Source organism: Snodgrassella sp. B3088, assembly GCF_026535815.1.
Taxonomy (GTDB): Bacteria; Pseudomonadota; Gammaproteobacteria; order Burkholderiales; family Neisseriaceae; genus Snodgrassella; species Snodgrassella alvi_E.
The window spans coordinates 661-58331 of the sequence record NZ_JAFNPG010000011.1 but is presented as its reverse complement, the minus strand read 5'-3'; the positions used below and the strand labels follow the sequence as shown (position 1 = coordinate 58331).

Annotated in this window: 41 protein-coding genes (1 of these 41 running past the window's edge); 23 read left to right on the top strand and 18 right to left on the bottom strand. The window is 46.2% G+C overall.

Annotated elements, in window-relative coordinates; all coding sequences use genetic code 11:
- On the top strand, positions 1 to 2051 hold the 3' portion of the coding sequence (locus J3U75_RS08600) for a TonB-dependent siderophore receptor (protein ID WP_323811360.1). 214 nt of this gene lie to the left of the window's left edge; 2051 of the gene's 2265 nt are visible here — the last part of the coding sequence; the start codon falls outside the window, past its left edge; its stop codon occupies positions 2049 to 2051.
- Between the two features lie 57 nt (positions 2052 to 2108).
- Here J3U75_RS08600 and basC read toward each other — a convergent pair whose 3' ends face one another.
- Positions 2109 to 3425 carry a putative histamine N-monooxygenase gene (gene basC, locus J3U75_RS08595; RefSeq protein ID WP_267391560.1) on the bottom strand — a complete coding sequence of 439 codons (1317 nt, stop codon included), beginning with the start codon at positions 3423 to 3425 and terminating at the stop codon, positions 2109 to 2111.
- Positions 3426 to 3484: 59 nt separating this feature from the next.
- Positions 3485 to 6331: a condensation domain-containing protein gene (locus J3U75_RS08590; RefSeq protein WP_267391559.1), complete on the bottom strand. Its 2847-nt coding sequence runs from the start codon at positions 6329 to 6331 to the stop codon at positions 3485 to 3487.
- A 215-nt stretch (positions 6332 to 6546) separates the two neighbouring features.
- Here J3U75_RS08590 and J3U75_RS08585 point away from each other — a divergent pair, with 215 nt between their 5' ends.
- The 9 genes from J3U75_RS08585 (at position 6547) to J3U75_RS08545 (ending at position 24447) form a co-directional block, all read left to right on the top strand.
- Positions 6547 to 8160: a (2,3-dihydroxybenzoyl)adenylate synthase gene (locus J3U75_RS08585; RefSeq protein ID WP_267391558.1), complete on the top strand. Its 1614-nt coding sequence runs from the start codon at positions 6547 to 6549 to the stop codon at positions 8158 to 8160.
- A gap of 32 nt (positions 8161 to 8192) precedes the next feature.
- Positions 8193 to 9068, top strand: coding sequence for an isochorismatase family protein (locus J3U75_RS08580; protein WP_267391557.1), 876 nt, complete (start codon positions 8193 to 8195; stop codon positions 9066 to 9068).
- A 53-nt stretch (positions 9069 to 9121) separates the two neighbouring features.
- Positions 9122 to 10723, top strand: coding sequence for an ATP-binding cassette domain-containing protein (locus tag J3U75_RS08575; RefSeq protein ID WP_267391556.1), 1602 nt, complete (start codon positions 9122 to 9124; stop codon positions 10721 to 10723).
- Positions 10720 to 12303, top strand: coding sequence for an ATP-binding cassette domain-containing protein (locus J3U75_RS08570; RefSeq protein WP_267391555.1), 1584 nt, complete (start codon positions 10720 to 10722; stop codon positions 12301 to 12303). Before J3U75_RS08575 ends, J3U75_RS08570 begins: the two co-directional genes overlap by 4 nt.
- Before the next feature lie 61 nt (positions 12304 to 12364).
- A complete protein-coding gene (locus J3U75_RS08565; protein WP_267391554.1) occupies positions 12365 to 13111 on the top strand; it encodes a 4'-phosphopantetheinyl transferase family protein in 747 nt (248 codons plus the stop codon).
- Between the two features lie 166 nt (positions 13112 to 13277).
- Positions 13278 to 14432, top strand: a complete 1155-nt coding sequence (locus J3U75_RS08560) for an isochorismate synthase (protein ID WP_267391553.1) — start codon at positions 13278 to 13280, stop codon at positions 14430 to 14432.
- Between the two features lie 18 nt (positions 14433 to 14450).
- Positions 14451 to 15218: an SDR family oxidoreductase gene (locus J3U75_RS08555; RefSeq protein WP_267391552.1), complete on the top strand. Its 768-nt coding sequence runs from the start codon at positions 14451 to 14453 to the stop codon at positions 15216 to 15218.
- A gap of 783 nt (positions 15219 to 16001) precedes the next feature.
- Positions 16002 to 17675 (top strand): ESPR-type extended signal peptide-containing protein, encoded by a 1674-nt coding sequence (locus J3U75_RS08550; protein ID WP_267391551.1) that lies wholly within the window; start codon positions 16002 to 16004, stop codon positions 17673 to 17675.
- Complete coding sequence (locus J3U75_RS08545) at positions 17566 to 24447, top strand: YadA-like family protein (protein ID WP_323811363.1); 6882 nt, start codon at positions 17566 to 17568, stop codon at positions 24445 to 24447. Before J3U75_RS08550 ends, J3U75_RS08545 begins: the two co-directional genes overlap by 110 nt.
- 1149 nt (positions 24448 to 25596) lie before the next feature.
- Here J3U75_RS08545 and J3U75_RS08540 read toward each other — a convergent pair.
- Positions 25597 to 25818, bottom strand: a complete 222-nt coding sequence (locus J3U75_RS08540; RefSeq protein WP_143558393.1) for a hypothetical protein — start codon at positions 25816 to 25818, stop codon at positions 25597 to 25599.
- A 71-nt stretch (positions 25819 to 25889) separates the two neighbouring features.
- Here J3U75_RS08540 and J3U75_RS08535 point away from each other — a divergent pair, with 71 nt between their 5' ends.
- On the top strand, positions 25890 to 26246 hold the full coding sequence (locus tag J3U75_RS08535; protein ID WP_100140754.1) for a hypothetical protein: 357 nt from the start codon (positions 25890 to 25892) through the stop codon (positions 26244 to 26246).
- Here J3U75_RS08535 and J3U75_RS08530 read toward each other — a convergent pair whose 3' ends face one another.
- Entirely contained in the window at positions 26247 to 26372 is a 126-nt protein-coding gene (locus J3U75_RS08530) for a hypothetical protein (RefSeq protein WP_267391549.1), read from the bottom strand.
- A 429-nt stretch (positions 26373 to 26801) separates the two neighbouring features.
- Between J3U75_RS08530 and J3U75_RS08525 the strand changes: the two genes are divergently transcribed.
- The 5 genes from J3U75_RS08525 to efeB all read left to right on the top strand — a co-directional run bounded on the left by J3U75_RS08525 (position 26802) and on the right by efeB (position 30811).
- Positions 26802 to 27347 carry an iron transporter gene (locus J3U75_RS08525; RefSeq protein WP_267391548.1) on the top strand — a complete coding sequence of 182 codons (546 nt, stop codon included), beginning with the start codon at positions 26802 to 26804 and terminating at the stop codon, positions 27345 to 27347.
- A gap of 98 nt (positions 27348 to 27445) precedes the next feature.
- Positions 27446 to 27781, top strand: a complete 336-nt coding sequence (locus J3U75_RS08520) for a cupredoxin domain-containing protein (RefSeq protein ID WP_100140757.1) — start codon at positions 27446 to 27448, stop codon at positions 27779 to 27781.
- A 14-nt stretch (positions 27782 to 27795) separates the two neighbouring features.
- The gene (locus J3U75_RS08515; RefSeq protein WP_267391546.1) at positions 27796 to 28626 is read left to right on the top strand and encodes an FTR1 family iron permease; all 831 of its coding nucleotides are present in this window, start codon (positions 27796 to 27798) and stop codon (positions 28624 to 28626) included.
- Positions 28623 to 29513: an EfeM/EfeO family lipoprotein gene (locus J3U75_RS08510; protein ID WP_267391545.1), complete on the top strand. Its 891-nt coding sequence runs from the start codon at positions 28623 to 28625 to the stop codon at positions 29511 to 29513. The genes J3U75_RS08515 and J3U75_RS08510 overlap by 4 nt, the downstream gene beginning before the upstream one ends.
- 8 nt (positions 29514 to 29521) lie before the next feature.
- On the top strand, positions 29522 to 30811 hold the full coding sequence (efeB, locus tag J3U75_RS08505; protein ID WP_267391544.1) for an iron uptake transporter deferrochelatase/peroxidase subunit: 1290 nt from the start codon (positions 29522 to 29524) through the stop codon (positions 30809 to 30811).
- Between the two features lie 123 nt (positions 30812 to 30934).
- Here the strand turns inward: efeB and pepN are convergent, their stop codons facing one another.
- Entirely contained in the window at positions 30935 to 33580 is a 2646-nt protein-coding gene (pepN, locus tag J3U75_RS08500) for an aminopeptidase N (RefSeq protein ID WP_267391543.1), read from the bottom strand.
- 89 nt (positions 33581 to 33669) lie between these two features.
- Positions 33670 to 34971: an MFS transporter gene (locus tag J3U75_RS08495; protein WP_267391542.1), complete on the bottom strand. Its 1302-nt coding sequence runs from the start codon at positions 34969 to 34971 to the stop codon at positions 33670 to 33672.
- Between the two features lie 349 nt (positions 34972 to 35320).
- Here J3U75_RS08495 and J3U75_RS08490 point away from each other — a divergent pair, with 349 nt between their 5' ends.
- On the top strand, positions 35321 to 36718 hold the full coding sequence (locus tag J3U75_RS08490) for an amino acid permease (RefSeq protein ID WP_267391541.1): 1398 nt from the start codon (positions 35321 to 35323) through the stop codon (positions 36716 to 36718).
- Between the two features lie 85 nt (positions 36719 to 36803).
- On the opposite strand, the gene J3U75_RS08485 is transcribed toward J3U75_RS08490, so the two are convergent.
- The 4 genes from J3U75_RS08485 to J3U75_RS08470 all read right to left on the bottom strand — a co-directional run bounded on the left by J3U75_RS08485 (position 36804) and on the right by J3U75_RS08470 (position 40197).
- Positions 36804 to 37601: a thiazole synthase gene (locus J3U75_RS08485; RefSeq protein ID WP_100156521.1), complete on the bottom strand. Its 798-nt coding sequence runs from the start codon at positions 37599 to 37601 to the stop codon at positions 36804 to 36806.
- 401 nt (positions 37602 to 38002) lie between these two features.
- The gene (locus tag J3U75_RS08480) at positions 38003 to 38530 is read right to left on the bottom strand and encodes a YagU family protein (RefSeq protein ID WP_267391540.1); all 528 of its coding nucleotides are present in this window, start codon (positions 38528 to 38530) and stop codon (positions 38003 to 38005) included.
- Between the two features lie 357 nt (positions 38531 to 38887).
- On the bottom strand, positions 38888 to 39082 hold the full coding sequence (gene thiS, locus J3U75_RS08475; RefSeq protein WP_100156520.1) for a sulfur carrier protein ThiS: 195 nt from the start codon (positions 39080 to 39082) through the stop codon (positions 38888 to 38890).
- Positions 39079 to 40197, bottom strand: coding sequence for an FAD-dependent oxidoreductase (locus J3U75_RS08470; protein ID WP_267391539.1), 1119 nt, complete (start codon positions 40195 to 40197; stop codon positions 39079 to 39081). The genes thiS and J3U75_RS08470 overlap by 4 nt, the downstream gene beginning before the upstream one ends.
- Before the next feature lie 172 nt (positions 40198 to 40369).
- Here J3U75_RS08470 and J3U75_RS08465 point away from each other — a divergent pair, with 172 nt between their 5' ends.
- On the top strand, positions 40370 to 40642 hold the full coding sequence (locus J3U75_RS08465) for a DUF3079 domain-containing protein (RefSeq protein ID WP_267391538.1): 273 nt from the start codon (positions 40370 to 40372) through the stop codon (positions 40640 to 40642).
- Between the two features lie 746 nt (positions 40643 to 41388).
- Here J3U75_RS08465 and pta read toward each other — a convergent pair.
- Positions 41389 to 43089, bottom strand: coding sequence for a phosphate acetyltransferase (gene pta / locus J3U75_RS08460; protein WP_267391537.1), 1701 nt, complete (start codon positions 43087 to 43089; stop codon positions 41389 to 41391).
- Positions 43090 to 43775: 686 nt separating this feature from the next.
- On the opposite strand from pta, the gene J3U75_RS08455 reads away from it, so the two are divergent.
- From J3U75_RS08455 to J3U75_RS08445, 3 genes are all read left to right on the top strand, one after another.
- Positions 43776 to 44546, top strand: a complete 771-nt coding sequence (locus J3U75_RS08455; protein ID WP_267391536.1) for a serine/threonine protein kinase — start codon at positions 43776 to 43778, stop codon at positions 44544 to 44546.
- A 376-nt stretch (positions 44547 to 44922) separates the two neighbouring features.
- Complete coding sequence (locus J3U75_RS08450) at positions 44923 to 46338, top strand: hypothetical protein (RefSeq protein ID WP_267391535.1); 1416 nt, start codon at positions 44923 to 44925, stop codon at positions 46336 to 46338.
- A 131-nt stretch (positions 46339 to 46469) separates the two neighbouring features.
- Positions 46470 to 47486 carry an MBL fold metallo-hydrolase gene (locus J3U75_RS08445; protein WP_267391534.1) on the top strand — a complete coding sequence of 339 codons (1017 nt, stop codon included), beginning with the start codon at positions 46470 to 46472 and terminating at the stop codon, positions 47484 to 47486.
- A gap of 119 nt (positions 47487 to 47605) precedes the next feature.
- Here J3U75_RS08445 and J3U75_RS08440 read toward each other — a convergent pair whose 3' ends face one another.
- The 5 genes from J3U75_RS08440 to earP all read right to left on the bottom strand — a co-directional run bounded on the left by J3U75_RS08440 (position 47606) and on the right by earP (position 52682).
- Positions 47606 to 48259 (bottom strand): TetR/AcrR family transcriptional regulator, encoded by a 654-nt coding sequence (locus J3U75_RS08440; protein ID WP_100140773.1) that lies wholly within the window; start codon positions 48257 to 48259, stop codon positions 47606 to 47608.
- Between the two features lie 72 nt (positions 48260 to 48331).
- Entirely contained in the window at positions 48332 to 49357 is a 1026-nt protein-coding gene (gene murB, locus J3U75_RS08435) for a UDP-N-acetylmuramate dehydrogenase (RefSeq protein WP_416384697.1), read from the bottom strand.
- A complete protein-coding gene (locus J3U75_RS08430) occupies positions 49354 to 50739 on the bottom strand; it encodes an MATE family efflux transporter (RefSeq protein ID WP_267391532.1) in 1386 nt (461 codons plus the stop codon). The genes murB and J3U75_RS08430 overlap by 4 nt, the downstream gene beginning before the upstream one ends.
- A gap of 139 nt (positions 50740 to 50878) precedes the next feature.
- The gene (gene efp / locus J3U75_RS08425) at positions 50879 to 51439 is read right to left on the bottom strand and encodes an elongation factor P (RefSeq protein ID WP_025331610.1); all 561 of its coding nucleotides are present in this window, start codon (positions 51437 to 51439) and stop codon (positions 50879 to 50881) included.
- A 43-nt stretch (positions 51440 to 51482) separates the two neighbouring features.
- The gene (earP, locus tag J3U75_RS08420) at positions 51483 to 52682 is read right to left on the bottom strand and encodes an elongation factor P maturation arginine rhamnosyltransferase EarP (protein ID WP_267391530.1); all 1200 of its coding nucleotides are present in this window, start codon (positions 52680 to 52682) and stop codon (positions 51483 to 51485) included.
- A 420-nt stretch (positions 52683 to 53102) separates the two neighbouring features.
- Between earP and gyrA the strand changes: the two genes are divergently transcribed.
- Positions 53103 to 55706 (top strand): DNA gyrase subunit A, encoded by a 2604-nt coding sequence (gene gyrA, locus J3U75_RS08415; RefSeq protein WP_267391528.1) that lies wholly within the window; start codon positions 53103 to 53105, stop codon positions 55704 to 55706.
- 168 nt (positions 55707 to 55874) lie between these two features.
- The gene (locus J3U75_RS08410; protein ID WP_100140779.1) at positions 55875 to 56072 is read left to right on the top strand and encodes a (2Fe-2S)-binding protein; all 198 of its coding nucleotides are present in this window, start codon (positions 55875 to 55877) and stop codon (positions 56070 to 56072) included.
- A gap of 253 nt (positions 56073 to 56325) precedes the next feature.
- Here the strand turns inward: J3U75_RS08410 and J3U75_RS08405 are convergent, their stop codons facing one another.
- Both J3U75_RS08405 and J3U75_RS08400 read right to left on the bottom strand, forming a co-directional pair.
- Positions 56326 to 56736 carry a GNAT family N-acetyltransferase gene (locus J3U75_RS08405; RefSeq protein WP_267391508.1) on the bottom strand — a complete coding sequence of 137 codons (411 nt, stop codon included), beginning with the start codon at positions 56734 to 56736 and terminating at the stop codon, positions 56326 to 56328.
- Positions 56737 to 56835: 99 nt separating this feature from the next.
- The gene (locus J3U75_RS08400) at positions 56836 to 57276 is read right to left on the bottom strand and encodes a MerR family transcriptional regulator (RefSeq protein WP_267391507.1); all 441 of its coding nucleotides are present in this window, start codon (positions 57274 to 57276) and stop codon (positions 56836 to 56838) included.
- Positions 57277 to 57671: the final 395 nt, after the last annotated feature.

The following is a 57671-nucleotide window of genomic DNA, read 5'->3' as shown; positions in this document are numbered from 1 at the left end:
CTTCCGGTGAAGCCAACCTGGCCGAAGTGGTGGTTGAAGCAGGACAAAGTAGCACTTACCCCGGCGGCCATGTGTCTAAAAACAGTCGTATTGGTTTTCTTGGCAATAAAACAGCAATGGAAACGCCGTTTAATACGGTGAGCTATACGGATAAATTTGTTGAAGACAGTCAGGCACGCAATATTACAGATGTGATTGCAGCTACCGACCCATCTGTTTTTACCAATGGGGCAATTGGCGGCTGGAGTGAAAATTACTATATTCGTGGTTTTCAGTCTGATACCAATGATATGTCGATGAACGGGTTATTCGGTATTGCGCCATATTACCGTACGCCACCGGCCATGTTTTCACGGATTGAGGTTCTGAAAGGACCTTCTGCGCTGCTGAATGGTATGCCGCCGTCCGGTTCGGTGGCGGGTACGGTTAATCTGGTATCCAAACGCGCCGGAGATGAACCGCTGCTGCGAATATCACCTACCTATATGTCTGATTCGCAATGGGGCGGCACGATTGATGCCAGCCGTCGGTTTGGTCAGGACAAACAGTTTGGTATCCGTGTCAACGGTGTGTATCAGGATGGTTCCGGACCGGTGAGGCAGCAGGATCTGAAAACGCAGCTTGGTTCGATAGGAATGGACTGGCGCGGCCACCGAGCCAGAGTTTCAGCCGATGTGTATATGGCTAATGACCGTGTGGATGGCGTAGTGAGGGGGATCAATCTGGGCAAGATAAAAGATGTTCCTGCACCGCCAAACCCGAAAACGCTGGTCAATCCCGACTGGTCTTATGTCAGCAATAAAGACCGCGGTGCAATGATGCGGGCTGAATATGATTTTAACGATAACATCACGGCTTATGCAGCGTTTGGTCGCAGTAAAACCAAATATGAATACAACGGTGCCACTTCTTCTGAGCTGCTGGACAATAAAGGCACCATCAATACGATGATTGGCCAGCTAGCATTCGATGTGGATAAAAAATCCGCAGACGTGGGTTTGAAAGGTCAATTCAATACCGGTCCGGTGGCACATCAGTGGGTAATGAATACCACTTATTACAAACATGATGAGCATGATTACGGGGTGAGAAGAGTAGCCGGTGCTGACTGGATTACCAATATGTATCACCCCAAATGGGGCAAAACGGTACCGTTCAATAAACCACCAATTTCAGTCAGTACGCTTGAGCTCACCAGCTATGGAGCGGCCGATATCATGTCTTTTCTGGATGAAAGACTGCAACTAACACTGGGGCTGCGTTATCAGGAGGTGAAAAGCGATATGTTCTCTCCCGGCTATAAAACGCTGATGACTCATTACAAAAAACATGCTTTAACGCCCGGTACAGCACTGCTGTTTAAAGCCAATGACCATATATCGCTGTATGGTAATTATATACAAGGGCTGACAAAGGGTGATTCGGCGCCAATTACGGCGGCCAACTACCCGAAAGTATTTGCACCGTATAAAACCAAGCAGGCTGAGCTGGGGATTAAATTTGATTACGACAAGCTGTCACAAACCATCAGCCTGTTCACCATTAAAAAACCCAGCAGTTATACGGATGTGGTCACCAATATGTTTACCTCTGGCGGCCAGCAGCGCAACCGTGGTATTGAGTGGAGCTTTATTGCCACGCCGATTGAAAATGTTCGTCTGATGGGGGGTGCCAGCTACATTAAACCGGAGCTCACTCGGCTAGCCAAACGAGATAATGAAGGCAATATGGCCACTGGTGTGGCCAAGGTTCAGGGCAAGCTGGGTGCAGAATGGGATATCCGTGCCGCTGCTGGTGTTGTGACCCTATCTGCCAACGCCACCGCTGTATCCAAGCAATACCTAAATCAGGAAAATACTTTATCTGTGGGCGGTCACACTGTCTATGATGTGGGCGCCCGCTATAACGCTAAAGTATCCGGCCATCCGTTTACGGTACGCGCAGAAGTGAAGAATCTTACCAATAAAGCTTATTGGGGCATGCCACGCCTGTCGAATCTATCGCTGGGGGCACCACGTACATTCTATGTATCTGGTTCATACGATTTCTGATTTCCTACCAGCCATCAAAAAAAATCGCCCGCAGGCGATTTTTTTTGGCTATGAATTTTATTCTGGTAAACCATAGCGCTGAAAAGCTGAATATTCTGGTACCTGATAGTAGTTTTTACCCAAGAGTTGATTAACAATTACGCCATTACGGGTAGCGCCCATACCTAAATCAGGCGACCCAACACCCTGTTTGGCAATTTCAGCATTCTGAATAAAAACTCTTCCTTTGCCACCATCGCAGCGAACGGCGGTAAAGTCTTCGTTGATCAAATAATCATTCTGATCATCAGTTTGCAGCACTGTACCTTTCAATTCTTCAAACCATTGCGGCCATTGATGACTGTAGCCGGTAGCGGCAACGATGGCATCGGTTTGGATGGTTTTGTGCTGATTCAGCTGGGTGTGCAGGCAAGTCATGTTTATCACGCCAGACGGCTGTACTTCCACCGATTGCACGTCACAATTGGAATATAGGCTTAGACCAGCAGGCGCACCAGCAATGGTACGTTCATACAGCAAATTATAAATGTCACCAATGGTGGTAAAGCTGATGCCCTTGTATAGTTGTCCCTGATTGGCGCTGATTTCCCGCCGTTTCTGTGCGGTTAGCGTCTGGAAATACTGCATATACACCGGTGTGAAGCATTCTTGTCCGAGCTTAGAAAATTCCATCGGATGAAAGCCGGCAGAGCGGGTAATCCAGCGGATAGAGGCACCGGCTTTGATTTGCTCCGGCTGCAATGCGCGATACAGCGCCAGCACGCATTCTGCGGCACTCTGCCCTGCTCCAACTACGGTAACTTGCCTACATTGCTGCAACTGCTCCTGCATGCTAAGAAAGTGGGCGGAATGTTGAATTAAAGGATGGTTGGATTGTTTCAACCAGTCTGGTTCATAAGGCCGAGTACCCACGCCGATAGCAATATCCTGACTACAATACGTTTGTTTTTCGCCTGCGGCAGATTCACTTTCAATAATAAATTTTTGCTGTTGACGGTCGTAATTGACCGCGGTAACACAAGCATCGAAATGGCAGGACGGTAGCTGGCTGACCGCCCAGCGGCAGTAATCATCATATTCCTGTCGCGGAATCAGGAAGCGGTCGTAATAGCAAAACAGATACAGCCGTTGCTGCTGATGCAGATAGTTGAGATAGCTTAAGGGATGGCACGGATCGGCCATGGTCACTAAATCGGCCAGAAACGGCACTTGCAAGGTGGTACCGGGTATTAATAGTCCCGCATGCCAGTGAAAGGTGGGGGTTTTATCCAAAAACACTGCGTTGACTTCAGTATGACGTGACAATAAAGCAGCCAACCCCAGATTAAAAGGGCCGATACCAATACCAGCCAGATCGGTTTGTTTCAAATCCATGTTTATTTCATCCCTATGTTAACTAGACAATATTCAAATGTTTACTGCGGGTATTATCTTTACGCCATGGCCATGGCTGTATTAATCAGTTGCGCCACTTCCTCAATGTTGCGGCAGCCAATGAGCTGACGTGGATTCAAAGCCAGTGCGAATGTTTGATTTATCTGGCCGGTAATGGCTTTCACATGAGCCGGACGCAAGCCCAGCTGGGTGAATGGTTGCGAGATTTGTATAACGCACTCTGGAGCAATATTCAGAGTTTCACGATAGATATGCATCAGTTGCTGATGCTGCGCGGAAATAACAGCCGATTGTTGTGCATTCAGAAAATGCGGCGGCGGCAAAATGGATTCGATGTTTACCAGCCCACTAGCTGCCACCTGAGTGCAAACACTAACTAATACTTCCAGATAGTCTCGGACAACTGCATCACTGATGGCTTCCTGAGCATAGTCAACGTTAAACACCAATGCGCCATCCGCGCCAAGCATAAAACGGATATCCATGGCTACTTGTGGTGTTTGGGTCAGACCATTGACAAAGTGAAGCGGAATATCTGCCGGTAACGTTGGCCATGACAGACCATTAGTAATCACTACCGGCAAAACCGGTGCCTGTCCATGCTGCTCAAATAGCATACGCGCCAGCTCCACACCAGAAAACGCCAGATGCTGCAAACCCTCGAGCGTATCGGATTGTAATTTTTTGGCCTGTTCGATGAATCCGGCTTCTGCTTCCCATGTGGAGACAATAAATGTGGACTGATTAGACAATGCACCCTTATATAAGGGCAACACCGGTACCGCCACAGACAGCAATTCTGCTGTTTGTTGGCCGCGTGACAGTACTGCCAGTATCAGCGCCGTTAATAAGGAATTCTTAAACAGCCCCTGCTGAGCGCCCATGCGGCATAAGGCGCGAAAGACGGGTTCGGATACAGCTGCACTCTGGCGCACATAGCGTGAAGTCACCAGTGTGGCCAAAGGCTGTTTCCATGGTAGTTGCGCAATTGAGTTGATAGCTTGCAGGCGCTGCTGCCAGTAGGCTGCGTCCTGAGCCACCTTGTATTTATCCGGCAGCGCTACACTTTCCGACATGCCAATAGCCGGCAAGGGCGTCGTGGTAAACAATTCCCGCATCAATTCAGCAATGGCTCGTCCATCCAGAATCAATGCATCAAAGCGCGCAAACAGCACAAACTGCTCATGCTTTAACTGAAATAGAGTGATATCCCATGGTGACTCATTTAAATCAAATATGGCCTGCTGATAGTGCTGGCGCAAGGCATCGATTTTTGCTGTAGCCTCTGCTGGCTCGTCTTCACACAAATTGATTTCAGTGAGATTTATCACTGCCTGCTGGCTCACACGCTGGACACAACGGCTGGCATCGATATAGGTGCGTAGACTGGCATGATGCTGCACCATATCAGCCAGACGCTGCCGAAAGCGCGGTAAATCCAATGTACCGGTATATTCACGAAATTCCTGCATAGCCACGCCACCCAGCGCAAATGTGGTGCTGCGCCCCAGTAAATAGGCTTTTTGCAAAGGATTCAGAGTAATGACATTCTCATTATTTTCATCTGGATACAGCAGCTGATTGAGTGCTGGCAACGGCTGGGTAAAGCGCTCTGGCTCCGCAATCAAGGTATTTAGCAGAGTTAAACAGCACGTAAATAGTTCATTTACCCAGTCTTCCGGCAAGGCATCTAAACGCACATCCCAGTTTATCAGTAGCTTATCCTGTATTTGGACAAACTGGGCGTCTAGCGCTACCTGTGGCCCTTGAGAAATACACCAGTCCATGCTGCCAAACAGCTCATGTACACGGCTGGAAAACAGATTTTTTTCAGGCATATCCACTGCGGCAGTAAATACGACCGGTGACATTTGCGGGGTGGTGTGATGGCGCGACAGACGCCGCATCACATTCACGCCGCTAAACTGCCGGTGATCCAGACACTGACGCCATTCTGCTGCCACCTGCCGGCAGAATGCAGACAAACTGGAGGCAGAAGTCATATCAATGTTCAGCAACACCATATCGGCAAAATCACCGATGGTGCGTTCAATATCAGGCACGATGGGTTCGCGCCAGAAAAATGGCACATTCAGCCGGTAAGCTAAATCTTTGGTTTTCTTGCCCAGTGTATAGGTAAAAATCCCAAGCATCAGTGCGGAAAAAGTCAACTCATGTTGACGCGCCAGTTGCCGTAACTGTAGATTTTGCGCTGCGTCCAGGGTAGCACTCAGCCGCGTACTCTGCGCCGCTGCCTCAGCAACTTCTTTCAACGGCAAAGTCGGGGCCGGTGCCAGTGCGGCAATGCGCGCTTGCCACCATGCACGGGCACGCTGCTGCTGTTGCTGTTCATACCGGTTTTGCTGCAACTTGCAACGCCAATCGTAAAAAGATGCAGGCGGTGGCAACACTGCTCCGCCATCTGCATACAACTGCGCCATATCTTCCATCAGGATGCGAAAACTGGACGGGTCTACCGCAATCATATCGGTATCGATATGCAGACGGAACGCATCGGCACCCAGCAGACTGAGCGAAAAGCGCGCTGTCTGCGCTTTTGCCAGATTCAGCTGCTGATGTGTCCAAAGCCGGCGTTTGCGTTCCAGCATTTGTTGCTGTTGTGCCGCAGATAAATGTAAAAAATCATCTATTTCCAAAACATTTTCCGGCGGTTCATCCCAAAAACTAATCTCTCCCGCCTCATTAAGTTGCAGGCGCAGCAGCTCATGCCGCCGGTACAGATTTTCGATAGCATGCCTGAGTTTATCTGCATCGATATGGCTGCCATTGAATTCGGTATACAAATGAGCAGCCACACCACCCAGCATGGCACCATGCGCCCGCCCAAACCAGCATGCAGCCTGCATTGAAGTAAGTTCACGCATTATTTCTTTACTCTGTTGACAAATTTACGATTTTTGACGATGATACATGTAAATGAAAATGATTACCAGTTTCATTTGTTTAATTAAAAACAAAAGTAAACTCATCAACAGAAACCGCTGAGCAGACAATCAACAGAACGTTGCAGCAGCAATAAAGTAACAATAAATCAACACTCTTTGCCTGCTTTAGCCGGTTAAGCACAAAAGGCTGATAAATGATTAGCTTCACACACTGGCCGGAAGAATTTGCCCGCCGTTACCGAGACCAAGGATACTGGCTGGATCAACCGTTAACTCGTGTACTGACCCGAACGGCAGAAAGGTCTCCATTAGCCACCGCCATTATCTGTGCAGAGCGCCGCATCAGCTATCAGGAACTCAATCATTATTCAGATACTCTGGCCGCCAGACTGATGGAACAAGGATTAGCCAGCGGTGACACAGCGCTGGTGCAGCTGCCGAACTGCGCCGAATTTTATATTGTGTTTTTCGCACTGCTTAAAGCTGGCATCGTCCCGTTGAATGCTCTGTACAACCATCGCCAACATGAACTGGGCAGTTTTTGCCGCCAGATAAAACCCAAACTATTGATTGCCTCCCGCCGACATGAAGTATTCAACAACAACGAGTTTCTTCAACACTTGTCCGCTCAACACCTGTTTCCCGAACTGGTGCTGATGCAGGACGCGCTTGAGAGTGACCAGAATTTAGCCGATTGGTACAGCAATCCGCCCGCCTCCTACAGCCAGTTTGCCCCCACGCCGGCGGATGAAGTTGCCTTTTTCCAGCTCTCTGGAGGCAGCACTGGTACGCCAAAGCTCATTCCGCGCACCCATAATGATTACGATTACAGCGTTCGCGCCAGTGCCGAAATATGCCGCCTGAGCGCACACACACGTTTTCTCTGTGCCATGCCGGCTCCGCACAACTACATCCTCAGCTCACCCGGCGCACTAGGCGTATTTCATGCCGGCGGCTGCGTGGTGATGGCGCCCAGTCCCGAACCGGCCAACTGCTTTGCACTGATTGAGCAGCATCAGATCAACATGGTCGCCCTTGTGCCCAGTGCCATATCCCTGTGGATGCAGCAGCCAGAACAAGAACGGCTGAAAACCCGTTCATTGCAGCTCATTCAGGTAGGCGGAGCCAGCTTTCCAGAGTCTGTGGCACGGCAGGTATTACATGTATTTGGCTGCCAGTTACAACAAGTATTCGGTATGGCCGAAGGATTAGTAAATTACACACGTTTGGATGACACCGAGGCGCTGATTGTCAGCACACAGGGGCGTCCCATCAGTCCAGATGATGAAGTACGCGTAGTGGATGCAGACGGCAACGACGTGCCGGACGGTGAAACCGGTATGCTCAAAACACGTGGTCCCTATACTTTTCGTGGCTATTATCAGAGTCCAGAACACAACGCTCAGGCTTTTGATGCTGAAGGTTTCTACTACTCGGGTGACTTAGTGCAACGTTACAGTAATGGCTATATAAAAGTGGTCGGACGCGTAAAAGATCAAATTAACCGCGGTGGCGAAAAAATAGCCGCCGAAGAAATTGAAAAACTGCTGATTACCCATCCCGATGTCAGCGCCGCGGCACTGGTGGCCGTCAGCGATGAGCGTTTTGGTGAAAAAAGCTGTGCCTTTATTGTGTCACACAATCCGCAGTTATCCGCACTGAGCCTGAAACGCCATCTGCTCAATCTGGGCATTGCCCACTACAAACTGCCCGATCAGGTGTGCATGATAGACAGCCTGCCGCTCACAGCCGTGGGTAAAACCGATAAAAAACGCCTGCGCGAAAGCCTACAGCATCATTCAGCCTGATGATTTAATCCTGAGAGAACGAGAGAAACAGTATGACGATTAGACAAATTACCGATTATCCCATGCCAGAAGCCACCCAATTGCCGCAGAATAAAACCACCTGGGTGCCAGACAGCTCCCGCGCGGTGCTATTAATCCACGACATGCAAAAATATTTTCTGAATTTTTATCAGCCTGACAGTCCGCTGATTCATTCAATGATTCAGAACTTACACCGTCTTCGCAGCTGGGCAGCACAACAGCAGATACCCGTAGTCTATACCGCCCAGCCACACCAACAAAGCCCGCAGGAGCGTGCGCTTCTCACCGATGTCTGGGGACCGGGTATCACCACCGCCGCGGCAGAAGAACAGCACATCGTGGCGGCACTCACGCCAATGCCGCAAGATACCGTACTGACCAAATGGCGCTATAGCGCTTTTCAGCGTACCGAATTACATACTCTGATGCAGCAATGGCAGCGCGACCAGCTGATTATCGGTGGCGTATACGCGCATATCGGCTGCATGATTACTGCTGCCGAAGCCTTTATGCAGGATATTCAGCCTTTTTTTGTGGCTGATGCCTTAGCTGATTTTTCCCTGCAACAACACCTCTATGCACTGGAGTACGTAGCTGGTTGCTGCGGGCAGGTGACCACCACTGCCGCCTTACTACCCGAAACCGACGGACTGACACGTGCATGGTTGACACACAGAATTCAGACCTTGCTCGAAACTGCGTCCGAACCGATAGACCCCGAAGAAAACTTAATTCTGTATGGACTGGATTCATTACGCATCATGCAGTTTGCTGCCGAACTCAAACAGCACAACATCCATATCGGCTTCGAAGCACTGGGACAGCAGCCCACACTAAACAACTGGTGGCGCCTGATTGAAGCAGAGCAGACCGCAGCCATGGTCTAAAACCACTAGCTACACAAGCAAAACACTGGCAAACAGCCATAGGAAACCCAATCATGAATGATTCATACCTGTCTGGCCACGATGCGCCCCCGAATCTGGCTCAGCAATGGCGCGTTGCCTTACCCGGTCTCATTGGTGGTACCGCCATCGCGGTGATGGCTGGTATTGCCATGCTGGCTGCATTATGGTTTGTGGTGAAATTCATCGGCAATAGCCGCTGGCTCTGGCTCGAATACGCACTGCTGTGCTGGGCAGCAGGTGCCGTATTCACAGCTTGGTCTGCCTGGATAGCCCATCAAGCAGAAAGCCGCTTTGCCGCTGTCTTACGCCGCAGTGTCGCGCAGCATCTGATCCGCCTACCCATAAATACACTGGCCAGACAGAACGAGCAGACACTTAAACAATTGATGACCAACGACATTGGCAGCCTGCACCATATGCTTGCGCATCTGCCGGCTGAAATTGCAGTTTTTACCGTTATCCCGTTATTATCCATTATTGTCCTGTTTTACTTTAACGGCCTGTCCGCCATCTGGGTACTGCTGCCCGGTGTCATCGCCTCCCTGTATTATCTACTTCTGCTGCCCTACATGACCCGTCGTGATGGACATGCCCGCATGCAAGTCATGCTGGATATCATCAACAAAGCCGATGAATATGTACGCGGCATTCCCGTATACCGCATCTACGGCCAGCACTCCAGCGCCCTCACGGCTTATACACAGTCCACCGAACGCTTCACCCATGACATGGTGCGCTGGGTCGCCAAAGTCGCTACACCGGCCGCCATCGCCGTGGCTCTGCTTCAGGCCGTAGCTACTTTTGCCATTGCCTATTGGGTTAGCTACACCTCGGATACCACCACACTGGCAGCCACCCTACTATTCAGTCTGGCTATCGTCACTCCGGTATTACGCCTCGGACATAGCGTCGACTATATCCGCACTGGACGTGCTGCTGCCGGACGTCTAAAAGAATTTCTGCAACAGCCACTGTTGCCGCGCGGCAAAATCCACGCCATTAAAAACCCGCCCATACTACTTATTAACCATGCCACCCTACTCCAGCAAGACCAGCCAGTATGGCAGGATCTTAGCCATACCTTTGCCGCCGGTGCCCTTACCGCCATCACTGGCCCCAGTGGCGCCGGAAAAACCAGCTTATTAAATGCATTGGCTGGACTGGTCACCCTGAGTGCCGGTTCCGTTCAACTGGGTCAGACCGATATTACTGCCCTACATGAAACAACCATTCACCAACACATACTGCTGATTCCGCAAGGCTACGACGTACTCAACAGCAGTGTGCACACCAACTTAGCACTGACCGCACCGCAAGCCAGCCAAAAAGCCATGCAACAGGCATTAGCCAAAGCACAGCTGAGTACAGATTTAGCCACACCAGCCAGCAGTCTATCTGGAGGAGAAAAACAACGTCTGAATATAGCTCGTGCCTTTCTCAGCTCAGCCAGCGTTATTTTACTGGATGAGCCCACAAGCGCCCTTGATGAGCAACATGCACAAGCAGTTTTTCAATCATTGTGCGAACTGGCACACAGCACACACAAAACCATCGTTGTGGTCACCCATCAGCAAGCACTGGCTGAACAGGCAGATGCACAACTGGTATTACCTCATGGCAGGAGCGCGGCATGAACACCACCACTACGCAGCAACCACATCTACTGGAAGTGATTCCCGCAGCCACCAGACCTCGCCTGCTGATTGTCAGCATCGGCTGGATATTGGCTGCCGCCGCAGAAGCTTACGCCTATACCTTACTGGCACTGGCCATCGTTAACCAGCAATCGCCTAAATGGGTACTTTGCAGCGCTCTGCTGGCCAGCATCATCACCATCGTAGTCACCCGCAACGGTTTTCTAACCGGCGTTCGGCTAGCCGGTGATTTATTTGCTGCACTGGGACACGCCCTGTCTAGCGCCAAACTGTCTTGGTTTAACGACCAGCGCCGTGCCGTGCTCAGCAAAACCGCCGGACAGGAAATTCCCAACTTCATGAGCATACCGGCGCACCAGCTACAAACATTTTTGCATGCCCCCTGTTTGCCCCTATTTATCTGCATCGGGCTGGCGTTTGTAGCCGATGCCGGTACCATGCTGGTTGCATTAACCATGATTGCCATCGCTTTTGCTATTCAGTTGTGGGCACAGTATGACCTAAACAAAACTGATGCCCGCCGCCATCACACCGAGCTAGAAAGCACCACTGCCACCATCGAATTGGTTGAGCACCTCACCCTGCTGCGTACCGCCGCCAGCCCAGCCCGTGCACTCGATTCCATTCAGCAAAAATGGACACAACAGGAAAACCTACTGATTAAAATCAACCGCAGCGCCGCATGGGCCAGACTGATAGCCACTATTGCCAATATTTTGCCCATGGCCGGCATGGCACTGTATTGCATCCTGTCCGGCATCAGTGATGAACGCCTGATACTGGCCACCATACTGCTGATGGGACGCGCCGGCGCACCATTAAGCGCACTGGCGACGGCCGGATTAAGCATCAACGACTTAATCACCACACTACGCCATTTCCAGCAGCTTACTCATCCGCCAGTACTGCCTGAAGCAGCCGAAACCCGCACACCACACCAGCCCCGCCTCAGCCTGCACAACATCGTAGCCATTCCTAGTTCCACAGCTGTGACTACAGATATACCAGCTGGTGCGCGCCTACATGTAGCCGGCATCAGCGGCAGCGGCAAAAGCACCTTGCTGCAACTGTGCATGCGATTTGACGATCCCACACAGGGCGAAATCCGGTTGGACGGCATCCCCTTGCCACAACTGAGCTTTCAAACACTGGTAAACAACATGGCTTATGTTGCCCAAAACCCAATCATCTTTACCGGCACACTGGCAGAAAACATCCGTATCGGCTGCTTTGAAGCCAGCGATGCCGAAATCGAAGCCATTGCCAGAAAATGCCAGCTCGGTGCCGTGATAGACCGTGCAGAAACCGGCATTAATCAAAGCGTTGGTCAACAAGGCTCAGCCCTGTCTGGCGGCGAGCAGCAGCGCGTGGCCATTGCCCGCGCCCTGATTAAAAACGCTCCTATACTGATACTTGACGAGGCCACCTCAGCTCTGGATGAACATACTGAACAGCAACTGATAAACACCATACTTGAGCAGTGCATTACCCTAATATTCGTATCTCACCGCAGCTCTGCCCCATGGCAGCCAACACAGACACTGAATATGTCCCGATAGTGATGAATGAAATAGGCTTTAAAAAAACAGCGCAGATTAACATCCGGCAAAGCTGAGCCCTATGCACATAGAAGAAAATACCGTCAACAACACAAATGCGTCTGGAGCGACCACTTCTGCCACGATAAAGTTCAGCCATCGCACCTTAAACATTGGCCACAGCGTCATCCATCAGATTCGCATACCCTTTTTGGATACAACGGTACTGCATGAGCTATGCCAGTCACACAGCATTTTATTGCCTGAACCCATCCGCCACAGCCGACCCAAACGCCAACTCGAATTCGTTGCTGGACGGCTGGCAGCACAATATGCATTACAGCCATTTGGCTATCGGCATATCACCCTTGCCACTGGTACCTGCGGAGAACCGCTTTTTCCTGAATCACTCCAAGGCAGTATCAGCCACAGCATTTATGCCCAGCACTGCACAGCCGTAGCCAGCGTACAAAAAATACAGCCTGCACAGCCCTATATGGGTATCGACATCGAACACCGGCAACATCAACACAACCTAGATACTCGCCAAAATAGGCTGAATCTTTTTCTGCATCCGCGCGAACAGCAGCTCATTGCCACGCAGATTAGCCCACAGCAGGCACTACTACTCTTTTCGGCCAAAGAAAGCATCATCAAAGCTTGGTTTCACCGATATCAGCACCTCATCAGTTTCAGTGCCATTACTTACCAAACCGCCGATAGCCACCAGCTTATTTTTCAGGTACACGCACAGCCAGCAGCACCGCAACTGGCTATTGTCCATTACCGCTTCAGCCGACAGGAAATCATCACCCTCGCCTGCATCTGACACCAACCTGTGGCAGTTTTTCTTCAAACACAATCAAACCAGCTAAATAAACACATATCAATTGATAATGATAATTGTTTGCATTAATATAACAAAACTTACATAGCTTGATTTTTCTGAATTTTTAATTACAGCACGGTCAGTATTAACCCCACAGGTAACCCAAATGACGACACAAAAATCCAGCGCTTCCCAGTCCCTGATTTCAAATTATCAGAATCAACTGGCCTGTTTCGCCAGCAGAAATCACCACATCTATGCACAGCATCTGATTCACCAAATCCATATGCCCGTGAATTCCGATACCCCTTTTAACCAGCAGATAACTGACTGTTTCAATTTCATCAAAGCCCAAGGGTATCCCCACCCCATTCTTATCGGTGCCATCCCCTTTGACACCAACCAAAATGCCACCCTTAATTTCTACAGCGAATTTGAGCAGACCACACCAAACTCAGCTCAACAACCAGCACACACAGCAGCACCCAACACCATGTTGCATCAGAAAAAACTGGTTGAACGTCCGGTATTTGAACACAGCGTCAAGCTAGCCTTAAAAGCCATGAACAGCGGGAATATGCAGAAAATTGTGTTATCACAGGCCACGGAATTCGAATTCAACCAACAGCACAGCCCTGAACAACTGTTCACCACCCTAACGCGGCAAAATCCCGATGCCTATAGCTTTTTGATACCTGTTGAAGATAACCAGTACATCTTTGGCGCCAGCCCCGAACTCCTGCTTTCACGCCAGCAGCAACAAGTTCGCAGCAACCCACTGGCCGGCTCTCGTCCGCGCAGCAGCAATACAGAAGAAAACAACCGCATCCGTAATGAGTTGTATCACTCAGCCAAAGATCGGTACGAGCACCAGTTTGTCATCGACAACATTCGCCATCAGCTCAGCAAATACTGCAATGAATACAGCGCCTCAGAAACGCCAGACATTCTTACCACCTCCACCATGTTTCACCTGTCGTCCATATTTCAGGGACAGCTACAACCCAGCGCCCCTGATGCACTGAATCTTGCACTGCATCTGCATCCCACACCGGCAGTCTGTGGTACACCCACCCCAGTAGCCAAACAATTTATCCTCAGCCATGAAGGCTACAACCGTCATTACTACAGCGGGCTCAACGGATGGATGGATGCCGAAGGCAACGGCGAATGGGTCGTCACCATCCGTAATGGCCTGCTCAACCAAAACAAAATTCGCCTTTATGCCGGAGCCGGTATCGTAGTGGGCTCCGATGCCGCCACCGAATGGCTTGAAACCGAAGCCAAAATGCAAACCATGCTCAACGTATTTCAGTTTTAATAACACAAGGAGAACCACATGCAACCAACCATTATCGTCACCGGTGCCGCACAGGGCATCGGTGCAGCTGTAGCCCTCCGGCTTCTTCAGCAAAACTACAAAGTAATCGGTATCGACAAACAGCCCGTGCCAGCAAGCTGGCCGATACAGCAAATGATTGAACCGCCCTATGAACCCGGCTGGATTGGTATAAGTCAAGATATCAGCGCCTGTGAAGAAACCCTGATCCTACTCAACACCCTCATCGTCCAACACCACATCACCGGACTCGTCAACTGTGCCGGCATGCTCATTCTCACATCACTGCTCAACGCCACACAGGCACAATGGCAAACCAGCTTGAATGTCAACCTGCTTGGCCCCGTATCCATCAGCCAGCATATGGCACGCCATTTCTATCAGCAGCAGCAAGGCAGCATCGTCACCATCAGCTCCAACAGCGCACGCATGCCTCGTACCCAGCTCGGTCTGTATGCCACCACCAAAGCCGCGCTCAGCCATTTTTGTCGCAATCTGGCACTCGAAGTCGCCCCTTACGTCCGCGTTAACATCGTCTCCCCTGGTTCCACCCTCACCGCCATGCAGCAGCAACTCTGGCCAGATAACCAGCCACCGGCCAGCATTATTGATGGAGATTTAAGCCAATATCGCCTCGGTATTCCGCTCAGAAAGCTAGCTCAGCCCGCAGACATAGCCAATACCGTATCTTTCCTGCTTTCCGACGAAGCAGCTCAGATAACCATGCAGGAAATTGTGGTAGATGGCGGAGCCACACTAGGTGTTTAGCTGCAAAATACAGCGCCAGCAGAAAGCAAAACTGCTGGCATAACATCTACTAATATCTATCCTGTAGTGTTCAACAACAAAACAATTAAATACCATCATATTTTGCCAAAAGCAGATCGACGCAGATAACCTACTACACAGAATACTTTATAGAACACCGTTCCTAACAAAAACAAGCTAACAACTAAAATAAAACCAATTCACAAAACAGTAATAAATTATACTTTTGACATAAAACAACTCATACATTAAATCATTTATAAAAAATCTAAAATATTTAAGAATACAACACCAAAACACGCAAAAAACATAACTTATGTTTAGAATATTTATTTTTAGAAGTGATATTTTTTTACAAACATTCATATAGATAGTCTGCAAAATCAAAAATTAATCAAATTCAGCATAACCACCTGTGCTTCAGCTATTCTAATTTCTCTTTTTAAATATCCACATTTGTTAATTAATTAATTTAAATATTAAAATTAGGTCTGAATTAATACCATTATATTAAATAGTTACAACATTAGGTTAAATCAACCATTCTTCCGAAAATATAAATAATTAAAAATTAAGAACTTATAAGCATCTTTTTTTCAAGCGTAATCTGCCATCAAAGCTGCCATTAATTATTAATTAATGATTAATGGATAGCAATACAGGCAATTTGTTTTCAGATTTACAGTTTTATTTGTAGGTATCAACAGAACACCGCAGAAAAAGAAATTTAAATAAGAGGTTTAGTTTGTTTGTTAGTTAATTAATCAAAATCAGGAGTCACCTATGAACAAGGTATATCGTAATGTCTGGAATGAACACACACAAACATGGGTAGCAGCATCAGAATTAGCAAATAGCCATACAAAATCGAATATCGTCTCTGATCTTCCCTTGTGTAAAAGATTACTGAATAAATGTGGACTGAAAAAAATTGTCAGCTTTACGCTTACCGCACTTATGCTGCAATTGCATCTCATTACACCAGCTACAGCAGCAAACGTAGCCATTACAGGTGGGTTAAATCCAAGTAGTAGCGCCGCAACTGAATTATATTCAAATGGAAGCCATGGTAGCGTTGTTCTTGCAGGCGATGATGACTGGTGTGGTGCAGACAAAGTGAATGGCCGTAGAAATATAGGTCAAACTGGCATCTCAGCGCAAGAAGAGTACCTGCGTTTTGTACAAAATTCATCCTTTACCGGCAAAACCGTGTTAGGAGGTACTGTAACCACTAATCCTTACGGCACGAGTAACGGTCAACAAAACTGGAATGGTGACGGCGTAACAAACGGAACAACAAGCGGTTCAAGCGGTTTTATGGGTACACCTACCGGAGGAGACTCTAATGTTATGCCAGTAGCTTACGGCGTCTATTCTTTTGCAACTGGCTGCGGATCTTATGCCACAGGTAACTACTCTACTGCTTTCGGGAATAATGCCACTGCTACAGCCGGTGGCGCACAGGCATATGGAGTCGCTGCTCTGGCGTCTGGAATAACCTCAATAGCAATGGGCGTTGGTTCACAGGCTACCGGCACTTCAGCAGTCGCACTGGGGTCACTAGCAACTTCCGATGGTATCGGCAGTGTAGCAGTTGGTTTGAGCAGTGTGGCACAGAAAGACAGCGCAACTGCTGTAGGTGCCAATGCCAATGCCACTCTAGAAAAATCTGTGGCATTGGGTAGTGATTCTCTGGCCAATACTGATGCCGGTGTTGTCGGCTTTGACCCCTCTGGAAAAAATACTAATACCACTAATCAGTCTGCAACATGGAAAAGTACTGCAGCTGCGGTTGCCATCGGTAATTCAACTTCTCAGATTACCCGCCAGATTAACGGTCTGGCAGCTGGTACAGCCGATACAGATGCGGTTAACGTTGCCCAATTAAAAAATCTTGCAAACTATACTTCTGACGGGTTCACCAGTCTGTCTACTGCAATCAATGCAGCATCCGATTTAACCCCTTTGAATAATAGCGTCAGCACGCTTAGCACAAATGTATCCGGTCTGCAGAAAGATGCACTCCAATGGAATGGTTCTGCCTATGATGCCAGCCATGGTACGAATGCTGCTCAGCAAATTACTAATGTTGCTGCCGGGTCTGTCACATCATCTTCCACAGATGCAGTTAACGGCGGGCAACTTTATACTTTGTCTTCCTCTGCATCTACCAGCCTAAGCTCAGCTTACAATAGTATTTCTACTTTAAACACCGGAATGACAAGTGCTAATACCAGCATTAGCACCCTGAACACCAATATTAGTGGTTTACAAAAAGATGCTTTACAGTGGAATGGCTCTGCCTATGATGCCAGCCATGGTACGGATGCTGCTCAGAAAATTACTAATGTTGCTGCCGGGTCTGTCACATCATCTTCCACAGATGCAATTAACGGCGGACAACTCNTATACTTTGTCTTCCTCTGCATCTACCAGCCTAAGCTCAGCTTACAATAGTATTTCTACTTTAAACACCGGAATGACTAGTGTTAATACCAGCATTAGCACCCTGAATACGAATGTTAGTGGTTTACAAAAAGATGCTTTACAGTGGAATGGTTCTGCCTATGATGCCAGTCATGGTACAAACATCGCTCAGAAAATTACCAATGTCGCTGCAGCCGAACTAGTAGCCAATTCTACTGAAGCAGTCAACGCTGGTCAGCTTTACAGTATTTCATCATCTACTTCCACAACGCTGAATTCGCTGTCTACGACCTTGGGTAAAGTCGGTGACCTGACTAATATCAATACCAATATCAGCTCCATAACCAACAATATTTCCGGTCTGAAGCAAGATGCCCTACAGTGGAACGGCAATGCTTATGATGCCAGTCATGGCACTACTTCAGCTCAGAAAATTACTAATGTTGCTGCTGGTTCTGTAGCCTTTAATTCTACAGATGCGATCAATGGAACACAATTTTATACTCTATCTACATCAACCTCGACGGGCATAAGTACCCTTTCCTCAGTATTAGAGCGAGCCGGAGATTTAAGCAATGTTAATTCCAACATTGGCATTTTAAGCAACAGTGTCATATCTTTAGGCACTAATTTAAGTTCCGCTAACACAAGCATTAGTACACTAAACAATAAAATTACAAACCTACAAAAAGATGCTTTGCAATGGAATGGCTCTTCTTATGATGCGAGTCACGGTTCGGGCACCGCTCAAAAAATTACGAATATTGCTGCTTCCGACCTGGCAGCCAATTCTACTGATGCAGTTAATGCCGGACAGCTTTACAGTATTTCTACTTTAACTTCTACCACACTGAATTCTTTCTCTACTACCTTAAGCAAAGCAGGTGACCTTAGTAACGTCAATAACAACATCAACACATTAAATACCAATGTTTCTGCTTTACAAAAAGATGCCCTGCAATGGAATGGTAGTGCGTATGATGCCAGCCATGGTTCCGGTGCACCGCAAAAAATCACCAATGTTGCAGCTGGTTCATTATTAGCCGGTTCTACAGACGCAGTAACCGGCAGTCAGCTGTCTACAACCAACTCCATCCTTACTTCCTTATCATCATCTGCAAATAATGTATCTACAACTGTTAATAATTTGCAGACAGATGCCTTGCAGTGGAAGCGCTATCAGGATGGAACGGTTGGATATGACGCCAGCCACGGCGTCCAAGGTGCTAGATACAAAATCACCAATTTAGCAAACGGAGCTCTGAATGTAGATTCTTCAGATGCAGTTACCGGAAACCAGTTATATACCACTAACTTGAGTCTATCTACAGTTAGCGACTCCTTAAATATAGTTACTGCTTCTGCAAACAAATTACAAAATAATGCCCTACAGTGGAACGACTTGATGTCTGCATATGATGCAAGTCATAATTCAGGAGCCCCACAAAGGATTACTAATGTAGCTCCCGGACAGCTAGCAGCTAATTCCTATGAAGCAGTTAATGCTGGCCAGCTTTACACCACTAACTCTATTTTGTCTTCGGTTTCTACATCCAATTTTAACAATTACAATAACATAATTAACATTTCAAGCAGTCTAAGCACATTGCAGACTTCTGCTCTTAAGTGGAATGGGGCGGCCTATGATGCAAGCCATGACTCTGGTACACCACAGAAGATTACCAATGTGAGTAATGGTACTTTGGGCGCAAATTCTACCGATGCTGTCAATGCTTCGCAGTTATATACAACCAATGCAACCTTGGAAAAGGCAAATAATTCCATTGCCACATTTGGTGCCAGTCTGAATACATTGCAGTCTTCTGCACTAAAATGGAATGGTATTGCCTATGACGCCAGTCACGATAGCGGTTCACCACAACGAATCACTAACATTGCAACTGGCATTTTGGCTCCCAATTCTACCGACGCAGTCAATGCTGGCCAGATATTTCAATTGTCTAGCTCGGCTTCAACAGGTATCAGCTCTTTGTCTACTACAGTCAGCACTGTCCGGAATACCACGAGCAAAATCGATGGTCTGGCAGATAATATCGATGCCTTAAACAAAGGCCTAAGCACTACTAATAATAATCTCAGTACACTCAAAAACAATTCTATTCAATGGAATACTGATTACGGTGCTTACGATCTGCTGCGAGATGGTAAACCACAGAGACTGATAAACGTTGATAATGGAGATGTGTCACCTACTTCAACGCAAGCTATTAATGGTAGTCAGCTTTATGAAACCAATACAAAAATAACTACTATCACAAACTCGATGGCTGATTTAACCAACAGCTTGAACAACAATGCTATACGAATCAATAGTATCGCAGATTCTACTTCCAGAATTTCCGGCAGTTTATCCACTGCAACGGACAAAATTAATAGCCTGCAGCAAAATGCTTTACTAATTAACGGTGACAATTATGATGCTAAATATACAAAAATCACCAATCTGGCTATTGGAAAAATTGATAGAGATTCCAGCGATGCAGTAACCGGTGGACAACTCTACAATACCAACCTCAGCGTAAGCTCAATCATCAGCTCCGTCGGCAATTTGACCGGAAAACTAAATGGTGCGATTAATCGTATCGACACACTTAGTGGTACAACTACTATGTTGTCAAACAATCTAAGTACTGTTAATACCAGCATCAGCACCCTGCAGGAAAATGCATTACAGTGGAAAGATGGCAATTTCACGGCCAGCCGTGGTATGGATGGTCCGCAGAAAATCACTAATCTTGCCCTAGGTGATATCAATCAGAATTCTACCGATGCTGTGAATGGTAGTCAGTTGTATAGCACCAATAGCTCCCTAAGTACGGTGTCCACTTCGGTAAATAATCTTACCGGAGCACTAAATAACACCAACTTACAGATTAATGCTCTTTCCAATTCCACCAGCCAGATTCAGACTAATCTATCCAGTGTCATAAACAATATCACTGACATACAGAAAAATGCGCTGCAATGGAATAATGATGCTTATGATGCCAGTCACGGTACTGGCAATGCACAAAAAATCACCATGGTAGCAGCAGGTAAAGAGACTAGAGAATCAACCGATGCCGTAAATGGCGGACAATTGTTTTCTCTTTCCAGCACCGTTTCTGGTAATCTAAGTACAGTAATCTCTCGCATTGATAATTTATCTCAGTCCACCACAGCAATTGTCGGTAATCTGTCTACTGCCAACAACAGCATTACTATTTTGCAAAAAGATGCTCTGCAATGGAACGGTGCTGCTTATGATGCCAGCCATGGTTCATCGGTTGCACAGAAAATTACCAAAGTCGCTAGCGGTGATGTAAGTCTGGGTTCTACTGATGCAGTCAATGGCGGACAGCTATATTCTCTTTCCACTACGGTTAGCAACAGCATCAATAACATAACAGGCGGTAATATTGGAAATATCAACAATACAATCGATCAGCTAAGTACATCTTTAATTGCCACTCAAGGACGCATTGACACAATATCTCAGTCCACTTCAACTATTGCCAGGAGTCTTTCTTCTGCCGCCAATAGTATCGGCAACTTACAAAAAGATGCCTTACAGTGGAATGGTTCCGCCTTCGATGCTAGCCATGGTTCTGGTAATCCACAGAAGATTACAAACGTAGCTGCTGGTGATGTAACCGATACATCCTCTGATGCCGTTAATGGTGCCCAGCTGCATTCTCTTTCCAGTTCTACTTCTAGCGGTCTGGGGCAAGTGAATAATGCAGTGAATACTCTTACCACCAGCCTGAATACAGCAAGTAACCGTATAGACACAGTATCTCAGTCTACAACAACCATTGCCGGCAATCTGTCTTCTGCCGTAAACAGCATCAGTACCCTGCAAAAAAATGCGTTACTGTGGAATGGTACCGCCTTTGATGCTGGCCATAACTCCGGTACTGCTCAAAGAATCATTAATGTAGCTGCCGGCGACATCAACCAAGATTCTACCGATGCAGTAAACGGTGGACAGCTTTACTCTTTGTCTACGTCTACCAATACCGATATAGATAATCTTGCTTATAGTTTTAGTAACAGCCTTTCTACCGGCCTTGGCTATGCTAAAACCCGCATAGATATGATATCGCAGTCCACTTCAACCATTGCCGGAAATTTATCTACTGCCGTGAGCAACATCAGTACCCTGCAGAAAGATGCTATGCAGTGGAATGGCAACGCTTATGATGCCAGCCACGGCACAGACTCTCCACAAAAGATTACCAAAGTGGCAACGGGTGACGTTAATGGTAATTCTACTGATGCCATAAACGGCAGCCAGCTGTATTCACTGTCATCATCATTCAATGATAGTCTGACCAGCATGGCAGCTGGAAACAGTAATGATCTAAACACCACTAACAACAACCTCTCCAAACTAAGTTCAAGTGTTAGTAGTGCTGCCAATAACATTAGCATATTACAAAGAGATGCTTTACAGTGGAATGGTGCTGCTTATGATGCCAGCCACGGCACTGGCAATGCACAAAGGATTGTTAACGTAGCAGCTGGTGATATAAGCGAAAATTCCACCAATGCTGTAAATGCCGGACAGTTATATTCTCTTTCCACAGCTACCATCAGTGGAATGGATAATCTGTCTAATACCTTGTCTAATACCTTCTCCACCGGCCTGAGTACAACCAATTTACGCATTGATAATGTATTCAAATCCACCTCGACACTGGCCGATAGTCTGTCTACCGCAGCAAACAACATCAATTCATTGCAGAAAGATGCCTTGCAATGGAAAGGTAATGCTTACGATGCCAGCCATGGTTCAGACAGTGCCCAAAGGATTACCAATGTAGCAGCCGGAGGAGTCGGCAAAGATTCTACTGATGCTGTCAACGGTAGCCAGCTATTCTCGCTTTCATCTTCTTTCAGTGAAAGCCTGTCCAGCATTGCATCTGGAAACAGCACTGACCTTACCAATATCAGCAATAGCATCTCAAGTCTGGCTACAGGATTGAGCACCACATCCAACAGCCTCAGTACTTTGCAAAAAGACGCCTTAATGTGGAATGGTTCAGGTTACGATGCCAGCCATGGCTCCGGTACTGCACAGAAAATTCTCCAAGTGGCTTCAGGTGATGTTACGCAAAACTCAACAGATGCCGTCAACGGCGGACAGCTATTCAGCCTGTCAACTTCTATTCTGAGTTCAGTATCTTCCTCTGTGGAAAATATTGCCAGTCAGAACAAATTGAATCTGGATGAAGTCAACAAAAAAATGCAGACCGTTCAGGGCTTAATTTCCACCACTCAGGAAAATATGGCCACAGCATCCAAACAAATTGCATCTGTAAGTTCAGATCTCTCTAATACCAAATCTGAACTGGAGTATGTAAAAAAACACGCCGTAATGTACGATGACGAGATCAATAGCCTCTATTCATTGACACGAGCCGGAAATGAAAAAACCATCAGCAACGTTGCAGATGGCACCATATCTGCTGACTCAAATCAGGCAGTAAATGGACGGCAGTTATACTCCCTGTCTACAAGCACATCAACTAGCCTCTCCAGCCTTCAGGATCAGCTAACTATTGCTACAGGCAACGTACCGGCAGGATTATCCACTTCACTGGAAACATTGCAGAAAAACGCATTACAGTGGAATGGTACCGTATACGATGCAGGTCGTGGCTCGTCTAGCGGTCAGAAAATTACCAATGTAGCAGTTGGTGATGAAAATAAGGACTCCAAAGACGCCGTTAATGGCAGCCAGTTGTGGAAGATGCGAAATGACTTTAAGGACGATATTCAGTCCCTGTCGACAGCATTTGACCAGAAGCTAACCAATCAGGGCGGCAGCGGCAATAATGCAGCCATCGCGGAAGCCACCAATAAAGCCAACAAAGCGATTGCAGACACCGAAAAATTGTCTACTTCAACAGCAGATGCACTGACTGCCGTGGCTGCCAGCTTGGGAGGCAATGCCAGCTACAGTCCGGTTACACGTGCCGGTAACGGCGGCTTCAATGCGCCAAGCTACAGCACCACAGCCGCAGATGGCAGCACAATAACTGCCAATAATGTCGGTGATGCCTTAACCAATCTGTACAACGGAGGCAGCAAATACGCCAAAGTTAACTCCACCCTGAGCGTCGCTTCAGCCAGTGGCACCAACTCAGTTGCCATCGGTGGCGCAGCCTCAGCTAGTGGTAATGACGCCATAGCCATTGGGTCACAAGCATCAGCTGGCACAGCTGGCGGCGTGGCCATCGGCAACCATGCCAGTGTCACACAGGCGGGCGGTATCGCACTGGGAGCCAACTCAGTAGCCAGCACAGCCGGCGGCATTAGCGGTTATATACCCGTAACGGCTACCGGACAGCAGGCAAGAGCCATTATGGCCACCACCAGCACCGAAGCAGCTGTGTCCGTAGGAGATGCATCTAAAGGCGTTTACCGCCAGATTACTGGCGTGGCTGCCGGTACAGCAGACACCGATGCAGTCAACGTTGCCCAGCTTAAAGGTGTCAATTCCCAGATGGAAAACATCAACCGTAATCTGAGCTACGTCAACGATCGTGTTCAGCATGTTGAACGTCGCGCTTACTCTGGTACCGCACTGGCCATGGCCTTGTCTGGCGCCTATCTGCCACAGCTTAATGCAGGTGAACAGACCGTAGGCGTAGGTATGGGTTCATACCATGGCTATACCGCTGTCGGCATCAACTACAAAGCCACCAATAACACCGGTAAATTCTCATGGGGTGCAGGCGTATCCACCACCGGCCATGAAACTGGTTTCAACGCTGGTGTTGGCTATAAATGGTAACAGCTGAATTATCAGCATAAGCCTCGGGCATACATTAGTATGCCCGATTTTTTATAAAAAAATTCTGATCAACATATAACATACACTTCAATGTTATTCACTCAACATTTTGATAAAACCCAATTATCTACAAGTAAAAAAGCCTTCAGTCATTTCCATCCCATCATACCTGGAGCCCAAAAAATAATACCATCATCATATTGATAGCAACACAAAACTTAAGTTACTAAATTGGTTTTAATCATGACAAAAAGATAGATATTTACTATACCAAAACTCATAAATTATGATGATAACCTCAGCACCATCCATATAAACTTTAAAGTAGCCGACAAGCTTACATTTCAAACAGACATAATAAAGAATGATCAAACAAAAAAAAGCCTGAAAAAGCACAGACTTTACTCAGCAACCAATTCAGACATTACTATCATTTCAATATCAATCATGGGTAACTTAATCAGATAATTAAACTAACCAACCTGCTACTCTAGATGATTACCCTTATTTCATATAAATAATCAATAATATTTAAATATCGTGTCCCCGTACAAATCACAACCCTAATCTACAACTTTTATTTAGATTTACGAATACCCTTTTGCAACCAATAAACAACACTTTAAATAAAATATTGTCATAAATTGCACAACTAATTCCATACAGTCTGTCTGCACAGCAACATTCCTTAAATAAAACAATACTCATCAGTAATGTCGCATTTCCGTCGAATTTATAGCCCGCAACTATCAAAGCTTGTTCAGGCACCTTCAGAAAAAAATTAAGGGGTATACTCATCATATAACAGTAAATCAGTCAGTTTACTCTTTGTACATACCGTTTAAAGAACGGTATTCAGCCCAACATGCCGGCAAATCAAAAAACCTTAAAGGGGATAATTATGGTTACCAAGGAGACAAAAGAAAAACGGTAAAAACTCCTCTTTTACCCCGATTGAAAACACACAGCAAACAACCGGAACATCTGGTACACGGCAATATTTGACAGTACCAAGCTTTAACGGCAAGATAAAGACGTTGCGTTCAATAGCGCAACCAGCTTTGACAGGCTGATCAAAGAGGCAGACATCCTGCTACTCACCCACGGAGTAGCTTTTTTGTCTGTAAATATCCATTGCCTCCTCCTCATTCATGGTGGACAGTGGCAGGGAGGCTTCGCGCCTGCCGGTTCTCTTTGTCGGTCTGTCAACCCTGCCATTTGTCTGCCGCCATCTGTGTTTGACAGCACATTTGCGGCTTCTGGACCAAAGAGAAAGGCAATAATATGAACATCTACAAAGCGAATCTCCCCCATCACAATCTGCCACATCACCTGTTTGCGCAAGCACACCACACAATCAGATATCGTCAAGACACACAGATATATTACATGACAAATACAAATAATGTATTTGACATAAACCATGCACAGGGAGACAGACAATGAAACTTCTTGCACCAGACAAGAACACACTGTCCACTGCACTGCACGACAACATACAATTGCAGCATCCCTATGCCCTTTACTATCTACAACAAACCACACCAATCGGCAGTCCATGGCTCAATGAACCAGATGAAGCAGCCGAATATACCGCCTATATCCTGTCGCCCTATATCGTCAGAGCCGATTCAGACTGGCAGGACAGCGGATTGCTGGTTTTCAGACCCTGTAAAAGTATCCTCAGTGCCGAAACCATGGTGTTTTCATTTTGCAAACAGCGCAATTGGAATCCTTTGCTGTGGAACGGCATCGAACCCATCGCGCAACAAATCTGGCAAGTATTACAAAAATCCTAGTCACATCCTGCCTATGGTGACCACACCATAGGCAGCCACATCAGACTGCACAGATTTCAGCCAGAACATATCTCCGAAAGTTAAACCACAAATATGATCTATAGACGCTACCGGCAAATCCTTCACCGGCACCCTATCCGGCCGAAGCGATAATTTAACATTACTTAACTTATATATCAATAGCTTGTGTACACTGCAACAATAATTATTTATACCATTTCACCACAAAATCACAATTTCACACCAACGCCGGTTAAACAGAGACTGCTGAAAGCTCCGACAGATAAATGATTCAGCACAAATCATTCATTTATCAATCAAATCATCATATAGAGAGTTATTCAGCAATATACATAAACCAGCCCAGTCTAATAAAAAACCATCAAAAATCAGACATTTCAGCATAGCAATAAATAACACTAAACCAGCGCAAAAAAACACAATTTAATGGTTTTCTAACATTCGTAAAAAGAGTATATTGATAATACTTATCAATTTAATCTAGTCATGCTGTTTCATACCGATTCAGCATGACTATAAATAGGAAAACCAGACATGCTGTTACAAAAAATTGCGATTGCCAGCGCAGCCCTAGTGTCCATGGCTGCCTTTGCTCAAGAATATCCGATGGGTAAACCCATTATCAAAAATGGAATGGAAATTTCCGGTGTCTACCTACCCCCCATCACCATGGATACTGATGGAATGGATCACAGCAATATGCATCTGCCGGCCAGCAAATCCGATGTCCACATGGAAGCCGACATTCATGCCACAGAAGGCAACCCCAATGGCTTTGCTGAAGGAGACTGGATTCCCAACCTAAATGTAGAGTATGCCGTCACCAAGCTAAACAAAGGCAAATTCGAACATTCAGGTAAATTTATGTCTATGGTGGCCAATGACGGTCCACATTATGGCGACAACATCAAACTGGATGGTCATGGTAAATACCGTGTTACCTACCGCATCTCCCCACCTACTGCCAATCAAATGGCACGTCATATTGATAAAGAAACCGGCGTAGCACCATGGTTCAAACCATTTGAAATTAGCTGGGATTTTGATTACACCGGTGTAGGCCGCAAAGGCAGCTATTAATAAATTAAGTCGTACGGACGGGGTTATTCTGGTCCTAACCGGCAGAATAATCCCTTCCTGCTTTTCATCAGCACACCATAGCCACAAGCGCAAACATCATGAAAAAAATTTTTCTTATTGTGCTCAGTTCAGTCTGCCTCATGCTTTCCTGTTTAGCCAGCGCTGAAGACAAAGTCACACTGGAATTAAAAATGAAAGATGGCGACATGATGCCTCTCACCCTCAATGCACCGGCCAATAAAATAATCCGCATCAAGGTCACCAACATTGGCAAAGGACCGGTGGAATTTGAAAGCACCCAGCTAGTTAAAGAAAAAGTACTGGCACCCGGCGCCTCTTCAGTAGTAGTCATATCGCCTAAAAAACCCGGCACCTATATCTTTTTCGACGACTTTCATCTGAATAAGCCCAAGGGGCAGCTAATCGTAAAATAACAACAGGATATATAATGGGACAAGTCATCTTTGTTGTCTGGCGCGAATGTTTCGAAGCACTGCTCGTAGTCGGCATTATTTATTCATGGATTAACCGCAACCCCGACAGAAGTAACGGCATGCGCTATCTGTTTGGGGGCATAGGGCTTGGTGTACTGATATCAGTCATACTCGCTTTAATTATCAATGGCGTCTTCAAAGAGCTCAGCGATGACCATCAGACCCTGTTTATGATGGCCATGTCCGCAGTAGCCAGCATACTAATTGTACAAATGGTGTACTGGATGAACCGCCATGCCAAAAGCATGAAATCCACACTCGAACAAGAAATGGCACAGCAGGTAGCACGCAACTCATGGTGGGGAGCACTCTTCATCATTGCCATCGCTATTGCCCGTGAAGGCAGTGAAATAGTCGTTTTTCTATCCGGTCAGATTATGCAGCTCAATAGTCACAATTACACCGGCTTCTTCATGGCCGTACTAATCGGCATCATTGTATCCGCATTTACCTTTTATGTATTTATCCTCACCAGCCGCTTCATCCAATGGAAAAAATTCTTTACCATCACCGGTGTTGTGCTGTTATTTCTCTCCGTTTCACTATTATTGAAAGCTGTTGAAGACGGGACCAATATGTTACTCGAACACGACGTATCCATCCCTGATTTTCTCATCAATCCGGCTTGGGATACCTCTCATGTCATTGACGATAGCGGCCTTTTCGGTAGCTTTGCATCATCACTGTTTGCCTATCGTTCGCAGCCTATGTGGATCAGCGTGATCACCTTTGGTTTATTCTGGCTAATAATGGCTCTTTTGTTCTTAAGGAAAAAAACCAAATGACACGGCGTCTGTTTCACACTCTTTGTCTGTGTGCCTTGTTACTGCCGTCTCTTTCTCAGGCACATGGATTATTAGCCCCCATTATCGACGATAGCAATGCTGTCGCAGCCAAAGGCGACATTCCCACCCCGCAAAAATATCATGCGGCCATTCAGGCTTATCAGCAACAGGTCGTTACACAGCTGAAAACTACCCAGCAATACCTTGACGCCATCGTCGCAGCCTGCCGTAACAAACAATTGGCACAGGCTCAGATGGATTATGTCCGCGCACACCAAAGTTACGAACAGATCCGAATTATTGTTAGATTATTTGGCAATGCCGATGAAAACATCAACTCGCGAGCTGATTATTATCTGCAAGGCATTAACGACCCTGCTTTTAGCGGTTTTCATCGTCTGGAATATGATTTATTTGTGCTTAAAGACGTGCAACAGGCACAGGCTGAAGCTGCCAATCTGCAATACGAAATCATCGACCTACAAAAACGCGTAGCTGCCGATGAACTGGATATCGCCAAAATTGTCCAGTCCTCAGCCGATTTTCTAGAAATGATTTTGCAAACCAAGCTGGCCGGTAAAGAAAATCAATACAGTCACAGCGATCTGGCCGATATTCAGGCCAATGTAACTGGCTCAGCGCAAATTGTTCAATATCTGACTCCCTTTATTTCGACACAACAACGCATGTCACTTGATAGTGGATACCAGCAGATTTTTGCCGTCCTACAGCACTATCAATTACCCAATAATCAGTTTCAGAGCTTCAGTCAGCTGAGCCAAACAGACCACGACCGCCTCTATTCTCTGCTCAGCCTCCAGAGCAGCAGGCTGGCACAATTACGTGCGCAGCTGGGCGTAAAGGTTTACTACAAATATCCTCATTGATATCAGTTATGAACAAAAATACCTTAACTCACCAATCTGAAACAGCTACCACAGCAAAAGACAATCCGGCTAGTCCTGCCCGTCGCCATGGCATGAAAATGTTGCTGGCCGGCAGCTTAGGAATGACAGGATTAGGTATCAGCAACACAGCTAGCGCTGCTGGAACTTGTAGCCACGATTACAATCAAGCCGTAGACTATTGGGGCAGACATCAGGCCGGTGTGATTACACCAGATACCAAAGAGGCTATTTTTGTCGCTTTTAACGTTACCGCACGAGACAAAACTCAGCTACAACAATTACTCCAGCTTATTTCTCAGCGCATTGCCTTTCTTACTCGTCCTCAGAGCTTAAGAGCAGACAAAACAGACCAGCTTCCTCCGCCCGAGTCCGGTCTGCTTGGACAGAATATCGCACCCGATTCCCTCACTATCACTGTTGCCGTTGGCGCCAGCCTATTCGATCAACGCTTCGGTCTGGCTCAGCAGAAACCAAAAAAACTGATTCCCATGCCACGATTCCCCAACGACCGGCTGGAGAAATCTTGGTGTGGCGGTGATTTATCAATCCAGTTCTGCGCCAACAGCCGTGAAAGTGTCATCTATGCTCTGCGCGACATCATCCATCACTGTAATCGATATATGGTACCGCTTTGGAAAATGGACGGATTTTTACCGGCAAGGGATATTGACCATCACAGCACCGCCATCAATCTGTTTGGCTTTAAAGACGGCACCGGCAATGCAGCCATTACCGACAGCAAACTGATGGACGAGCTGGTATGGGTCACTGCTAATAATCACGAACCAGCATGGTGTCTGGGTGGTAGTTATCAGGCCATCCGCCTGATTCGCTTCAATCTGGAATTTTGGGATAGAACACCGCTAGAAGATCAGGAAAACGATTTTGGCCGTTACAAATCCAGCGGTGCCCCTATCGGCATGAAGCATGAGATGGATGATCCGCAAATGAAACGAGACCCGCATGGCGACCGTATCTTATTTGATTCACATATGCGTCGTGCCGAACCACGTATTCCCGAGCGGCACGTAGCCAAACTGCGCCGACGCAGCTTCAGCTATTCACTTGGCGTTTTACCCAGCGGTCAACTAGACATGGGACTGATTTTCGTAGCCTATCAGAACGACCTGAAAAAAGGATTTATCGATACCCAAAACCGCCTGAATGGAGAACCCCTCGAACGGTATATCAAACCTTTTGGTGGAGGCTTTTACTTTGTCCTGCCTGGCATGGCCAGAGACAACGACTATCTGGGCAAACAGCTACTGGAAAGCTGATGCCTTACACTCAAATCCAGCGTCATTTATGGTTCAGTTGTTTATACACCAATAATAAAGAGCACTACTGTTCAGCAGTAGTGCTCTGAAAAAATATACAGCAGCAAAATAAATTTACATATTTCAGCTATGCAAAATTTTATCTACAATCTCACGGCTGTCTTTAGATAAACCCTCATGTTTCTGAATGCGCTGCAATTGTTCAGCCATCAACGTTTTGCGCCGGGGCTCTAGCCGGTCATACAGATTAAATGCCTGCACCAGCCGTGAAGCCACTTGCGGATTAAATTCATCAATACGCAGAATATAATCCGCCAAGAAACGGTAGCCGCTACCGTCAGCAGCATGGAAATGAGGGATATTACGACTGAAACTGCCTAATAATGAGCGCACTTTATTCGGATTTTCCAAACTGAAAGCCGGATGCTGCAAAGCCTTTTCAACCTGCTGCAATGTGTCTGGACGCTGACTACTACCGATAAGGATAAAATATTTATCCATTACCAGATCGTCTTGCGCATGCCGCTGGCCAAACTGATTCAGCAAGTCATTGCGTTTATCATCAGACAAATGATTTATGGCTGCAAGCATTCCGTATTCATGGGTCATATTAGTAGCACGCTGGCTGAATTCGTTTACTATGTTGTGTAGCAAATCTGCAGTGGCCAACACACCCCAATGCAGTAATGTATTACGCAAACTACGAACACCAGCCAGATCAGGATGATACTCCTGCGGTGCCTGATGCCGGCTGGTACGCTCCTGTTCATCCGCCCATTCACGCCAGTGTGTCAGCGTATCCTGCACACTACTGGCCAGACTCTGCAACAAAGCCTGACGCGCACATACATATTGCTCAGGATTAATTGAAGACACATCTTCCCATAGTTCTGCTTCTGTCGGTACCTGTAGCAAGACCGCTTTATACGCTGGGTCAATATCGGCATTCAAAGCTGAAGTTAGCGCTTGTGCCAGTTCGGCATGTTGCGGAAGCGGCTGGCCAGAAGCCAGTGCATCCAGATTGGAAGCAAATGCACGACGATACAAAGTTTGTGCCGCTTCCCAGCGCGCAAAAGAATCGCTGTCATGTGCCAGCAGCAACATCAAATCGGCATCGCTGTAAGGATAGTCTAGTCGTACCGGTGCACTGAATCCGCGCAGCAATGAAGGTACGACTTCCTTCGCTACATCATGAAATACAAACGTTTGTTCTGTTTGATTGAATACCAGAACCGTTTCTTCAGTTTTATCTGCGGTACCGGCCATTTTAAAAGCGACAGATGCACCATTTTTGTCTAGCAAGCCAATTTTTACCGGAATCACCATCGGCTGTTTATCGGCCATATCCGGAGTAGGCGGAATGAATTGCTGCAGATGCAGGCTGAAAGTTTGATTGTGTGCATCATAGTCGCCATGCGCTTTAATCTGCGGTGTGCCAGCTTGACTGTACCATAATGCAAACTGGTCTAAATTCACACCATTGGCATCCGCCATCGCTGCACGAAAATCATCACAAGTCACGGCCTGACCGTCATGCCGCTGAAAATAAAGCTGCATACCTTTCTGAAAACCTTCTTCGCCCAGCAAAGTATGATACATGCGTACGACTTCAGCGCCTTTTTCATATACTGTGAGCGTATAAAAATTGTTCATTTCCTCATACGAAGCCGGCCGTACCGGATGCGCCATTGGGCCGGCATCCTCAGCAAACTGCATACTGCGCAATACCCTAACATTGTGAATACGACGCACCGCTCTGCTAGCGCGGTCAGCAGAGAATTCCTGATCGCGGAAAACAGTCAGCCCTTCTTTTAGAGAGAGCTGGAACCAGTCGCGACAGGTGACACGATTACCGGTCCAGTTATGAAAGTATTCATGACCGATTACCCCTTCAATGGCTTCAAAATCAGCATCGGTTGCCGTATCACTGCTAGCCAGCACATATTTAGTATTAAATATATTCAGGCCTTTGTTTTCCATGGCACCCATATTGAAATCGCTCACAGCCACGACCATAAATATATTTAAATCATATTCCAGATTAAAGCGGTCCTCGTCCCATTGCATGGCGTGTTTCAAAGATTCCAGCGCAAAACCTGCTTTTTCCCGATCTTCTGGACGGGTATAAAATTTCAGTGCCACTTCTTTCCCACTGCGAGTGGTAAAATTACCTTCCAACACCGCCAATTGTCCGGCAACCAGAGCAAAGAGATAGCTGGGTTTAGCAAACGGGTCACGCCAGCAAACCCAGTGCCGGTCGTTATCCAATTCACCACTGTCAATCAGATTACCGTTAGACAACATTACCGGATAGCGCCGCTTATCACCGATAATGGTAGTGGTAAACTGACTCATCACATCCGGCCGGTCAAAATAATAAGTAATCTTACGGAAACCCTCCGGTTCATTCTGGGTATACAGATTATCGCCAGATTCATACAACCCCATCAGCGTTTTATTCTGCGCTGGATACAATTTAGTGGTAATTTCAAGCTCAAACTGAGTATCCGGTACCGTATGTATTGTCAGTTTTTCATCGGCTATCGCATATTCATGCGGAGAAAGACATTTTCCATTCAGCACAATTTGCAATAATTCAGCACTGCCATCCAGCACACATGGTCTACCTACCTCATGCGGAACAATCATCATGCGATTGCACACAAGGGTATAAGCTTCCTCTATCGTAAAGGTCAAATCAATTTCTGCCACTGCAAAATCGGGAGCCTGATAATCTTTCAGGTAATGAACCACTTTATTTTCACTCATTGTCTACACTCTTACTATTTAAATTCGTTGTGTCTATTTTACGGCTAACAAGGCCACAATCAAGACTGTCTCATTCCAGACAGGAACTATTATTCGTATTTAACTTGAAACCGACTTTCATTCCCAGAGCCTGTACCGGCATCTGTATTATTTTTCATAATCGATAGAAGTAAAGACGCTCCTGCTGATAAGGCCAGCCATACCGCCACAAAACAGATAACCGGAAAATAGCTACCACAATAAACCCGCAGCAAACTGCCCAGCCATGCTGTAAGCAAACCACTTAGCTGATGAATTAGGAAGAAGGCACCAAAAATAAATCCTTTATAGCGGTATCCAAAAATAGTACCGGCCAGACGCGAGATAATAATCACGGTACCCATATAGGTAATGCCAAAAAATATACCAAACAACGGCACCATCACTGGTTCAGGCCACAATACCAACGCCATCAGTGTGGCACAGCGCAGTAGAAACAACATACCCAAGAGCAATGGCAGCGATACTTTTTTCGACACTATATAGCCAATCAGCAAACTTCCCAGTGCCTCAGACAAACCTAGCAGACTGAGCGAAAAACCGGTCAGCAGATTAGCAGCGGTACGATGCTGCAATATTTCCTGAATAGCGGGCACATAATGCACATCTATAAAAATCATCGACGTACCACAGCCTGAAAAAGCCAGAGCAGCCAGTAAGAACCTGCGGTCGAAATACCAGTAGCGCGGCAGAGACGCTAGCGTGGTATGTTTGACAGCCTGTGCATTTGGCTGGGTTAAAGGAGCTGTTACAGCACGTAACGCTACTGGTATTTTCACCGGAGTCCGTCCGAGACAGTTAAGCAACGCTGGTATAACAGCCAGAGAGGCAAATATTGCAGCCAGCACTGAGCACAGCATGGGCCACGACAGATAGCCTTCCAGATAAATCCAAATCGGCGAGAGAACCATCAGCCCTACGGCTATACCATTTGTGGCCAGCACATAGGCTAGCTGACGCCGTTCTGGCATCACATACATATCAATCAGAATACTAACTGGTACAAAAGTCAAAGCCGCCATTGCATATGCGGCGAACAGCAGAAAACCGAGCAAAAAAGTCAAAAAACTATTATCAGAAGAAAACAACAAAAATGCACACGCAGCAGACAACATGCCGGACAACAGTACATAGCTGGCACCACAACGGTCACACAGCTTTCCGACCATTGCTGAAAACACCCCTTGCGCCAAACCAAAGAAACCGCCAGCCAGAGCCATTGCCTCAATACCAACACCATAATGATGCACCAGACCGGTAAAATTAATTTGGTAGACACCCTTTATAGCCGTACTGATAAACATCACCATAAAGCCGTAGCCTACCACCAATCCAGTCAGGATCGCGCGCATGGAGTATTTCTCCCTAAAATTAGTTTAATTATTATTTTTAAAGTTAACCTGAAACGCATACAATATACCTTGAAACCACAACATTAATACAACATCTTTCCATATACAACCACTACATTGAGATATTGACAGCAACTGTAAAAAACTGTGATACAGTAATGGGCATCAGGCTGTCTACGCTACCCAATCATTGGGTGCTGTATCCTACAAATAACGTACTGCTACGGCTGTGATACAGCCTGTTAGTGATGAAAATACATCCGCTTAAGATAACCCGTTACTCTACATTCATCCGTCAAAATCACACCATGAGTTTACTTCCTGTTTTCAAGTTTATAGAGGATAAAACATGAACCGGCCGCCCGAATTAAAACGGACTCTGAAAAACAGACATTTACAATTGATTGCCATCGGCGGAGCAATCGGTACCGGCTTGTTTATGGGATCCGGCCGCACCATCAGTCTGGCCGGCCCTTCCGTACTGTTTACCTATATCATCATCGGTACATTTCTGTTTTTTGTCATGCGGGCCATGGGTGAATTACTCTTGCATAACCTGCAATACAAATCTTTTGTTGATTTCACAACGGATATTCTCAACCCTACTGTTGGTTATTATGTTGGGTGGTCTTACTGGTTTTGCTGGGTGGTGATTGGCATGGCCGATATTGTCGCTATTACCGGCTACACCCAATTCTGGTGGCCGGAGGTACCCCTGTGGCTACCCGGTATAATCTGCATCATCATTCTGCTAACGCTCAATCTGCTATCAGTGAAGCTTTTTGGCGAGCTGGAATTTTGGTTTGCGCTGATTAAAATTCTGGCCATTCTTGCTTTAATTGGTTGTGGCGGTTATCTGCTCATAACCAGTTTTGTCAGCACCAACGGTATTCAAGCCAGAATCAGCAATCTGTGGTCGTACGGAGGCTGGATGCCTCACGGGTGGTCTGGTTTCTTTGCAGCCTTCCAAATTGCAATATTTGCCTTTGTTGGTATAGAGCTTGTTGGTACTGCTTCAGCCGAAACTGACGATCCCACCACCACACTACCAGCAGCCATCAATAAAATACCGGTACGTGTGATTGTTTTCTACGTATTGGCTCTGACTATCATCATGACCGTCACACCATGGAGTATGGTGGCACCAGACCGCAGCCCGTTTGTTAACATGTTTACGCTCATTGGCATCAGCGCGGCCGCTACAATTATTAATTTTGTTGTACTGACTTCCGCGCTTTCTTCAGCCAACAGCGGTATGTACTCCACTGGCCGCATGTTGTACGGTCTATCCCGCAACGGGGTAGGTCCGAAGGTATTTGCCCGTTTGTCAGCCTCCGGCGTACCGCAGAACGGTTTGTTATATTCTTGTGCACTATTGCTGATCGGCGTCTTTTTGCTTTATGCCGAAGGTGATGTCATGAAAGTATTTACCATTGTGACCACTGTTTCCAGCATCTGCTTCATCTTTGTCTGGGCAGTAATCCTAATTGCCTATTTACGCTATCGTCGCCTTTTCCCAGAAGCACATGCGCGCTCCGTTTATAAAATGCCGTTTGGCATTTCGATGTGTTATGTGTGTCTGATATTTTTTGCGTTTGTGCTGTATTTGTTTAGTCAGGACAAAGATACGCTTACCGGACTGGTAGCCACTCCGGTCTGGTTTATCCTGCTAACCCTGTTTCTGCCTTTGTATAGGCAGCAATTGAAAAAACGCATTTCCTATACCGATTCAAAGCACAATCATTAACGACAAAAAATCTGTCCTGTTTTAATGCAGCCACTACACCAAAACAGGACAGAATAATAAAATAACGTGCGTACACACTTTATTTTTAATCGTTATAGTCAGGATAATGCCAGAAAGGTTGACCTAGTTGTGGCGTAGAAGCCTGTGCATTATGCCGCGGTACAACCGGCGTCGCTTCATAAGCCAGTCTGCCGGCCTTTACCGCCTGAGCAAAAGCTTCTGCCATCAACACCGGAGCACCACTGCGAGAAACGGCAGTATTCAGCAGCACCCCATCAAAACCCCATTCCATTACAGCTGCCGCATGTGAAGGCAATCCCAGCCCCGCATCCACAAGTAATGGAGTATCAGGTAAATGTTCACGCAGCACATGCAGGGCATATTCATGCACGGGTCCCAGTCCGGTGCCAATCGGTGCTGCCCAGGGCATCAAAGCCTGACAGCCGGCATCAAGTAAACGGCGGCAAGCTATCAGATCTTCCGTACAATAGGGCAATACCTTAAAGCCATCTTTAATCAGGATATCTGCCGCCTGTACCAACTGAAACACGTCCGGCTGTAAAGTATGGTCATCGCCAATCAGCTCCAGCTTAATCCAGTCTGTGGCAAAAACTTCGCGTGCCATCTGCGCTGTTGTTACTGCCTCTTGCACACTCAGGCAGCCGGCTGTATTAGGCAAAATAGGCAAATCTAGTTCCTGTAGTAATCCCCACAGACCCTGACCATGCTCTGCCGAAGTAGCACCCTGCCGGCGCAAAGCCACTGTTATCATTGCCGGCTGAGATTTTCTGACTGCTGCCCGCAGTATTTCCGGATTGGGATAAGCAGCGGTTCCCAGCAGCAAACGACTTTCAAACTGCTCATTATATAGTTGTAAAGCCATCAGCTCTCTTTCCGCAAAACAGTAATATCGAATATTGTCCAAACAGCCGCCAAGCACTGTCCAGAAGAAGAAAGACTAGATTTTATAACCAGAACAATATCTTTGCATCTGATTTCAATTAATAGGAAAAATCAGTTAGTACAAAATGAAAAAGCAGGCAGTAGATTGAGTATTTATCTTATTTTCATTATTTATTAACCATAAAATAATCAAACTTAGAAATAAACCGCACAACAGAGCAGAGGTCAGACACAAATATAAAAATGCCCATGACACTTATCCAGTATCAAGCGTCACACTGACACTTCATTATATGGATAAACATGGGCAAAAACAAAAAACTATCTCTGCTGATAGCCGGAATATCAAGAAATTCAGCATCCGGCCATCATTACTCTAGTCTACTGAAATTCTGGGTCTGGTTTTTTAGTCAGACGGTTACGCAAATCGCGGCGGAAAATTTCAATAGTCCACATCCACAGCAAGGTACCAATCAGCTCAGAAAAGAGCTCATCAAACGGCAGATTCCACGGAGCAGGCGACAAATTCATGACTGGCAGCATAATACCGTGGAACAAAATAGTTACCCCAATACCAAAGGCCATACCCTGCCATAATTTTACTTTAGGAAAAATTTCTGCTGCCATGCAGTAAATGACAGCCCAGACAATAGAAAACAGGATGTGTATCAGACTGCCACCCCAGTTCACTACTTGTTCGGAATAAGTGTAAACCATATTATGAATATCAATACCCATATCCTGAATCATCTGAATCGGAGGCGGCACACGGTCTGGTGTGCGCGGTGGCATGATACCTTCGGTACCAGATTTCACAAAAGCCGAAATCAGCCCCCCCATAATACCGGCAAAAAAAGCCACCCCAAAACTGCGGCTGGCCGGTTCGGTACGAGCAAACAGATTAGACATAATTAACGCCCTTTTGATATGTTAACAACAACTATTGATTTGTATTATTCATGTAAAACAGGGGCGCAAGTGTAAATGTAGATTAAAGGCAAAATCAAGCAAATTTACCCTTCTGCGTTATCTAAAACAGTATATATGACAAAATCAATTATTATAATGGCATTAAATATTATTCAGCATATTGATATTACCGACAAATAAATACGATTACTTTTATGGGATATTTAGCCTGAAATTTACTGCTTTATTTAAAAGTGAACAAATTACCCGCTTCAGCATCAGCCAGCACGGCCAAAGACGAGCAACAAAAAACCCTGTATGCATACAGGGTTTGCTGACAACCATTTTGCTACCATACTAACCACCCACTACCGGACTCACAATGTCCACTTTATCCTGCTCCTGCAAGACATAGCCACCATATTCCTTACGGGCAACAAAAGCAGTGTTTACGGCCACTGCAAAAGGTGTTTCAGGATTAATATGCACAACCAGCTCACCTAGCGTGCGGCCAGCAAACTCTATTACCTCATCATTAACGCATAATTTCATTTTATTGATTCTCCATTCTGGCTTACCGGCACAACGTCTATGTCATAGCGCGCATCTGCATCTGGAAGTGGCTGCTGTTGCATCAACGCCTGCATAACCCGCACAGTAGCCAGACTGACAGTGGGTGAAATCATAAACCCATGCCTAAACAATCCATTAACAGCTACCAAACGATTTTGTACATCATAGCGTATTTCCGGATTTTCATGATTGAGCGTTGGCCGTAGCTGCGCCAGACTTTCCAGAATTCGTGCTTCACCAAAAGCCGGATGAACGCAATGCAGAGCAGACATCAGCTCCAGCCCGCTACGCACACTCAGCGGGCTGTCATCTTCACTTTCAATCTGAGTAGCACCAATTACAAACAAATGGTTCTGTTTCGGCGCAATATAAATAGGATAGCGTGGATGCAGCACCCGTACCGGCCGGTGAAGCGTCACATCTGGAGCATGAATACGCAGCACTTCTCCCCGAACACCGCGCAGACGGCTACTTGCCTGATTGTTCCAGCTTTTTTTACCTCCAAAACCACGACAATCCAGCGTCCATTCAGCCAATTTTGCACATTCAGCCGGCTCACTTTCGCGTTCCCAATAACAGGTTACCTGCCGGCGCTCAAGCATATCTGCCAGTGCCAGCAGTGTCTGACGATTATCCAACTGGCCTTCTGTTGGTAAAAACAGTCCTTGCTGAAAACGGCCAGCCAGCTGCGGTTCTTGTTCATCAATTTGCTGACTGTGCCAATGCTGACAGCGACTGCTATCCTGATGAGCCCGTTGCAAATCTCGTGTAAACTGCTGAGCCAGCTCTCGATCCTGCGGATGCCAGACAATTAATGATCCATTCTGCTGCATGAATACCGGAGTTGGAAATTTATCCACCCACTTACGCCAGATTGGCAAACTGGAATATCCCAACTGAACCACCAGCGGCGTGGCTTCTACCGCTTCAGCTGTAGGCGCCAGCATCGCTGCTGCAGCAAATGCAGCGCTGCCTTCTCCATTTCGATTACCGGCATTGAACAGCACCACTTTAGAGCCCTGCTCTGCCAGTAACCACGCAGTCAGACGTCCCAGCAACCCACCGCCCAAAACGGCAACATCATATTGTTTCATTGCGCACCTGTCATATTAAACCGAATCTTAATCTGTTCCTGAATCAAGCATATTTTGTTTTGGTAAAAATATTTTCCCGACAAAACATTACACAGCACCCAGTCCTCCTCCGCTTGAACAAACCGGCTTCAGCGGGTATAACCGCAGATATTCCCCAACAATAGACTTTACTATGGCCAAGGTTTTCCCTCTGCATCCTAAACACCCCGAACGAATCTGCTGGGGCTGTGATAAATACTGTCGTGCAGATGATTTACAATGCGGCAATGGTAGTATCCGCATTCCACATCCGTGCGAGGATTTCGGTGCACAATGGTATCTTGAGGGTGATTGGTCCGGCTTGCTGTCTGAAACACAACGCAAACAAATTGCCGCTTCTAACCAGCCATCACCAAAAGAAATCAAACCGCACAAACCGCATATCAAACTAACGTTAAAAAAATAATCTTATCCTGATATCACTGCAACTAGTCCAGATTGACAAAACCTATCTTCAACACAGACCAATAGCCAAAACCAACTCAAACCTGATTTATTTCGTCCATCGTTAACAGAATAAATTGAAGAGCATCACAGGCACTGACTAAACAAAACACATTAATCCTAGCCGTTTCAATCACACAAAATATCAAGTTAAATATTATTGTAAAAACATTACTTTAATTTGAGAATTATTTTACAGAAATAAAACATAAAAAGATACGCTGATCCACTCAGGTACCTGCGCAATGAATGCAATAAGTTTCATCGTTATCTCCCTGAAAGACTCAATCCAAGGTTGAAAACAACAAAACATAAAAAAAGACAAGGCCTCATGCTTTCAATAGCCAGCCAATATCGCAGTAGTGTTTTAAGCCCTGAAAAAATAAACCGCCTGCAAAAAAACTGCAGGCGAGTATATTACTGCATAATACCTCTAATTTAAGATTATCCCTTTGTATTCTTGGCTATTTTATCAGACGTTATGTCCAGTTACAGACTGTAATTTATTAACACTGATTTGGCAATAGTTCGTAAAGTTATCGTATCAAAAGACAATAATCATCCCATTTATAATCAATATTTAATTTTAAATTGCTTATAAAAAATAAAATAATTAATTTTATTGCCATAAAATACAAAACAGGCAGATGATTGTCATATCATCTGCCTGTCTATCAGCAGTAATAATCTGCCGAAGAATAATATGGGTTAGCCCATCTGTACTGCCTGAATAGCCGTTAAAGCAATGGTGTACACAATATCTTCAATTAGTGCACCACGCGACAAATCGTTTACCGGTTTATTCAGACCCTGCAACATCGGCCCCACACTCAGCACATGCGCACTGCGTTGCACAGCCTTATAAGTAGTATTACCGGTATTTAAGTCTGGGAATACAAACACAGTAGCCTGCCCAGCAACCTTGCTGTCCGGCGCCTTCTGTCTGCCCACACTAGGCACACTGGCCGCATCATATTGCAATGGCCCATCAATATGCAGATCAGGACGTTTTTGCTGTGCCAACTTAGTAGCTGCTGTCACCGTCTCCACATCAGCACCACTTCCGGATGAACCGGTAGAATAAGAAATCATCGCCACTTTAGGCTCAATACCAAATGCTTTAGCAGAATCGGCAGACTGAATGGCAATATCTGCCAGCTGCTCGGCAGTAGGATTCGGATTAACAGCACAGTCACCATATACCAGCACCTGATCCGGCATCAGCATAAAGAATACGCTGGATACCAGACTGGCACCCGGAGCTGTTTTGATTAATTGCAGAGCCGGACGAATGGTATTGGCCGTAGTATGTACTGCGCCAGACACCAGACCATCCACATCACCGGTTGCCAGCATCATCGTGCCCAACACTACCGTATCCTGCAATTGCTCAGTGGCCTGTTCAGGTGTCAGACCTTTGCTTTTTCTCAGTTCTACCATCGGTGCAACATAGCGTTCACGGATTGTGTCTGGATCAATGATTTCCAGTGAAGCCGGTAATTGAATATTTTTTTCCCGTGCTACTGCTTCCACTTCTTCTTTTTTAGCCAGCAACACACAGCGCGCAATTCCTTTATTTTCACAAATGGCCGCTGCGGCAACCGTGCGCGGTTCACTGCCCTCCGGCAGCACAATACGTTTATTGGCCGCACGGGCACGTGCCATCATCTGAAAGCGAAATGCTGCCGGCGCAAGATGCTCTGTCAATGGTTTAGCCTGTGCTGCACTCAATAGCTGAGCATTCAATTGCGCAGCCACTGCACTGGCTACATCCTTAGCCTGAGCCACATCAATTTCAGCCGGAAGAGCAGTTACCACACCCAGACAATCAATTTTGCAGCCATGTGCGGTCAGTTCAGACTGTACCTCGGCAGCAAACCCAGCTGCAGGAGCATGCTCGGCATCAGCAGTCAGAATAAAGCCACTGATTTCTGTGTGGCCATGCGCATAATCATGCGCAGCCAGCAACAACTGCGCTGCAACCAAAGCAGGAGTACGATTTGCAATCGCTGCCACAAGAATTACCCGTGCATTCAGCGCTGCCGCGATTTTCACATTTTGTGCCGGCAGATAAGTGCGACCCGCTTCCGGAACCGCACCTTCAATCACCACCACATCATGTTTTGCCTCAGCCAGCTGATGAAAAGCAGCAACAAACTCTTCCACAGCATCATCTGCTTGTCCCTGATATACCCGCTCATCCAAAGCATTCAGCGACTGTGGTTCAGGCAAAGTTTGCTGCAATACCGCCTGCACCAGTGCAACGGTATTATCCGCAGCTGTACTTGCGGTAACTGGTTTATAGTACAGCGGCACCTGTCCGGCTTGTAAAAATATCTGCGCCACACCCAGACCCACACCGGTCAAACCAGCCTGTGATCCAGTAGGCACCAGCAAAAATTGCGACATAAAAATCCCTTTCGTTGAACTAACACCAGCAGCAAACGCCGCATTTATTTTATCGCTAACGATTATAATTTACTTCGCTGCACTGCATACCGAGATACATCAATTTTTGCATGAAAAAACATAAGTCAGCCGAATATACATCATAAGCATAATAACACTTGATTTATCAGGCATGGCAGCAGTAACACAACTATCGCGACAACAGCACTTTAGAACCAAGCAAACTGTACAAACTGCCAGCATAGCTATGCCTAATACTGTGTTGACCAGTCGAACTTTTATATATGCTCTTCCGGCACAATGCGCTTCCAATCCCTGATATTTATTTCATATCGCTAATTTCGTATTTCTGTATTTCCTGATTTTTAAGTACGCTTTATTCAGCAATCGCATCTTTAAATTATTTATTCACATGAACCATAGGAGACATTAAAAACTAAATAATCAAAACAGACTCTACCGTCAGACAAAAACAGAATGGTGCACTTCAGACTGAAAAGCAATGATCAACTGCCTGATGGAAAACACTGATAACAGCCGAATCTTTACGCACTTTAATAAAATACTGCCCATCCACTATTCATTCAGCTCACACTAGGGTACACATGTTGAAAAAAAAATTTTTCTATGCAATGGCTTTTGTTTTTCTTACATTATGCACACTATATTTATACGGAAGGAATAATATGGCCAGATTAACAACAGAGCAAACCAGCGCACGCACCACTGAAGGATTAACGACTATTAGCTCTTCTTTCAATGCCCCCACAGGAATTGCCTTCGACACTAAAGGCGCAATGTACGTTACAAACTGGTCAGGTAACTCAATCACTAAAATAAACACCAACGGCAAACGTGATACTATTTATGCCGATATTGAAGCACCAGCTGGTATTGTGATTGATGCACAAGATAATATCTATGTATCATCCTACGATGGAGATTACATTTTAAAAATCAATGCCAAAGGTAAAGCTGAAAAAATTTCAGATGGCTACCATACCCCTACAGGTATTGCTTTTTCCAATACTGGCAAATTGTTGGTTACCAACCGTTCCACTGGAGAAATCGTATCACTGGATTTAAACAGCGGCCGCAAAGAAATCATTGCCCGGGGTTTAACCACACCAGTGGGCGTCACCCAATTACCGGATAACAGCTTAGTTGTTTCCCAGTATAGCGGTCGCCTCACCCTAATCTCACCAGATGGCAGCCAGACAGAATTGGGTCAAGAATTCAACCGTCCAGGCGTAGGCATTGTTACCGTTTCTCCAAACGTCGTTGCTGTGATTGACAACGGAGCTGACATGGTGCGTACAGTAAATGTCAAAACAAAAACCGTAAACACTTTAGTTACCTCAATACCAGGAGCTGTGGCATTAGCCTATCACCAGAATCGCTACTATATAGGCGCTTGGCAAAACAGCACCGTCTACGCATATACGCCACGAAACTAAACGGAAACAACAGCCAGCAACAAAACTTCTGAAAATCAAGGCATCACATCTGGCTAGCTGGTCAAAAGAAAACCTGAATTGCTAACAGCCAGTTCAGGTTTTCTTACATCATTCCTGTTCAATTATCCAAAGCTAGTCAGAACTATTAATAAAATATTTTTTCTCCTAAAAAAGCGTTGAAAAAAGTCAGGGTGCTTAGAGCTTTCCATTCACTACACAGCAATAGCCAGATAAATAGAATAAAAGCATATCAATATCATTTCAAATTTGCATAATTGGTAGACTTATAATTCCTTACGCTTCTGTATTGATAATGTTAATATGCTGATTCTATATCGTATCTTTTTTTTGTTTACGTAGCCGAGGAAAGAAATAAATGAGAAAAATACTATTGGCTTTTCTGTGTCTGATATTGGCAAGCTGTGTAGTATCTGTAAAACCGGAAGATAAATTTAAATCCGGTGATTATATCGGGGGAGTAAAAATTCTGGCTAATAACTTCAATGCAAAAAGCCAAAAGCTGCAACAGAAAAATAAACCATGGAAAGATAAAGACATATTATATTTACAAGCAACAGTAGCAAAACTGACTGTAATGGCTCAGAAAAACATTCAGCAGGCAGCACCAACCGATTATGAAAAACGAATAAAAAATTATCAGCTACTGCTGGCATTAAAAACCGAGCTCGGAGATAAAAGCTATAGTCCATATATAGAAAAATATCTCAGCCTGTACACAATAAATGGAATAAAAGAATCACTGGCTAAACAGTTTTATCAGCAGGCCAACGAAATTGTACCTGCCTACAGTGATGATTATCTGCGCAAAGCAAAACTATACCGTCAGGGTTATGAATATTTTAATTATCAAGATATTCTCAAACGTGCTGAAGATAATCAAAATATGTATTATAAAACTGCGGCACAGGAATTTTACACAGACGCACAAGCTGATATACGTGAACGCAATTATAAACAGGCTGCCGCAAATTTTCGCAAAGCACACGAAGTGTATCTGCCTTTAGGCAATTATAAAGACAGCGCCAAACAAGCAGATATTTATGAAAAAAAATGGCGCACCATTGAAGCAGAAAACCATTACCAGCAGGCACAAACCATAATTCGCCGCGCAAAGCGTCTGAGTGAATATCGCGAAGCTGCTACCTTATATCGTGCTGCCAGCGAAGTATACAGCCCATATGGTAATACCTATAAAAATTCCACCAAACTGGCAAGTATGTATGCGCAAAAAGGACAAATACAAATTTTCGTCCGCGGCAACAGCTATCTGGCTGATAACATACGTTCCGCATTACAAAAAAATTATGTTAATTTTGTCGATAATGCCAGTGCCGCCAATTTAGTGATTGATGTAAGCATGAACCGCGGCCAGTTTCAACAGTATAAAGAAAATATTGAAACCCAAAACCTCCATGAAAATCTGCGTGTCGGATCAAAACAGGTGGCAGATGAACACGGTAATATGGTCAATCAAGATGTGTATAAAGATTTCTATTTCAAAAAATATAGTGTCAAAACTGTAAATGAAGCAGAAATGATGGCTGAAGTACACACCAGAGGCCTGTACGCCCTAAATCGCAACTACCGTGCAAAAACAACTTCATCACAGACTTATTACTGGTTTGATGGAAACGTACCCAAAAAATATACCGCATATACCGAAGGTAAACTGCTTGCTCGCGAAGAACAATTTAATCAAACACGCCAAAAACTATGGTCACAGATGAGTGGTGATTTTTATGAAATGAACAGAATACTGGACACTCAATAACTTTCACCACTTAAAGCAGCGATTTATTTCAGTGCTTGTGGCACCAGCAGAGCAAGCACTGATTTAAGTTCTACCTGTAATAAGGGCATTATGGTACAAACAGTGTTGGACTGGCATAAAGAAGGCAAATAATGCTATTTAAAAGAAAAAACCCCTACTACAATCCAAAGAAACCGCATCATACGCCTTACGGATTCTGTAATTTAGAACCAACAACCATCAAACAGCTTGACGTCTATCGCTGGAGCTTAGAAAGACACATCCACCATCTGCCCAAGCCACCACAGCAAGGTTATGCACATTTTGCCCGTGAGTGGACGCAGTCACCAGATTTCACCCTCTCCGGTAATCGCCTATGGTGGATTAGTCATGCCACATTGCTCATACGTCTGAATCAATGCATGATTATTACCGACCCAGTATTCTCGCAACGGGTATCGCCTGTATCCTTTGCAGGACCAAAACGCCGTACACAGCCAGCTGCAAGCATTGCCGAGCTACCCCATATAGATGTCATTGCCATTTCTCACAACCATTACGACCACCTAGACACAGCCAGTATTCGTAAACTGGCCGCACGTTTTCCCAATATCAACGCAGTCGTCCCCTTAGGACTAAAACGAAAACTACAGCAATTGGGCATTAACAACGTAACAGAACTAGACTGGTGGGAACAAACAAACATTCATAATATCTGCTTTCATGCCGTACCGGCACATCACTGGAGCCAGCGCAGCCTGTTAGACCGCAATCACACTTTATGGTGTGGCTGGATGATGCAAACACCTGAAGGTAGCAATACTTACTTCAGTGGCGACACCGGTTTCAGTGAAATCATGTTCCGTCAGATTGCCGAGCACTTTACCTCCACAGACATGGCAGCTATTCAGATCGGAGCCTATGCACCACGCTGGTTCATGCATAATCAGCACATTGATCCCGAACAAGCTGTAGCCATATTTAATATTCTGCGTTGCCGTCAGGCCATAGGCATGCACTGGGGCGCTTTCGAGCTGGCCGATGAACCTTTGGATGAACCACCGCAACTACTGGCCGCAGCCAGAGTTCGGCATGGATTATTACCCGATTGTTTTGAAAGCATCAAAATGGGAGACAGCCGCCCGATCACCTCTTCCTTACCCCAATAACAGAAACCGTTTCATGCTTCTGAAAAATTTCACTAGCCACAGCAAATAAAACATTAAAACTAAGGTTCGGATAATATAAAAAAATCAACCCCATTCTTCTGAATGGGGTTGATTTTATCTTATATGTGATTGCGCAAATCAGCCATCATCCGGTTAAATTCTTCCCGATAGGCCGGCGCTACATACGGACGCAGCAAAGTCAACGTCTGATGAGTACCGCGGTATTTAGAGTCCTCAGTTAGCTTACGTTCATACAGCGCACTGTCATAATCACACCAGTATTTTGTAATTAGCCAGATATTTACAGCCATTTCCTTACGAGCAATTTCATCGGTCTGAATAAAGCCGGTATCTGTCAGCTGCTGCAACAAATTTTGCAGCAGCGGCGACACCCTTACACGGGTAAAATTATTGTGCTCACCCAGAAGTTCAGCACTTCGCGACAGCATTGCATTCAAATCACTAAATAAAAAACGGTATCGCCACATTACATCATACACACCAAACATATAATTCTTAATGGCATTCGTATCCTGCGGCGTCTCCACCTGCTGCAGATAGCACAGCAACTCCTCACTATAGCGCTTAAAGAGCTGCATAATGATTTCATCTTTATTGCGAAAATGATAATACAAATTGCCCGGGCTAATGCCCAAATAAGAAGCAATATGATTCGTACTGATGTTGCGTTCACCCTCCTCATTAAACAGCTTCAGACTAGCATCAATAATACGATTATAAGTATTGGGGCGTGATTCTTTCACCATATTCATTTCTTTCAGATTATGCTGTCTCTTACTGCACAAATCATACTAACGGCATTTTTATCAGACTACTGGTCGCCGTTACTGAGGCTGCCATATGGGCTCAGGCTCCAGCCGCACCTGAAAACGCTGTGCCACACAATTCTGCACATATTCAGACAGCGCTACCACATCAGCGGCAGAGGCATGATCTTTATTTACCAGAACCAGCGCCTGCCGCTCATGTACCGCAGCACCACCCAACTGAAATCCTTTCAGGCCACACTGGTCTATCAGCCAGCCAGCTGCCAGTTTCACTTGTCCGTCCGGCTGCGGGTAATGCGGTAGAGACGGATATTGTTTCAAAAGGCCAGAAGCCAGTGTAGCTGGCACAACTGGATTTTTAAAGAAACTGCCGGCACTCCCAAGCACCTGCGGGTCAGGCAGCTTTTGCTTGCGGATATAGCACACAGCCTGTGCCACTATACTGGCGGTCAAAGCTTGTCCCTCTGCCAGTTCTGACGCCACCTGTGCCAAATCACCATAACGCAGCTGCGCTTTAAACACATGCGATAGCACAAACCGCACCGCCACAATCAGATAACGTCCCTCAGCATGTTTAAAAATACTGTCGCGATAAGCAAAACCGCACTCATCACAGTCAAGCCAGCACAGCTCATTCGTTTTAAAGTCGTAAACCTGCACCGCGTCAATACACGACTGCACCTCAACACCGTAGGCGCCAATATTCTGTACCGGTGCTGCCCCCACCGTACCGGGTATCAGGCTTAGATTCTCCAGTCCGCACCAACTCTGAGCCAGCGTATATTGTACAAAATCATGCCAGTTTTCACCCGCGGCTGCTTCAACCACTACACGGTCTCCATCATCCGCCACCAGCTTAATACCACGATTGGCTACACGCACCACTAGTCCCGGATAATCAGCACAGAATAGAATATTACTCCCACCGCCCAGCCATAGCACGCGCTCGGGTTCAAATTGGGGTAAAGCCATGATTCTCGGCAACTGTTCAACATCAGTCAGAGACACCAACCAGCGTGCGCGTACCGGCAACGCAAAAGTATGCAGCGGCTGTAAATCAGCATATTCTGTCACATCCATCATGATTCCTTTTCCGCCTGCATCAGCGCAAATCGCTCACTCTGCCGGTGCAAATACCATACCAGAGCCACCGCCGCACCGGTTAGCGCTAGCACCAAAGCCAGCCAGAAACCATACAAAGCCATACCGAAATACAAGCCAAACAGACATCCAAAACCCAGACCCAAACCCCAAAAACTAAACGCATGAATCAGCATCGGAATCTTAGTCAGCTTATAGCCGCGCAGCGCGTACGAAGCAATCGTCTGCGTAGCATCGGATAACTGAAAAACGGCCGCAAAAATCAGCAGTGTGCCGCCCAGCAATACGACCTCCTGATCAGCTGTGTACAAACCCACCCAGAAGTGCCGAAACAATAACAGCAGCACACCGGTAAAGCACGCACCCAGCAGTCCCATACTCAGACCCACACCAGAAACAAAACGGGCGCGTTGCCATTTGCGCGCACCTACCGCCTGTCCCACACACACCGCCAGAGCAATACCAACACTTTGCGGCAACATATAAATCAGCGACGTAATACTGATTACCACCTGCTGAGCCGCCACCTGAGTCACACCAAAACGCGCAATCAGCAAGCTGATAAATGTAAACAGGCTCACTTCAAGGAAAAACGACATCCCAATCGGAATACCCAATCGCAATAGCGAAGCCTGTACACGCCAGCGTGGTCGTTCAAATCGAGCAAACAGCGCAAACGGTGCAAAATACCGCTGACGAACCACATAAATGCCCAGCACAATAGCATTAAACCAAAAACAAATAGCCGAAGCCAGACCACAGCCTGCCCCTCCCAGCTCCGGCATTCCATACTTGCCATAAACAAAAATATAATTCAGTGGAATATTCAGCAGCAGCGCAATCAAGCTCACCACCATAATCGGTTTTGGTCGGTTTAAAGAAGAGGCAAATGCATAAAAAGCTCGATGAATCATCGCTGCCGGCATACCCAATGCAATAAAAAACACAAACTGACCAAACACACCATCCACATAGGTGCCCATATTCAGCCAGTGCTGCATCGGCTTAATCAGCACCCACAGCAGCAACATGCCCAATATGCCAAGAAACAAACCGAACCACAGTCCTTGCCGTCCCTGCTCCCCGATTTCTGTGGTTTTACCGGCGCCATACAACTGCGCCAGAATCGGCTGCAAAGCCGTCATCACCCCCAGAAATGTAATATAAAGCGTAATGAACACATTCGAGCCCAGAGCCACCCCAGCTAGATCATTGGCACTGGCATGGCCAGCCATCACCGTATCCACTACTCCCACACCCACCTGCGCTGCCTGTGCCACAAGAATCGGCAACGCCAGACGCAACAACCTGCGGCATTCAGCCCACAATTCACCACGTCCATGCAGATTCAGTTCAAACAACATCTTTCACCTACAAACTTAAACAATACAAACAATAAAAGACAGCAAACCATCACAGCCATCAAGCAGCCTGCTACCGCGCAGTAAACAATAAAACAGGCTGCCTGAATTTCTCCAGACAGCCTGCCAGCCAGAAAATCAGTTAGGCGCGTTTGCGGAATTCAAAAGTACGCGAATCGATTTCCACCTTATCGCCATTTTCAATATAAGCAGCTACCTGAATCTCAGCTCCACCTACCAAACGGGCATTCTTCATCACTTTACCAGAAGTATCACCTTTTACCGCAGGCTCCGTGTATTCCACTTCACGCACGATAATAGTTGGCAGCTCCACTGAAATAGCACGGCCGTCATAGAAAGTCACTTCACATTTTTCTTCCATGCCATCCACAATAAACTTGATGGCATCACCGATGTTTTCAGCTTCCACTTCATACTGATTGAATTCATCATCCATAAACACATACATCGGGTCAGCAAAATAGCTATAAGTACACTGCTTACGATCCAGTACCACTACATCAAACTTCTCATCGGCTTTATAAACCGTTTCCGTAGCAGCACCAGTCAGCAAATTTTTCAGTTTCATTTTCACCACGGCAGCATTACGACCGGATTTATTGTATTCGGACTTCTGCACCACCATTGGATCATTGCCCACCATAAATACATTACCCGGGCGCAATTCTTGTGCGGTTTTCATCTTTAATCTAACTTCCAAAAATGTTCAGCAAATAATAAGTACATCATTTTAGCGGAAGATGGCAGAATCTGGCTAGTTTTTCAAGCGCATTGTCCTGCGCATGCAGCATTTCAGACCACCTCGCTGCCGCTTTTACCCAACTTTGCCAATTGCCACACAAATTCTGCCACGCCACTATACGGCTTAACTCATCCAGCTTGCCAGCTCCATTTAAATCATCCGACAAAGCCATAAACGCTCTTTGCAGCTCTACTGGCCATCCTGTCGTAGCCTTTGCCCAGAAAGCATGCAGTTTTTGCACATGCGCATTCTCGTTCTGCCGATAAATATGCCAGAAAAAAGGTAAACCGGCCCATAAAGCACGCACAAAACTGTCTTCGCCCCGCACAATTGCCGCATCAGCCAGCCACAGTAGCTGATCAAACGCCGCCTGTGGTACAAACGGAATACGCACCAATGTGACATTATCCAACTCATATATGGCACCATCTTCACGCAAGGCATCTGTCGGCACAATCGAAGCCGCACGCAAACTTTCCACCACCTGCTCACCAGCTAGCCACAACGTCACCGGCGTACTACCCTGCTGCCACATGTTCAACCATTGTGGCCAGCATACTGAAGCATAGGCAAATACCAGCCACAACTGGCCTTTATGCTGCTCAGGCAAACCATACTGTTGTCGGAATGCCTGCTGTAACTGTGGCTGCTGCCTAAATACAGCACGTTTAGTCAGATAATCTTTTTCACGCAGCAGGCCGCCACTGGCTGCATCCATACCCATAAACCAAAAGTACTTTTTCAGTCCGTCAGCCTGTAAGGACGGCATAGCATGCAAATCCAACGCCCAGTCTTCAGCCGTCAGATATTCCCAGTTTAGCCACAAAGGCTCACACCGGCTCATTCGTGCCCGCACTGCGTCAGGTAACGTACAACCAAAAGTCTCTATTACCAATACCGGATCAATAGCCTCAGCCAGCTGTCGCTGCATCAGTTGCTCATCCTGCCAGACTTCCACCACTACATGGGGCAAATACCCTTCCCGCTCCGGTACCAGCTTATCCAGAGCTTTCACATCATCAATCCACAGACGCACGCGTAAACACAAATACTCTGCCAGCAGACAGCTTAAACGCCAGCCCACGCCCACATCACCAAAATTATCAATTACCCTGACAAATACCCACGCCTCAGCAACCAAATCATCCGGAAGCGTATTAGCAGATTGATTCTTACTACACATTAAAAAATCCTTACCCAAAGTCTGGATTCATAGCAAAAAATCGACAATTTCCCATCTGTCAAGATAAAACAGACTTGACAAAACGATTTTATCCACATGAATTAAACCAGTCATGCTAAAGTCTGTAAAAAATCTGAATGGCTTTAATTTTTACAAACATATTTTTTAAATATATGATTTTAAAAGAAATTTATTTTAGGCTTATTTTTTAGGCAAGCCCATGCAAGTCTTGATTTATAGGCAATTATGCAAGCCAGACTTTCATTTTCCACAGATTTATCCACAAATATTGTGGGCATATCTTTAAACCCTTTAACAACAAGGTTTTTTACAGCAAAACAACTCCAAAAAGAAAAATAGTCAGAAACCATTAGCCGCTATGGTAAAATAAACAATGCTCTCTATAGTAATAAAGCCATTATGTCAGATGCACTTTTTGCCAAAGAAACCATAGCAGTATCTCTAGAAGAAGAAATGCGCCGTTCCTATCTCGATTACGCCATGAGCGTAATTGTAGGACGAGCCCTTCCCGATGTACGCGATGGCCTCAAACCGGTTCACCGCCGCGTTCTTTACGCTATGCACGAACTCAACAACGACTGGAACCGTGCCTACAAAAAATCAGCACGTATCGTCGGCGATGTTATCGGTAAATACCACCCGCACGGTGATGTCGCTGTTTACGACACCATCGTCCGCATGGCACAAGATTTCTCTATGCGTTACATGCTGGTGGATGGACAAGGTAATTTTGGTTCCGTGGATGGCGACAGTGCCGCTGCCATGCGTTACACCGAAATCCGCATGGCAAAAATTGCGCACGAACTACTGGCTGATATCGATCAGGAAACCGTCGATTTTATTCCAAACTACGACGGCAGCGAAAACGAGCCGGCTGTACTGCCTACCCGGATTCCAGCCTTATTGGTGAACGGTTCATCGGGCATCGCCGTTGGCATGGCCACCAACATCCCGCCTCACAACATCAACGAAGTAATCGGCGGCGCCAAAGCCTTGCTGGCCAACGAAAACCTCAGCGTTGACGAACTGATCGACCTGATTCCCGCACCGGATTTTCCTACCGGCGGCATCATCTACGGCCTTTCCGGCGTACGTGAGGGCTACCGTACAGGCCGTGGCCGCGTCATCATGCGCGGCAAAACCCACATCGAGCCCATTGGTAAGCACGACGACCGTGAAGCCATCATCATTGATGAAATTCCCTATCAGGTCAATAAAGCCAGACTCGTTGAAAAAATCGGCGAACTCGTACACAACAAAGTGCTTGAAGGCATCTCTGATTTGCGCGACGAATCCGATAAATCCGGCATGCGCGTGGTAATTGAGCTGAAACGCAACGAAAACGCCGAAGTCGTTCTTAACCAGCTGTACAAATTAACTCAGCTACAAGACAGTTTCGGCATCAACATGGTAGCGCTCGTAGACGGCCAGCCACGACTGCTCAATCTCAAACAGATACTGAGCGAATTCCTGCGTCACCGTCGCGAAGTCGTTACTCGTCGTACCCTGTTTGCCCTGCGCAAAGCTCGCGAACGTGGACATATCCTTGAGGGACAGGCCGTTGCTTTATCTAATGTTGACGAAATCATCGCCCTCATTAAAGCTTCTGCCACACCACCTGAAGCCAAAGCAGCCTTAACCTCACGTCCGTGGCGTTCCGGCCTCGTAGCCGACATGCTGGCTCGCAGCGACATCGATGTGCAGCTGGTGAAACCAGAGGATGCACCCGACAATACCGGACTAATTGGCAATGATTACTTCCTGTCTGATGCACAGGCACAAGCCATCCTGGATTTGCGTCTGCAACGCCTTACCGGACTAGAACAGGATAAAATTGTTGATGAATACAGAAGTGTACTCGATAACATACTAGATTTGCTTGACATTCTGGCCAAGCCAGCACGTATCAACCAAATCATTCATGACGAACTGACCGCCATTCAGCAACAGTTTGGAGACGAGCGCCGCAGCGAAATCAACGCTTTCGGTGGCGACATCGCTGATGAAGACCTGATACCGCAGCGCGACATGGTGGTTACCCTCACCCACGGCGGCTACATCAAAACTCAGCAGGCAGACGATTATCAGGCACAACGACGCGGCGGCCGTGGCAAACAGGCCACTGCCACCAAAGATGAAGACTTCATCGAAACCCTGTTTGTTGCCAACACCCATGATTATCTACTGTGCTTTACCAGCCTAGGCAAATGCCACTGGATAAAGGTGTACAAACTGCCTGAAGGCGGCCGTAACAGCCGCGGACGTCCGGTTAACAACGTAATTCAGCTGGAAGAAGGCGAAAAAATCAACACCATACTGCCGGTACGTGAATTTAGCGAAAACGAATACGTTTTCATGTGTACCGAACAGGGTATCGTTAAAAAAACCCCGCTTATCGATTTCTCCCGTCCGCGTACCGCCGGCATCATTGCCCTCGGACTCGACGAAGGCGACCACCTTATCGGTGCCGTTAAAACTGCCGGCAAACACGATATCATGCTGTTTTCCAACGGTGGTAAAGCCGTACGTTTCAGCGAAGACAACGTCCGCCCAATGGGGCGTAGCGCTCGCGGTGTACGCGGCATGAAACTGGCCGAAAACAATCAGGTGATCAGCTTATTGGCCTACGATGCCGAAGAAGATGGCAACAAACTGGTACTCACCGCCACTGCCAATGGTTATGGTAAGCGCACCATTGTAGACGACTACCGCCGCTCTGGCCGTGGTACTCAGGGCGTAATTGCCATCGATACCGGCGAACGAAATGGCGACATGGTTGCCGCCACCCTCGTAGCCGACAGCGACGATCTGATGCTCATTACCAGCGGTGGCGTACTCATCCGTACCAAAGTAGATCAGATACGCGCTACTGGCCGTGCTGCTGCCGGCGTCAAACTCATCAACCTCGATGAAGGCGAAAAACTGGTTAGCCTCGAGCGGATTGCCGAAGCAGAAGAAAACAGCAATACCGAAATAGATACACTGGATACGCACGACAACTGATGATTCCAGTGAACCAAAATAAAGCCGACTTTAAAAGTCGGCTTTATTTTACCTGTCCAAATAAATTCAGAATTAATAATTCATTGCCACACATTACTTGATAATAATAATGAAATCCACTATCATCTTTATCCACAAAAAAAGAAGCTGCACTCAAAGGAAAAAATCATGTATGTATGTCTGTGCAATGCCATCACTGATCGCCAGATAAAAGAAACTGTCGCTGCCGGTGCAAGCAGTCTGACAGACTTACAAGCACAACTTGGTGTCGCTACCTGCTGCGGCTGCTGTGCAGACTTGGCCAGCTCATTCCTATCCTGCCATCATGAAAATCAGACCAATTGCAGCAAACCCAACTCCAAATAAACAGCCACACCTCAGAATTACCCTAATTTCATCAATTAGCAGCACATACAAAAAAAATAGCAACTGACAAAAAAACTAAAAATAAACTCAAACCATCCAGATTAATCTAAAACTACTCTTCACTTTCTTTGTATACCCATACGGTAACAAAACAGATAGACATCATCAAAAATAAAACATTCCAGAGAACCATTCCCGCCAGCTAAACTAACTGCCGTCATCCACAGACCACAGCATAGGAAACGTATTTACATTATTTCAACTGCTTATTCAACGTCCATGCCGAAGGATGAGCAGAAAACCCAATATGCCCATAGTAATCAACTGCCTGTGGCGCTGCAATCAACACAACCTGCGCATCAGCACGCGTATGCTGCTGAACTTCACGAATCAATTGTTTACCGATTCCCTGCTTCTGATATCGTTCGTCCACCGCCAGATCAGCCAGATAAGTCACATAAACAAAATCAGTTAGGCAACGTGCAATCCCCACCAGCCTGTCCTTGTCCCATGCTGTAATAATCAGATTAGCATTATCCAGCATCAACTGAAAACGCTCCTCATCACCAATCGGCCGCCGCCCGCCCAATGTACAGTGACTATAGAGCTCAGTAGCTTCAGCCAGTGACGGCTTAACATCATTACGGTAAATAATATCAGTCATTATTATAACCATTTAAATTTTTATAATTTTATCTATCAGATTCCGATACATCCAGTCAACAATCAGCTTCTTACCTTTCATCCTCATTCAAACAAACATTCAAAGATGATGACCAATATTGCTTAAATATTCTGCAAAGCTTACCTGCTCCCCCAGAGCACCTCGCTTACGTTGCTGATACCAGTCAATCTTATCATTTAAAATCCGTACATGCTGCTCCAGCTCAGCCTGCTGCTGCATAAACGCCGCACGTGTCTGCAATAACAACTCCAAGCGCTCCGAAATCGTTTCATCTCCTTGACTGCGCAAAAACACATACTGCTGTAACTGCGCCATACTCATACCCGTATTCTTCAAATGCAGCACAAACTGCATCCACTCAACATCCTTCTGCGTAAAATACCGACGTTTATTCGTACTACGCTGAGGAGAAATCAACCCCAAACTCTCATAATACCGCACAGTCGCCGGAGTTAATCCAAACAAATTAGCAAAAGTGCGAATACTGAATTGCCGGCTTTTAGAAGTAATCTTATCCATATACCAACACCATTCTTATTTATACATAATATCAAACATGATAAAATGTAATTAAACGTTAATTTAACAATGCATTTTACAGCTTTATTGTAAACAACAAACAAAGCATTGAATTCAAAAAAACAAACATAGCCATACACATCTATATTTTCATCAAGGGGTTTAACGAATGGGCAATGCGTATTGGGCCGCCCGCGAAGGGGACATCCTATTACACACCTCCATGCTCGCAGACATCGTTGATGCGGCTGTAGAAATAGCATGCTACGCAGCCATCACCGCCGCAGTAGGTTTTGCCATTTTTGGCACCATCACCACCGGCGGACTACTCCTAAGTGTCCTTGTCGGCGTACTCATGGCCATTTCAGGTGGTGATAACGTCGTATCCAACCTCG

Bases quoted from the DNA above. Each gene is read 5' to 3' on its own strand.
- basC (WP_267391560.1), bottom strand. From the start codon at position 3,425: ATGGATTTGAAACAAACCGATCTGGCTGGTATTGGTATCGGCCCTTTT.
- J3U75_RS08590 (WP_267391559.1), bottom strand. From the start codon at position 6,331: ATGCGTGAACTTACTTCAATGCAGGCTGCATGCTGGTTTGGGCGGGCG.
- J3U75_RS08585 (WP_267391558.1), top strand. From the start codon at position 6,547: ATGATTAGCTTCACACACTGGCCGGAAGAATTTGCCCGCCGTTACCGA.
- J3U75_RS08580 (WP_267391557.1), top strand. From the start codon at position 8,193: ATGACGATTAGACAAATTACCGATTATCCCATGCCAGAAGCCACCCAA.
- J3U75_RS08575 (WP_267391556.1), top strand. From the start codon at position 9,122: ATGAATGATTCATACCTGTCTGGCCACGATGCGCCCCCGAATCTGGCT.
- J3U75_RS08570 (WP_267391555.1), top strand. From the start codon at position 10,720: ATGAACACCACCACTACGCAGCAACCACATCTACTGGAAGTGATTCCC.
- J3U75_RS08565 (WP_267391554.1), top strand. From the start codon at position 12,365: ATGCACATAGAAGAAAATACCGTCAACAACACAAATGCGTCTGGAGCG.
- J3U75_RS08560 (WP_267391553.1), top strand. From the start codon at position 13,278: ATGACGACACAAAAATCCAGCGCTTCCCAGTCCCTGATTTCAAATTAT.
- J3U75_RS08555 (WP_267391552.1), top strand. From the start codon at position 14,451: ATGCAACCAACCATTATCGTCACCGGTGCCGCACAGGGCATCGGTGCA.
- J3U75_RS08535 (WP_100140754.1), top strand. From the start codon at position 25,890: ATGAAACTTCTTGCACCAGACAAGAACACACTGTCCACTGCACTGCAC.
- J3U75_RS08525 (WP_267391548.1), top strand. From the start codon at position 26,802: ATGCTGTTACAAAAAATTGCGATTGCCAGCGCAGCCCTAGTGTCCATG.
- J3U75_RS08520 (WP_100140757.1), top strand. From the start codon at position 27,446: ATGAAAAAAATTTTTCTTATTGTGCTCAGTTCAGTCTGCCTCATGCTT.
- J3U75_RS08515 (WP_267391546.1), top strand. From the start codon at position 27,796: ATGGGACAAGTCATCTTTGTTGTCTGGCGCGAATGTTTCGAAGCACTG.
- J3U75_RS08510 (WP_267391545.1), top strand. From the start codon at position 28,623: ATGACACGGCGTCTGTTTCACACTCTTTGTCTGTGTGCCTTGTTACTG.
- efeB (WP_267391544.1), top strand. From the start codon at position 29,522: ATGAACAAAAATACCTTAACTCACCAATCTGAAACAGCTACCACAGCA.
- pepN (WP_267391543.1), bottom strand. From the start codon at position 33,580: ATGAGTGAAAATAAAGTGGTTCATTACCTGAAAGATTATCAGGCTCCC.
- J3U75_RS08495 (WP_267391542.1), bottom strand. From the start codon at position 34,971: ATGCGCGCGATCCTGACTGGATTGGTGGTAGGCTACGGCTTTATGGTG.
- J3U75_RS08490 (WP_267391541.1), top strand. From the start codon at position 35,321: ATGAACCGGCCGCCCGAATTAAAACGGACTCTGAAAAACAGACATTTA.
- J3U75_RS08485 (WP_100156521.1), bottom strand. From the start codon at position 37,601: ATGGCTTTACAACTATATAATGAGCAGTTTGAAAGTCGTTTGCTGCTG.
- J3U75_RS08480 (WP_267391540.1), bottom strand. From the start codon at position 38,530: ATGTCTAATCTGTTTGCTCGTACCGAACCGGCCAGCCGCAGTTTTGGG.
- thiS (WP_100156520.1), bottom strand. From the start codon at position 39,082: ATGAAATTATGCGTTAATGATGAGGTAATAGAGTTTGCTGGCCGCACG.
- J3U75_RS08470 (WP_267391539.1), bottom strand. From the start codon at position 40,197: ATGAAACAATATGATGTTGCCGTTTTGGGCGGTGGGTTGCTGGGACGT.
- J3U75_RS08465 (WP_267391538.1), top strand. From the start codon at position 40,370: ATGGCCAAGGTTTTCCCTCTGCATCCTAAACACCCCGAACGAATCTGC.
- pta (WP_267391537.1), bottom strand. From the start codon at position 43,089: ATGTCGCAATTTTTGCTGGTGCCTACTGGATCACAGGCTGGTTTGACC.
- J3U75_RS08455 (WP_267391536.1), top strand. From the start codon at position 43,776: ATGGCCAGATTAACAACAGAGCAAACCAGCGCACGCACCACTGAAGGA.
- J3U75_RS08450 (WP_267391535.1), top strand. From the start codon at position 44,923: ATGAGAAAAATACTATTGGCTTTTCTGTGTCTGATATTGGCAAGCTGT.
- J3U75_RS08445 (WP_267391534.1), top strand. From the start codon at position 46,470: ATGCTATTTAAAAGAAAAAACCCCTACTACAATCCAAAGAAACCGCAT.
- J3U75_RS08440 (WP_100140773.1), bottom strand. From the start codon at position 48,259: ATGAATATGGTGAAAGAATCACGCCCCAATACTTATAATCGTATTATT.
- murB (WP_416384697.1), bottom strand. From the start codon at position 49,357: ATGATGGATGTGACAGAATATGCTGATTTACAGCCGCTGCATACTTTT.
- J3U75_RS08430 (WP_267391532.1), bottom strand. From the start codon at position 50,739: ATGTTGTTTGAACTGAATCTGCATGGACGTGGTGAATTGTGGGCTGAA.
- efp (WP_025331610.1), bottom strand. From the start codon at position 51,439: ATGAAAACCGCACAAGAATTGCGCCCGGGTAATGTATTTATGGTGGGC.
- earP (WP_267391530.1), bottom strand. From the start codon at position 52,682: ATGTGTAGTAAGAATCAATCTGCTAATACGCTTCCGGATGATTTGGTT.
- gyrA (WP_267391528.1), top strand. From the start codon at position 53,103: ATGTCAGATGCACTTTTTGCCAAAGAAACCATAGCAGTATCTCTAGAA.
- J3U75_RS08410 (WP_100140779.1), top strand. From the start codon at position 55,875: ATGTATGTATGTCTGTGCAATGCCATCACTGATCGCCAGATAAAAGAA.
- J3U75_RS08405 (WP_267391508.1), bottom strand. From the start codon at position 56,736: ATGACTGATATTATTTACCGTAATGATGTTAAGCCGTCACTGGCTGAA.
- J3U75_RS08400 (WP_267391507.1), bottom strand. From the start codon at position 57,276: ATGGATAAGATTACTTCTAAAAGCCGGCAATTCAGTATTCGCACTTTT.